A 56,057-nucleotide genomic window follows, 5' to 3' on the forward strand; every position below is an offset into this window, starting at 1 on the left:
AGGCCTACAAACCCCGCGATTGCGGCATTTGCGAGAAGCGCGGCGGTCGCCCCGCTTCGCCCGCCGCGCTTCTCGCAAATGCCGCAATCGCGGGGTTTGTAGGCCTCGCGCGCGCGGCCGCTTGTGGACAAACGGCGCCGCCCACGCCGGGACGTGACGAATTTCGGCCGCTCCCTTATACTCCGCCTCGAGATTCCGACGGCGACGGCGAACGCGCCGGCGTCGAGCTTCGGCGGCGCCTCGTGTAAGGTCCGCTCGAGCGCCGCGCGCGACCCGAGGGATTCGACGTCGGAGCGATCGACATTCGCTCCGAGCGACAAGCGAGAGCCTTTCCGATCCGATCGGATCGGCTCTGAAGAAGACGAAACACGAGAGGCCTTGCAATGCCGTCCTATCTCGATCTCGCCGTCACCATTGTGGTGCTGGTCTCGGGCCTGCTCGCGCTGCTGCGCGGCTTCACGCGCGAAGTGCTGGCCATTTTGTCCTGGGTGGCGGCCGCAGCAGCGGCCTATTATTTGCATCCGCTCGTCGTGCCTTACGTCAAGCCCTATGTCCCGAAGGACAATATCGCCCTGCTCGCGGCGGCGGCGATCGTCTTCTTCGCGACTCTGGTGGTGGTGTCGCTGTTCACCGTGAAGCTCTCGGACGTCATCCTCGACTCCAAGATCGGCGCGCTGGACCGCACTTTGGGCTTCCTCTTCGGCGCGGCGCGCGGTCTGCTTCTCGCAGTCGTGGCCTTTGTGTTCTACGCTTGGCTGGTGCCGGACACGAGCCAGCCGGAGTGGATCAAGAACGCCCGCACCAAGCCGGTGCTGCAAGCCTCCGGCGACAAGCTGCGCGAATATCTGCCCGACGACATCGAGGGCCTCGTCGCGAAGATCAAGACCAAAAAGGCGGGCGTCGGCGCGGATGAGCCGCCGGCCGAATCCGACAGCGACGCCGGCAAAGGCGACGCCGAGCCTGCGCCCGAAAAGCGCGGCGATCTTACAAATCGCCCGTCCGTCGCCACATATGGCGCGAACGAACAACAGAAACTCGACGCCCTCGTCTCGGGTCACAAGGCGCGCTGAGCGCTCGGGACTCTTCGGCGCAAATGGTGGAGTGGCGAAACATGAATGGTTCCGACCTGGACGGCGGCGGGCGTCCTTCCATGTCGAACATCGAGGCCGAATCGAACATAGAGAGAGAGCCGAACATCGAGGCCACGTCCGGCGACGACGATCTCGACGGCGATCGGCTGCGCGAATATTGCGGCGTCTTCGGCATATTCGACCATCCCGAAGCGACAGTGCTGACCGCGCTCGGGCTGCACGCCCTGCAGCACCGCGGCCAGGAGGCGGCGGGCATCGTCGCCTTCGACGGCAAGCGCTTCAACTCGGAGCGCCGCCTCGGCCTCGTCGGCGATCATTTCTCGCATGAGAGCACGATCAAGCGCCTGCCCGGCAATTCGGCGATCGGCCATGTCCGCTACGCCACCACCGGCGAGACGATCCTGCGCAATGTGCAGCCGCTGTTCGCCGAGCTCAACACGGGCGGCTTCGCCATCGGCCACAATGGCAATCTCACCAATGCGCTCACGCTTCGCCGCGATCTGATCGAGGAAGGCGCGATCTTCCAATCGACCTCCGACACGGAAGTCATTCTCCATCTCGTGGCGCGCAGCCGCAAGACGCGGCTGGTGGAGCGCTTCATCGAGGCGCTACGCTCCATAGAGGGCGCCTATGCGCTCGTCGTGCTCTCCAACAAGAAGCTCATCGGCGCGCGCGATCCGCTCGGCATCCGCCCGCTCGTCATCGGCGAGCTGGACGGCAAATATATTCTCGCCTCGGAGACTTGCGCGCTCGACATCATCGGCGCGCGCTTCGTCCGCGACGTCGAGAATGGCGAGGTCGTCGTCATTTCGGAAGAGGGGCTCGAAAGCGTCAAGCCCTTTCCGCCGCAGCAGATGCGTCCCTGCATCTTCGAATATATTTATTTCGCGCGCCCCGACTCCATCGTGCATGGCCGGCCGGTCTATGAGGTGCGCAAGGCGATGGGCGCAGAACTCGCTCGCGAGCGCAGGATCGAGGCGGATGTCGTCGTGCCGGTGCCCGATTCCGGCGTGCCGGCGGCCATCGGCTATGCGCGCGAGTCGGGCATTCCCTTCGAGCTCGGCATCATCCGCAATCATTATGTCGGCCGCACCTTCATCCAGCCGACGCAATCCGTGCGCGAGATCGGCGTGCGCCTCAAGCACAGCGCCAATCGCTCCGTCGTCGCCGGCAAGCGCGTGATCCTCATCGACGATTCGATCGTGCGCGGCACCACTTCGGTGAAGATCGTGCAGATGATGCGCGACGCCGGCGCGCGCGAGGTGCATTTCCTGATCTCGTCGCCGCCGATCACCAATCCCGATTATTACGGGATCGACACGCCGCAGAAGGAGAAGCTGCTCGCCGCGACGCATACGCTCGAGGAGATGCGGCGATATATCGGCTCGGACAGCCTCGCTTTTCTCTCGATCGACGGCATCTACCGCGCCATGGGCGAGGACAAGCGCGACCCCGTGCGGCCGCAATTCACCGACCATTGCTTCACGGGCGACTATCCGACGACGCTGACCGATGTGACCGAGGAGCGCGTGCGCACGCAGCTGTCGCTGCTGGCGGAAGCGAGCTGAGCGGAATGAATTGACGCCTGTGTGGGCCGCGCTATGATATCATTGATATCGTCTGGACGTTCCGCATGGCTCAGCTGCTCGTACGCAATCTCGCCGACGACGTGAAGCAAAAGCTTCGGCGCCGAGCGTCGGAGCATGGGCGCAGCATGGAGGAAGAGGCGCGCCGCATCATAGAGGCGGCAGTCGGCGGCCAAGGGGCCGAAGACTATGGATGGGCCTCTCGCCTCTCTGCTCAATTCTCCGAATTCGGCTTCTCCGATGACGAGGCGAGCGTTTTTGAGCTCCGCGAAGCGGCGCGGCCGGCCGAATTCGATTGATCCTGCTCGACACGAATGTCGTCTCGGAACTCGTGAAAGCGAGACCGCATCCATTGGTCCTGGCGTGGCTCGATCGCCATCCTTTCTCTTCGGTCTGGATATCAACTATTTCCGTGATGGAGCTGCGCTTTGGCTTGGAGCTTCTCGACCCGAGCCGCAGGAAGGCGGAACTCGCCGCTGCGCTCGCCCGGCTGACGGAATCGACATTCGGCGACCGCATAGCGCCTTTCGACTTGAAGGCCGCCGAGGCGGCCGGCCGGCTCGCGGCCGCACGCCGCCGCAATGGAACGACCGTCGACCACCGCGACACACAGATCGCCGGCATTGCTCTCGCCCATCGCGCGCGGCTCGTCACACGCAATATCCGCGATTTCGCCGACCTCGACGTCGAAGTCACGAATCCTTGGAATGAATGAGACGCTGGCGTTTCGCGCGCGCAAGTCGCCTCTCCCGACATGTCGGGAGAGGCGCAGCCGATCATTCACCAGCTGTATTTCAGCCCGCCCTTGCCGCCGTAGCTGCGAGTGACGTCAGAGAACTCGCCCTGGAAATCGACGAAGAGCGCCAGCCGATCCTCGAGATAGAGCTGCGCGCCGGCCTTGATCTGCGCGAGATTATAGGCTTCCCGCGGACCGAAGACGGAGAAGCTCGCTCCCGGCAACGCGACCAGCGTATTGGTCATGCGCCGCTGCGGGAAGAACTCATGCACCCAGGCGACGCTGCCCGTGGGCGTGACGCGCCAGCCATTGTCGAGGCGGAAGCTGTCGGAGAAGCGCAGGCCGAGGAAGGTCGGCAGCGAGGTCGTCGACTGGCCCCGATTCGTCAGCGCCAGCGGGCTCGCCGGATTGAGGCCCTTCTCGGTGAAGGCGTCGGATTCGTAGAAGGCGACCTCCGCCGCGGCGAAGGGCGTCAGCTTCACGCGGCCGATGTCGAAGCCATGGCCGATCTCGCCGCGCGTGCGATATTCGCGCGAGGAGAAATCCGCCGTGAGCTTGTCATAGGGCAGAAAGCCGAAGCCGCCGGCCGTGCGCGTCGTCGAATTCTGAAAGACGCTGAAAGTCTCGCTCAATTCGACATAAGAGCGGCCGAAGAGACGGCTCGTATAGACGCCGCCGTGGAAAGCGGTGATCTCGCCGCTGCTCTGCTGCGACGCGACCGAGAAATTCGACGAGCTGCCGCCGGCCGCGACGCCGACGAGCCAATCGGGATCGATCTGATAATCGAGACCGATGATTCCGCCATAGTAATTGGCCTTGGCGGAAGGCGAGCCGAGGCCGGCGTCGGACGAGGTGTCCACTGCGCCGCCGAAGAAGGAGCCCCAGGCGCGCCAAGTGCGGGTGAAGACCGGCGGGCTCTTCACGACGATCGGACCTTTGCGCGATTGGAGCTTCGCATAGTTGAGCGCGCCGGCGACGCTCTCGCGCGAGGTGATTCCGGTGACGTCGCTGGTCTCGCCCGAGCGCCAGAAGGCGGCCTGATCGGCGATCGCCGAGCTCGCCAGCGCGCTGACATGGATCGCCGTCGATTGCGCGCCCGCGAGGCCGGCGCCGCTCAGCGTGTCGAACACCGATTGCGCGCCCTGCGCGCTCTGCAGATAGAGCGTGTTGAAGAGGCTCGCGCCGGCCGCGCCATAGGGGCCCTTGCTCGCCGCCGTCAGCGCATTGGCCACAGCGAACTGATTGGCGCTCGCCGCCACTGCGCCGAAGGCGAGATCATTGCGGTTCAAGCTCAGATAGACATTATTCGCGTCATAGCCGAGCCGCGGCGTCAGAAAGGCGAGATTGGTTCCGACGCTGGAGAAGGCGCCGCTCAGCCCGCCCTGCGCGTTCAGGATCGTGTAGGACGTGCTCGGCAGATAGAGGCCGGAGCCGGCGAGAACATTCACCGAGCCGTTGAGCGAAGCCGTCCCCGTGACATTGGTCCGATCCGCGAGCAAGGGCGTCGCGCGCACCGAATAGATCGCGCCCGACTGGAAGGCGAGCGCGCCCTTCACTGTCAGCGTTCCGATGGCGTCGACGGCGCCCGGCGCGAGCGTTCCGCCCGAGTTCACCGTCACATTGCTGACCGTTCCGGCGCCGGCGAGCGCGCCGCCCGCATTCACCGTGCTCGCCGAGACGATCGAGCCGGCGATCTCCAGCGTGCCGCCATTGACGATGGTCGGGCCGGTGTAAGTGTCGGTTCCGGTGAGCGTTAGATGGCCGGTTCCGTTGAGCGTGAGGCCGCCCACACCGGAAATGTCGTTGTTCCACGAATCCTTGGCGTTGAAGCCGCCCCGCGAGGCGTCCATCGTGATGGAGACTTGCGAGCCGAAGGAGCCATAGCCATCCGCCGCGGCGAAGAGATTGAGCCGCGCATAGCCCGAGCCGTCGTCGAGCGGCTGGCCGGAGGGGAGCTCCGTCGTGGCCAGCACGTCGCGCAGCTGCGCCGTGGTGAGATAGGGAAAGCGGCTGGCGATCAGCACTTCCGCGCCGACGGGAACCACGGGCGCGAGATTGGTGGCGCCGACCGGCGAGAGGCCGTAGGTCAGCCAATAGGTGTAATTGGCCTTGTCGGTCGAGATGCTGCTGAAGCGATCGGTCGCCGAGGTCGCGGCGCAGGCGGCGACGCCGCCGGAGCATGTGTTCAGCAGCGCGCGAAGATCGCTCTGCGCAGCGGCAAAGAGCGCCGGGAAATCGCTGGTCGTGGTGATGGTTCCGCCGAGTAGGCCCGGCACGGTCCGATTGGCGTAATCGGGATTGCCGTTCAATATCTGCACCAGATCGTAATAAGTCTGGATGCGCGCGCCGATGACATCGAGCGGATAATGCGCGCCGAGCACGATGCGGCTGTTGCCGAATTCGGCGCCGCGCGTGATGAGCTGCTGATAGCGCTCGGGCACCATGATCGCGAGCAGCAGGCTCGAGGTGAAGCCATAGGTGGAATGGCCGCTCGGGAAGGAGGCGTTGCTCTTCAGCGTCGGAATGATCGCCGTGGCGGAATTGGTCGAGACGCCGAAATAGTCATTGGCGACGAAGGTCTGAATCTGCGTCGGCGCGACCTGCGCCGGACGGCTGTCGCCTACCGTATTGGCGTTGGCGGGCAGCGGATTATAGGCCTTGTCATAGACATTGAACTGGCCGCCCGCCGGCAGCGAGACGCCGACCGCCTGATGCGCCGGATTTCCGTCCGTGCTGCCATTGGCGAAATAATTCTTGGTGAAGGCGGAGTCGCCGGCCGTGATCAGCGTGTTGATCTGGGTGAAGAGGCTGGAGAAATTCGCCGAGAGGGTGGTCGCCGTGTAATTCGCCGCGACGGAATTCTTCGTCGCGAAGGTCGCGAAGAGATTGGAGCCGAGCCCGTCCGCCACCGACATGCCATTCTGCATGGAGCCGACGAGCGAGGCGATCGTATTGTCGGAAATTGCCTGCGCGCGCACCGCCGCAGAGGAGTTATTGTTGATGTCGATCGCCGTGGCGAGATTTTGATCGAGCACAGTGACGCCCGCCGGCGTATTGCCGAGAAGGCTGAAGCCGGAGAGCAGATTGGCGTTGGCGATATTGGTCGCCGATTGCGCCATGGCGGCCTGAGGCGCAATGCCGAAAGCGCCGGCGAAAGCCGCCGAGGCCAAGAGACGTCTTTTCATTTTTGTGGCTCTCCTCATGAGCTTAGCTCGAACTTTGCTGTTCCTTTGCCCCTATTGCTCCTTCGTGTATGCCTGATGACATCGCGGCCGGGACGGCGCGGCCCCGCTCTTGCTTTGCACGCGCTCGAAAGGGCTCTCATGACGCCGGAAGCAGACGACAAGCGCCTCTACGCCCCCGCCGCCGCGCGCAATCGCGGGCCGATCCTCGACGTGCTGCGCGAGGAGTTGCCGGCGGAAGGGCTCGTGCTGGAGATCGCCAGCGGCACGGGCGAGCATTCCGCGCATTTCGCGACCAATCTGCCGGGGCTCGTCTTTCAGCCCACAGACCGCGACGAAAGAGCGCGGGAGAGCGTCGCCGCCTGGGTCGCGGCGATGGGGCTTCCCAATCTCCGCACGCCGCTCGCGCTGGATGCGACGCAGCAGCCTTGGCCGGTCACGCAGGCGGATGCGATCGTCTGCATCAACATGATCCATATCTCGCCTTGGGAGTCGACGGAGAGCCTCTTCGCCACGGCGGCGGCGATGCTGCCGGAGGGCGCGCCAGTCTGCCTCTACGGCCCCTATAAGCGCGGCGGCGCCCATACCGCGCCCAGCAATGAGGAGTTCGACGCCAGCCTGCGCGCGAACAATCCCGCCTGGGGCGTGCGCGACCTAGAGACGGTGATCGCCTGCGCGCAGAAAAACGGGTTTACCGAGCCGCGCATCGTGGAGATGCCGGCCAATAATCTGACCCTCGTGTTTCGCCTGCTTCGTGCTAGATAGGCGCTCATGACAGCGCCCGCCCGCGAGCCGATGACGATAGCGGACTTCCTCGCCTGGTCGGAACGGCATGAGGAAGGCCATTATGAGCTCGTCGATGGCGAGATCGTCCCCATGCCGCGCGAGCCGTCCGAGCATGTGGCGGCCAAGGGCAAGATCTGGCGCGCCGTCGCCGAGGCTCTGGCCCGCGTCGGCGCGCCTTGCGAGGCCTATGTCGGCGGCCTGGGCGTCGCAGTGGATGCGCAAAATGTCTATGAGCCCGACATTCTGGTGAATTGCGGCGCTCCGATCGCGACGGAAGACATGCTGGCCCCCGCCCCTATCGTCGTCGTCACGGTTCTCGGCCCCTCCTCCGATACGAACGACGAGAGCGTGAAGCGTGAGGGCTATTTCCGTGTGGCGAGCCTCGCCCATTATCTCATCGTCGATCTCGCCCGCCGCGCCGTGACGCATTGCCGCCGTGACGACGGGGCGGCCTTGCGAGAAGAGACCGTGACCGAAGGGTCGATCCGGCTCGATCCGCCGGGCCTCGACCTCGCGCTGAAGGATATTTTCGCATGACTCTGGAAGGCCGCGTCGCCCTCGTCACCGGCGCCTCGCGCGGCATAGGCCGCGCGCTCGCCGTCGCTCTCGCGCGCGAGGGCGCGCATGTCGTCGCGCTGGCGCGCGGGCAAGGCGCGCTCGAATTCCTCTATGACGAGATCGTCGGCTTCGGCGGTCAGGCGACCATCGTCCCGCTCGACGTCACCGAGTTCGACAATCTCGACCGGCTCGGCGCCTGTATTCACGAGCGCTGGAAGAAGCTCGACATGCTCGTCGGCAACGCCGGCCTGCTCGGCCCGGTGACGCCGCTGCCGCATGTCGATCCGCCGCAATGGAGCCGTCTCTTCGACGTGAATGTCACCGCCAATTGGCGCCTCATTCGCGCGATGGACGTTCTCTTGCGCGCATCCGACGCCGGACGCGCGGTGTTCGTCACCTCCGGCGCGGCGCATCGCATCAAGCCCTATTGGGGGCCTTACGCCGTCACCAAAGCGGCGCTGAACGCGCTCGGCCGCACTTACGCCGCCGAGACGCAGAACACCTCACAAGTGAAGGTGATGCTGGCCAATCCCGGCCCGCTGCGCACGCAGATGCGCGCCGCCGCAATGCCGGGCGAAGATCCGATGACGCTGCGCACGCCGGAAGATCTGGCGCCCAAGCTCGTCGCTCTGTGCCGCCCGGATTGGAGCGAGACCGGCAAGCTCTACGACTTTCCGACCGACAGCATCATCGATTTCGCGTGAGCGCCCGAAAGGCGCCCACGCCGCTCCGCCTCACCCTCAGCGGTGATGATGATGATGATGATGATGGTGGTGTCGGTGGCAGAAACGGCCGTGATGGCGGCCGTGGCGACCGACCGGCTCCGGCACGTAGCGCAGGCTGAGATGGCCGACGCCGGCCGAGAGAATGAGACCCGTATTCGCCTCGACCGAAATCGGCTGCAGCGTCACAGTGTCATTGGAGCCGCCGACGAGCACCGAGCCGCCGCCGCCGACGCCGAGCGCGAAAGAGCCATGCGCGCCGACATAATCGCCGGCGAGAGCGCCCGGACCCGTGGCGCCGCTCGCCGCCACAACGCCCCAAGCGAGCTCGCCCGGGCCGCCGACGCCGATCACCGCGCCGACATTGGTGACGCTGCCGACATAATGGACCGGCGGCGCGCCGCTCTCATCCTCGAAAAGACAATCGACCGTGCGCTCCTCGACGACGATGGCGACCGTGTCGCCGGAGAGCTTGCACTCCAGCACGCCGGCGCGGCCATGCGCCGAGGCGGAGACCGGCGCGAGCGTCGCCAGCAGAGCCGCGACGCCGACCGGCGCGGCCGCCAAACGAAACAGAGACTCGAGATAAGCCGTCATAGTCACCTCCCCTTTGTCGCCGCGCCCCCCGCCCTCTGCGGCAAAACATGCGCGGCGCTTTCGAAAGCCCGTCTTGTGCTTCACCGTCACATAAGGACAGAGAAGGCCCTCTGAAAGTGCGTCCCCGCACAGGGCCGCGCTCGCCCTTGCAGCGCGGGCTTTTTCATCCGATCTTAGCGGCCGGGGCGGGAGCGATCGGAGAGGAAAAACAAGCGTGTCGCAGGGACTTCCCGTCGTGATCGAGCGGCCGATGACGGAGGCCGACCGCGCCGCTCTGCAAGCGGCGGTCGAAATTCTGGAGCGCGAGAGCTTCGCCGAACGGCTCACCGCGCTGGCCGGACGGCAGATCGGCTTCGCCGGCCGCATCATTCCCACAGCCTTGCAGGAAGTGGCCGCGAGCGCGACCCGCCGCGGCATCAAATCGGCCCTGCGCGTCGCGATCTCGAGCCTCGATCCCGCCGCCCCGGCGCGCGACGCCTCGCGGCTGCATCTGCGCCTCGCCGCGGCGAGCGGCGCGATCGGCGGCGCCATCGGCCTCGCCAGCCTGCCGATCGAGCTGCCGGTCTCCACCGTGATCATGCTGCGCTCGATCGCCGACATCGCCCGCAGCGAGGGCGAGAACCTCGCCGATCCAGAATCGACGATCGCCTGCCTGCAGGTCTTCGCGCTCGGCGGCCATGCGGAGGAAGGCAACATCCTAGAGGGCGGCTATCTCGCCATTCGCGGCCTGCTCGCCAAAACGGTGAGCGACGCCGCGCATTATGTCGCCGCGACCGCGGTCGCCGACGAGACGGCGCCGGTGCTGGCGCGGCTCATCGCGCAAATTTCGACGCGCTTCGGCGTCGTCGTCTCGCAAAAGGCGGCGGCGCAGGCGGCGCCCATACTCGGGGCCTTGGGCGGCGCGGCGGTCAATATCGCCTTCACACGGCATTTCCAATCGCTGGCGCGCGGCCATTTCACCGTGCGGCGATTGGAGCGCGCCTATGGCCGCGAGATCGTCTTTGGCGAATATGCACGCATGGCCGGACGCGCGGCCGCCTGACTCGATCGACGCGCGCGCGAGCCTATTTCGCCACTTCCGCCGGATGCAGCGCGCGCCAGAGATTTTCCACCTGGCTCAGCGTGCCTATATTGGCCTCGTTCTCCTCGAGCAGAATGGCGTCGGCCTCTTCCGCGCTGGCGCGCAGCTTGGCGAGATCGGCCGGCCGGCGCTCGCCATTGCCGGTCTCGCCGGGCGCCGTGTGATAGCGGACGAGATCGAAATCATCATTGGCGAGCCGCATGGAGAACCAATAATCGATCTGCGGCGGGCAAGGCGCCGCGGCGAGCGAGACGATGATCTCGCGCACGAAGCTGCCGCCGAGCGCGAGCAGCTTGGGCGCGCGCGCGCATTGCGCCTTCGTATCGGGCGCGCGCAGAATGGTCGCGACGGGATAATGCGGATCGGGCCAGAGAAGATTGAGCAGATCGAGCAGATCGCGATCCGTTCCCACGGCGACATTGTCGCGACGCCAGTCGAAATCGAAAGGGCCGAGGCCCGCTTCATCGCCGATGAGGCGCGTCGCCTCGCGCGTCGCCAGCGAGGCGCCGAGCAGATTCCAATGCGTGCCGCCGCGCGGAAAGAAGTCTATGTCGAAATCCTTTTTGCGCGCCTCCAGCAGCGCCGGCGAATCGACGAAGCGCAGCCCGCGCGCCTCTAGCGCCGCGCGATAGGGCGTGAGCTTGTCGATGGTTCCGCGCGCCTGCGCCGGGCATTTCATTCCGGCGGGCAAATACTGCGGATATTGCGAGGCCTTGGATGGCGAAATCACATAGGCGAAACCTTTTCCGCGCGCATGGGCGGCGGCCTCGTTCTCGGCGACGCGCTGCGCCCAGCGCGAGAGCGCCGTCTCCTCGGGCGGCGCGCCGCGGCGGCAGAATTCATCGATATAGAAACGCTCGAACAATTGCGCGTCGCGCCCGATGACGAGGCCGCTCGCGCCGGAGGCGCCGAACAGCGAATAGAGCAGCTGATTGCGCGCGCGCACCGCGAAGGGAAACACCGGCAGCGATTGCGCGAGATTGTCCGAGAAGCTCTTCTGCGTCTCGCCGGAAAGGATTTTCGCGAGCGAAACCTCCGTCGGCGCCGGCTTGGCGACGCCAGCGAGCGGATTTGCGCTGCGCAGCCGCAATTTCGGATAGTCGCGCTCGACCGCGTAATTCCAAAGGTTCGCGAGAAAGAAGAACAGGACAGCGCCGGCGGCGGCGTAGATGGGCGAGCGATGCAGAAGCGTGCGGCGCATCGTCAGAACCGGAAATAGATGAAGGGCTTGAACGGATCGGCGAGGCCCTTGCCGACCGCGCAGACAAAGAGCAGCGCGAGAAAAGCGTTGAGCGCGAAGGCGTGACGCTGCGCCAGCAGGCTCGCGGAGAGCCTGTCGCCGAAGGAGAGATAGAGCCGCTGTGAGAGGCAGATCGCCGCCGCTAGGGCGAGCACGACGAAGTGATAGGCGGGAATAGCGACCGGCTCGGCGCCGCCCGCGAGAGGCCGCGCCATTGCGAGATAGAAGGCGCCCGCCTGCTCGAGGGAAGAAGCGCGAAACACGGTCCAGCCGATCGTCACCACGACGAAAGTCAGAAGATTGGCGAGGAAGACCGGGCGGCGCTTCAGCCAATCGAGCAGGAACAGCCGATCGAGCACCAGGAAGAGGCCATTATAGGCGCCCCAGGCGACATAGGTCCAAGCCGCGCCGTGCCACAGGCCCGAGGCGAGGAAGCAGAGCCAGAGATTGACCTGCGTGCGCGTTTCGCCGCGCCGATTGCCGCCGAGCGGAATGTAGAGATAGTCGCGAATCCAGGAGGTGAGCGACATGTGCCAGCGGCGCCAGAATTCGCTGACGCTCGCCGCCACATAGGGCATGTCGAAATTCTCCTGCAGCCGAAAGCCGAACATGCGCGCGAGGCCGATCGCCATGTCGGAATAGCCGGAGAAATCGAAATAGATCTGAAAGGTGAAGAACAGCACGCCCGCCCATGCGTCGAAAAAGCCGATGCGCGACGCGTCTTGCGAAAAGACGAGATCGGCGCCGCCGGCCAGCGTGTCGGCGATGAGCAGCTTCTTGCCGACGCCGAGCATGAAGCGCGCGAAACCTTCAGTGAAATCCTCGCTGGTCGCATGGCGGAACCGCGCCAATTGCTCGGCGATATCGTGATATTTGACGATCGGCCCGGCGAGGAGCTTCGGAAAGAAGAACACATAGAAAGCATAGAGCGAGAGACTCTGCGCCGGCTTGGTCACGCCGCGATGCACGTCGACGAGAAAGGTGATCTTCTCGAAGACGATGAAGGAGACGCCGATCGGCAGCGCGACCGACGAGAAGGCGAGCCCCGGCATGGTGAGCGCGCGCAGAACGACGTCGAGATTGGCGACGAGAAAGCCCGCATATTTGAAATAGACGAGCAGGCCGAGATTGGCCGAGACGCCGAGCGCGAGCCAGAGCTTGCGCGATTTATGCTCGGGCGGAAGCGCTGCTATGCGGCGCGCGATGAAGACATCGGCGAAAGCGGAGCCGAGCACGACGAAGACGAAGAGCGGCTCACTCCAGGCGTAGAAGAAGAGGCTCGCCGCGAGCAGAATGGCGAGGCGCGCGCCGCGATCGCCGCCGACGAGCAGATAGAGGCCATAGACCGCGGGCGCGAAGAGAAACAGGTACAGCGGTTCGTAAAAGAGCATCCTCTCGTCCGCGGCCCTTTCCCTCGTGGAGGACTGCGTCTTAGCAGAGTGGCGGCGCGCGAACAATCGGCGGCGCAGGCTCGGCTCGCGAGCGAAAGCGCGGCGGGAGCGTCGGCTGGCGCATCGCCCGCGGGGCGCTATCTGGCTCTGCGACGCTCGCCCGCCGGAGGCCGGATGGATATCGACTATCTCGTCTCGGCCTTTGTGACGCTGCTCGTCGTCGTCGAGCCGCTCGGCCTCGCGCCCGTCTTCGTCGCCGCGACCTCCGGCCTCGAAGCGCGGACCAAACGCGCAATCGCCTTTCGCGCCAGCGTCTATGCGCTCGCGATTCTGGCGGGCTCGGCGCTGATCGGCCAGCGGCTGCTCGGGGCCATGGGCATTTCCATTCCGGCCTTCCGCATCGCCGGTGGATTTCTTTTGTTTTCGATCGCCTCCGAAATGGTGTTCGGCGTGCGCATACAGCGCGATTCCAAAGCGGCGGAAAAGGCGCTCGCCGAGCATGTGCACAATATCGCCGCCTATCCGCTGGCGATTCCGCTGATGGCCGGTCCCGGCGCCATCACCGCGACCGTGCTGCTGGCCAGCGACGCGCATGGCGATGTGACGCTTCTCGCGAGCCTGATCGCGGTGATCGCCGCCATAATGGCGATTTGCCTGATCTTCTGCCTGATCGCGGGAGAGGTGGCGCAATTCTTCGGCACGGCGGCCAATGTCGTGCTGACGCGATTGCTGGGCGTGCTGCTCGCCGCCCTCGCCGTGCAATTCGTCGCCGATGGCGCGCGGGCGTTTCTGCAAGGGTGAGCGGCGACGCGATCTCGCGGGATCGCGTCGCCGTCTCGCGTCAGTGGTGGACGTTCGCCCAGATCTTGCGCTTGGTGAAATACACCAGGAAGGACAGGACGATCAGGAAGCCGACCACCTTCAGGCCGATCGACTTGCGCTCCTCGAGATGCGGCTCCGCGGCCCACATCAGGAAAGCGCTGACATCCTTCGCATATTGGGCCGCCGTCTGCGGCGTTCCATCGTCATAGGTCACGGCGCCGTCCGAGAGTGGCGGCGGCATGCCGGTGCGGCGGCCGGGCATATAGAGGTTATAATATTGGCCGGGCGCCAGCTCGACGCCCTGCGGCGCATCCACATAGCCGGTGAGCAGAGCGACGATATAATCGACGCCATGCTCCTGATAGGAGAAGCCGGGCAAAGCGTCGGCGAGGAACAGCGGGAAGCCGCGCGAATAGCCGCGCGCCTTGGCGAGAACCGACATGTCCGGCGGATAGGCGCCGTTGAGCGCCGCCCGCGCCGCCTGCTCATTGGGGAAGGGCGGCGGGACGCGGTCGCTGAGCCGGCCGGGGCGCTCGAAATAATCGCCGGCGTCGTTGGGGCCGTCCTTGATCTTATAGCTCTCGGCCAGCGCCTTGGCCTCCGCCTCGGAGATCTCCGGCCCGCCCTTCTCGGCGAAATTGCGGAAGGCGAGGCGCGAGATCGAGTGGCAGCTCGAGCAGACCTCCTTATAGACCTTGTAGCCGCGGCGAAGCTGCGCATTGTCGTAATGGCCGAAGGCGCCGGCGAAGCTCCATTCCTGCCGCGGCGGCTTGGGCTGCGAATGCGCGCCGCCCTCCTCGGCCAGAGCGGCGCCCGCCGCGCCGGCGAGGGCCGCCGCCATGACGATGGACTTCCAAGAGTCGACAACCGACTTCATGATCGATGCTCCTCGACGCGCGTCACGCATGGGGCTTCTCCTCCGGGGTGGCGGCCTCGCCGAGGGAGGCGGCGATGGAGCGCGGCTCCGGCAGCGTCTGCTCATATTTGCCGAGCAGCGGCAGCACGACGAGGAAGTGCAGGAAGTAATAGGCCATCAATATGCGGGCGGCGATGAGATAGACGCCCTCCGCCGGCTGCGCGCCGAGATAGCCGAGGCCGACCGCGACGAAGACGAAGACCCAGTAGAACTTCTTGAAGGCCGGACGATAGACGCCCGAGCGCACCTTCGACGTGTCGAGCCAGGGCAGCGCCGCCACGATGAGGATCGAGGCGAACAGCGCGATGACGCCGATCAGCTTGTTGGGGATGGCGCGCAGGATCGCGTAGAAGGGCAGGAAATACCATTCCGGCACGATATGCGGCGGCGTCACCAGCGGATTGGCCTCGATGTAATTGTCGGGATGGCCCGTGTAGTTCGGCACGAAGAAGGTGAGCCATGCGAAGAGCCCGACGAAGACCACGAGGCCGACGGCGTCCTTCAGCGTCGCATAGGGCGTGAAGGGCACCGTCTCCTTCTCGATGTCCTTGACCTCGACGCCGGTCGGATTGTTCTGCCCCGTCACATGCAGCGCCCAGACATGAAGGCCGACGATGGCCACGATGACGAAGGGCAGCAGATAATGCAGCGCGAAGAAGCGGTTGAGCGTGGCGTTGTCGACCGAATAGCCGCCGAGCAGCCAAGTGGTGATGGAATTGCCCACATAGGGAATGGCGGTGAAGAGATTGGTGATCACCGTCGCGGCCCAGAAGGACATCTGGCCCCAGGGCAGCACATAGCCCAAAAAGCCCGTCGCCATCATCAGCATGAAGATCACGACGCCGAGGATCCACAGCACCTCGCGCGGCTCCTTATAGGAGCCGTAATACATGCCGCGAAAGATGTGGATATAGACGGCGAGGAAGAACATGGAGGCGCCATTGGCGTGCGCATAGCGCAGCGCCCAGCCCCAATTCACATCGCGCATGATGTGCTCGATCGAATCGAAGGCGAGCGTCGTCTCCGGCGTGTAATGCATCGCGAGAACGATGCCGGTCACGATCTGCGCGACCAGCATGAAGGAGAGGATCGCGCCGAAGGTCCAAAGATAGTTGAGATTCTTCGGAACGGGATAGGCGACGAAGGATTCGTGGATGAAGCCGAGGATCGGCAGGCGCCGCTCGAGCCAGCGCGCAAAGCCGCTCTTCGGCGTGTAAGTCGAATGTCCGGTCATGAATGTCGTCTCGGAGGTTGGGACGGCGACGGGGCCGCGATCAGCCGATCTTGATCTTGGTGTCGCTCAGGAAAGCGTAATCGGGCACTTCGAGATTGCTCGGAGCCGGACCGCTGCGAATGCGGCCGGAGGTGTCGTAGGTGGAGCCGTGGCAGGGGCAGAACCAGCCGTGGAACTCGCCCTCATGGCCGGTGGGAATGCAGCCCAGATGCGTGCAGACGCCGACGACGACCAGCCATTCCGGCTTTTTCACGCGCGCCGAATCGGCCTGCGGGTCGGGCAGCTCGGCGAGCGGGACGTTCTGCGCGGCCTCGATCTCCTGTTTGGTGCGGTGCCGCACGAAAACGGGCTTGCCGCGCCATTTGACGGTGACGATCTGCCCCTCGGGAATGGCCGAAATGTCGAGCTCCGTCGAAGCCAGCGCCAGCGTCGAAGCATCCGGATTCATCTGCGCGATCAGCGGCCATACGGCGGCGCCCGCTGCGACCGTCGCCGCGGCCCCCGTGGCGAGGAACAAAATATCCCGGCGGTTCGGCTCCGCCTTTGTCGCATTGCTCACTTTCTGGAACCTCTCTCGCGAGTTCGACCTTGGCCCCCTTGCCTCTCGGCTCGGAACACGAATAGAAACAAATCTATTCGCGAGGGCGCGCCTGTTTTGAGCAGTTTGGCGTGAGACCGCAAGCGGCCTTCGCGTCGCTGCGACAAATAGCGCGCTTGCCGCCGCCTCGGGATCAGTGGCGCAGCAGCCCGCTGTTGTCCACAAACGGCTCGCAGGAAAATTTGTCAACCGCCAGACCCGCGCCGGGCCTGCAGCGCCACGGACGCCTCTTGACGGGAGCGGCGCCGGCGGCCCTCATGCGGGCTCCCGAAGTGGAGCGCATCGAAGTGAGCGGCCGTTATCTGGTTTTCGTGGCGACGGTTGTCAGCCTGATCGCGGTTCCAGGACCGGATATGCTCTATGTGCTCGGCCGCTCGCTGGCCTCCGGCGGACGGGCGGGCTGCTTTTCCGCGGCCGGCATAGCGTCTGGCTATGCGCTGCTCACCCTGCTGGTGGCGGCGGGGTTTCAGCTCGTCTTCGAGGCGTTTCCGGCGCTGTTCCTCGCCCTCAAATATATAGGCGTCGCCTATCTCTCCTGGCTCGCTTTTCGGCTCGTCCGCTCGGAGGGCGGGCTCCACGCGCCGAGCCGCGGCCCCAGGCGCAGCGAATGGGCCTCCTTCTCGGCCGGCGTCGCGACCAGCCTGCTCAATCCCAAGGGACTTCTCTTCTATTTCGCCATATTGCCGCAATTCTTCGCGCCCGCCGACGGGCCGTTCTGGCGCCATGCGCTCGTCTATGGCTGGACGACGAGCTTTCTGTGCCTCACGCTCTATTCCGCGCTCGGCTATGCGGCGAGCTATGGCGCGCGGCGGTGGACGCCGGAACCGTCGGCGAGTCGCGATCTCTCACGGCTCGCCGGCGTTCTGCTGCTCGTGTCGGTGCTGGCGATGCTGGGCGCCGAATGGAGCGGCGTCGCCACCCCGCGCTGACCGTCCGCCGCGCCCCGGCCTCATTTGGTCAGGATCGGCGCCGGCGGCGCAGCGGCGGGCGTCGCGAAATGATAATTGACGCCGCCACGCACGATATGGCCGGCGCTCTTCACATTGAGCGGGACGGCGCCGAAATTGGTGGAATAGGCGACGCCAGAATCCGCGAGCTCCGTATAGAGATATTCGCCCTTCACCGTGATTTTGTCGGACCATGCGTATTCGACGCCGGCGCCCGCGGTCCAGCCGGCGCGCACCGTCGTTCCGGTGGAGAGCTGGCCGAGGGTCAGCGGAAGCTGGGAGGTGAAAGCCGTCGGCACGAAATCACTCCCATAGGCGAGACCCGCCGTTCCGTATATGAGCCAGTTGCGCGTGAAGGCGTAGCCGGCGCGGCCGCGGAATGTGCCGAACACGCCGGTCTCCGTCGCGCTCGGCGTGTTCCAGCCGACCGTCTCCGCATTCTGCGACCCGCGATAGCCGAAATCGGCTTCGAGGCCGAGGACGATCGTCGGCGTCCATTGCCAATTATAGCCGAGCGTTCCGCCGCCGAGGAAGCCCGCGCCGCGAATGGGCGTGTCGCGCAAATAGGTGAAGGTCCCCTCGCCGAGCAGCGCGCCAGCATAGGCGCCGACATAAAACCCCTGCCAGCTGAACGCGGGAGCCGGGGCCGCCAGCGGAGCGGGCGGCGCCTTGGCGGAAGGAAGATCGGCGGCGATGGCGGAGCCCGCCGCTAGCGCGCCGACAAGGGCGCCGATCAGCCGAAGCCTGTCATTCATATATCGCATGTTTGCACTCCTCTAACGCTCGTCGCCGCGCGCCGCTCCACGCGAGCGCAGCGAAAGCGGCCAAAACTTCAATAGAGCTTGACGGTCAGCGTGCCGCCGAAAGTGCGCGGCTGCGCCTGCAGCGTCACGGTCGCCGCCGACGTGACCGATCCCGGACTCCAGGCGGTGACGTAGCGCTGATCGAAGAGATTCTTCGTCCAGAACATCAGCTGCCAGCTCTCGTCGTCGGCGCGCAGTCCCGCTCCCGCATTCACCAGCGCATAGGCTGGCTGCCAATATTGGAAGACGGAATAAGGATTGGTGAGCCGCTGCTTGTCGCGCCAGGACAGATTCGCATAGAGGATTCCGGTGACGGGACGGTTGGCCCAGCCGCCGACATCGGCGAAGAGATTGCCGAGCGGAAGCTCGTAATTGGCGCCGGCGTTGAACGACCACAGCGGGAAATTCTCGAATCGTGAGTTGTCGCGATTGAGCGACGCCGGCGCGGCCGGCTGGCCCGCCACCGTCGGCCAGAGCCAATCGGCCGGCGGCGGCGATTTGTCGAAATTGATGTAGCGCGCTTCCGCATAGGCGCCGTTGAGCGTGAGCCACAGGCGCTCGACCGGGCTCCAGCGCGCGTCGAGTTCTATGCCGCGCAGACGCACATGACCGATGTTGCCGAGATAGTTGCGACGCAAGACCTGGCCGGTGCTGTCGCGATAGTCGGTGTTCACGAGCTGCGCCTGATAATTGAAAATATCGTTCCAATAGACGTTGGCGTTGACGATGAGCTTATTGTCGAGCCAATTGGTCTTGACGCCGAACTCATAGTCCCAGGACACCTCCGGCTTGGTGATGACGGGCTGAAACTGCTTGAAGTTGCCCTTGTCGTCGAGGATCGGCTGCGCATCCGTATTGGTCGCGCCGGATTTCTCGCCGCGCGCCACCGAGCCATAGACGAGGACGTTCTCATTGTAGCGATAGGACGGATTGAAGAGGCCGGAGAGCGAGTTGAAATATTTCGTCACAGCGCCCGTATCGTAGAAGCCGACGCCGCCGCCGCCGCGGATTGCGGCGTCCACCACAGCAGGATTGAGGCCGACGCCCCAAGCCTCGTCCCAGGCGAACACCGAGCCTTCGCGAATCTCATAAGTGTCGCGCAGGCCGAAGGTCAGCGCCCATTGCTCGTCGATGTGATAGGTCCCCTGCCCGAAGGCCGCGACGCTGAAGGTCGTCGCCTTGCCGTCGCGATGACTCTTGAAGCCGTTGAGCAGCGAGTTGCGCTGCGCGATCGCCGTCGCCGAGCTGCCCGAGTTGAACCAGCGTCCGGCGTCGGAGCCGAAATCGAAATGATTGAGGGACCAGACGCGCTCATAGAGCGAATAGAGGCCGGTCTGCCATTCGAAGGTCTGCTCCTTGGGCGAGGTGAGGCGAATCTCCTGCGAGAATTGATCGACGGAGACGTCATAGGCGTTGGAAGTGATCTCGTTGAGCTGCTCGCCGAGCGAGTTGCGCGGATGCAGGCGAAACTCGCGCCAAGCGGAGATAGAGGTGAGCGTGTTCTCGCCGAGGCTCCAGGTGAATGTGTCGGAGACGCCGATCGTGCGCTGATCGAGCGTGCCGACGCGCGTCTGAAAGCGCGTGTAGGGATCGTAGGTGAGGATCGGCTTGCCGAGACGATTGGCCAGCGTCGTCGCATAAGACGCGCCGAGCGTTCCATTGGCGAAGAGCGGCACGGAGTCGCCGATCACGCCGCTGCCGGAATTGTTATATTCATGCGAGGTGGAGCGGTCGAAGATGAGCCGGTTGGTGATCTCGTCGCCGACATAATAGAGCTGGCCGCGCACGCCCCAGCGATCATTGTTGAGATAGCTCGCGCCGGTGACGGCGTCGCGTATCCAGCCGTCGCCCTTGTCGAGATAGAAAGTGACGCGATAGGCGAGCTTGTCGTCGATGATCGGGCCGGTGACGTTGAGCTTCTCGATGAAGCGATTGTAATTGGCGAAAGACGACTCGATCGTCGCCGAGCGCGTGAAAGCCGGCAATTGCGTGCGGATGACGACCGCGCCGACCGTCGTGTTCTTGCCGAGCAGCGTGCCCTGCGGGCCGCGCGCCACCTCGAAAGATTGCAGATCGACGAAGTCCTGCCACTGAAAGCCGACATGGGTGTAGAAAACATCGTCGACGATATAGCCGACCGACGCCTCCGAGCCGTCGGCGCCGCCCGATGACGCGCCCGTGCCGCCGGCGACGCCTCGGATCGCCGTGCCGGAGGTGCGCGGGTTGGAGATGTTCGGACGATAATTGGGGACCTTCTCGGCGAAATCGGACAAACGCTCGAGACGCTCGCGCTCGGCCGCCTTGGGGCCGACGACGCTGACGGGCAGAGGAACGTCCTGCGCCTTCTCCTCGCGATTGCGCGCCGTGACGGTGACGTCGTCGACCTGCGCGCTCGCCGCGGCGGCGCCGGCCCGGCCGACCACCGGATCGGGGATCGGCGCCGGAGCCGTTTGCGCCGCAGCCGAGCCGCCACATGCCATTCCAACGGCCAGAACGCCGGCCGCCGCCAATGACGCAAAACCGACGCTGCGCAACAAATTCGCACGCGACGCGCCGCCTGTTCCCCTCGCTTTCGGCATCACTGAATTCTTCCCCATGTCCCGCCGCGCGCGGCTCTCGTGAGACGCGGCGCGGGTTACGCTCGCTCCACCATGGCGCGCTTACGTATAATATCTATAGATTACGTATATTTATAAGAGCGCGTCAACAGCTGCGCTCGACCTCTTCGCAACGCTGCGACTTTCTGGAGCCGCCTGTGGCGCCGACGCCACAGGACGATACGCGCGAACGAAGAGAGCCCCGCCTCCTCGAGGGAGGCGGGGCTCTTCTAGTCTATCCTATGATATCAATAGAGATTGAGATCGGCTGCGCGCCGGTCAGGCGGTCTGCGCGGCGCGACTTTCGCGCTTTTCGCCGCTCGCCGCCTGCGGAGCCGGAAGCGAGCGCCGCAGACGCCGCCAGGCCAACACCACGGCGCTGGCGCTTAGCGCGACGCCGAAGGAAATCCACACGCCCATCCAGCCCCACCAGAGCCAATGATTGCGGAACCAGCCGAAATCCCAATGATGCACGGCCGAATAGAGCCAACGATAGGCGCGCCGGCTCGTGTCGAATTTCGCGAGCAGGCGGCCGTCCGCCGGATCGATATAGAGCGATGTGCGCTCCGCATCCGCGAAATCGACGCGCAGCACGGGCAAGGGCTTGTCCAGCGCCGTCTGTCGATGATTGGCGAAATAATAGGAATCATAATCGGCGAGCGTCTCGGCGCCGGCGATGGCGGCGCCCTCCTTCAGCCGTTCCGCGGCGGCGAGCAGCGCCGGCTCGCCGAGGCTCGCGACGGCCCCCGGCGCAGAGACGGCGCGGCGCGCGCCGTCACGCGATTGGGCGATCAGCAGCGCCTCCTCGCCCAATCGGCTCCAGGAGAGCTCCACGACATCGGCCGAAAGGCCGAGCGTTGCGGAAGGCCGCCACTCGCGCAGGGTCTGCGGCAACCCGGCGCCGCGATAGCGCCCGAGTTCCTCGCGGCTCGCCGTCGCCTGCGAGAATATCTGCCCCGGATTGGTGGAGAGAAAGCCGCTCGCAGCCCAGCCGAAAGCGAAAGTCCCGCCGATGAGGCCGGCCCAAAAGTGATATTTCAGCCAGCTCTCTCGATAGGGCTGCGTGCGGCCGCGCGCATAGGTCGGACGGCCGAAAAATCCCGGCCTCCACTTGATCCAGCCGAGGACGATTCCGGTGAAAGCGCCGACGGCCGCGAAAAATCCGGCATAGGTCAGAGCGTCGCGCCGATAATCGCCGGCGCCGAGCGCGTCCAGCCAGCGGAAGAGATGCAGCCAATTGCCGGCATAGACGAAAGCGCGCTCGACCCGCGTCGCCACTTGCGCGACCTCGCCGCTGCGCGCGGAGACGATGATCTGCGTTCCCGCCGCATCGCCGACCGCAAAGCGATGGAAAGGCTTCAGCGCCTCCGCATTGCGCAGGCCGACGGCCGCCTCCACCGTGTCGAGATAGAGCAGCGAGGGCGCGCCGAGCCAGTCGCGCGCGATGCGCTCGGCCGCCTCGCGGTCGAATTCGAGCAGCGCGCCAGTGGTCGCGGAAAGAGCGAAACGGCGGCCGGCGTCGTCCTCGACGAGCCAGACCGGCTCCTCGCCGATCCGCAGCAGCCGCGCATCGGCGACGCCGCGCTCGCTCTTGGCGCCGCCGTGGTCGGCGCGCGCGCGCGCCGCGCCGCCCCCCATTCCACCCCCGCCCATTCCGCCGCCGCCCGCTTTCACGGCCTGCGCGCGCGCCGGAGCGCTCGCGGTCAGCGCCTCGCCGAGCGAGAGCCAGCCATCCTGCGGGAGCAGCGCCGGCGCATGAGCGAGCCGCTGCGCGCGATCGATCGTCGGCGAGCCGATGAAAGCAATGGAAAGTCCAGTCGAGAACCAGACGAGCATGAACAGCGCCAATACGACGCCCACCCATCGATGAAGGAAAAGCAAGATCGACATTCGTGACGCTCCGCCTCGCGCTGAATGGCCGCCGGCGTCGATCCGCCCGCGGCGAAATCCCGAAAAATCGTCACGAAACATAAATGACAAATACGACTAGGTAAATAGGAATATATCCAGTTTTCCGCGCTATTGCAGCGCGATGCGCGCCTGCGCCGCCACCCGCCCGGCGACGAATCGCGGGATCGCCACAAGCGGATTCTCCACAATCGCCGAGGCGTCGCCTCCGGCGCTAGCGTTCCCCCTGCGCCTGAGACGATCGCGACGTCGCACGAAATCGCGATCGATCGGTGAAGGCGATCTGCGGAGGAGCGGATGGGCGTCTATATCGCGCATACTCGACGCAAAACGAAACCGCACAAGCCGGAGATATCGGCGATCGACGCTGCGGCGATCGCGGCGCGCGAGCAGGCGCTCGCCGCGTTGCGCGAGCAGCAGCGCATAGAGGCAGAGCGCGCCCGCGCCGAGAAAGCCGCGCGCGCATTGCGGCGCGCGGTCGGCAAGCGCATGAACGCCTGCGATCCCGACACATCGGGACGTCGCCGCACGGCGGCGCGCGCGGCTGGAATCATGCTGATCTCGGCGACCGGCGGCGTGCGCACGCAGAGCGTCACTCTGTTTCGCGGCTCGGGACGCGCCGGCTCCGATCTCTGGCTCGCCGATGTGCAATTCGAGCAGGAGAGAGGCGTCGCGCATTTCATCAATGATCTCGCCACGCCGGCCGACAAGGACGCGCTCCATGCGATGCGCGCGCTGGCGCCGCGCATCGCCGAGCATATTTTCATCGGCGCCCCGCCGCAGGACGGCGTCGACGATCGCAATATGAACACCGCCTTTCGGCTGGCCCAATCTTTCATGCACAAGACTCACTACACGGCCTCGCTCTCCGAGGAGGAGAAGGAGCGGCTGAGCCTCGCGATCTTCGAGGAGATGCAATCGGTCACGGCCATGCGCCTGCGACATTTGCACAAGGAGCTCGAGCGCATCGTCGAGACGCTGATGCACAAGACGAAACTCTCGCGCTCGGAATGCAATGGCGTCCTCGCGCCGATCTATGAAGGATACGAGGAATTCCGCCGCGCCGAGCAGGAAGGCCGGCCGCAGCGCGCGCCGCGATATCTCGAGACGCCCGCCGAGCGATCGCCCTCTGTCCAAATGGAAGAGGAGGACATTCCCGCGACCGGAACGCATGGCCGCTGAGCGGCCTCAGCCGATCGCGAGATAGACGACGAATCCCGAGCCGAGCAGCAGCAGCGCGGAGAGAATGACGAGCTCGACGACGCCCGCGTCGAATCCATGCTGCGCCTCATCGGCGATGAGACGCCGCGTGTGAATGAAACGCACGGTTGCGACTATGATAAGCACAACGCCGCCGAGCGCCAGCAGGCCCCCGCCTCCCCCGCTCGTCAAAGGTCCCGACAATTTTTCGAAACGCCGCAATATCGCGCCGCGCTCCGCCTCGGGAAGCGTGAGGCTGATCGTGCGCACGAACAGATCGAATTTTTCGATCACGAAGCCGAGCGCCATGATCGCTATGCCGGTGCGAACCCATGCGAGAAACGTCCGCTCATTGGCGGCATGGCTGACATAGTCGCGTATCATGGCGTCTCCTCTCGCGGCTCCGGACGGATGCCGGCGGATCATATGCGGGGCGACGAGACGACGCACATTGATCCGCTTCGATGGCGCGATAAATAGCCCCTCGTCGATCCGCAGACATCTTCGGAGCTTCCGCCATGATCTATCCGTTGACGCGCCTGTCGGCCGCCATGCTGATCGCCGCGACCGCGGCCTCCGCCCAGGATTGCCGATCGACGAGCGATTCGGGAGCCACGCGGTGCATCTCCGGCGTGCTCTACAGATGCACATGCACGCGCGGCGTCGGCGCGACGACCTGCACATGGGACAATGCGGCGGCGCTCTGCTCGGCGCTCTCCGAGCGGAACGTCCCTATGGGCGAGGGAGACGCGAAGGAAGAGACGCCGGCGAGCGCCGCCGCGCCGACCCCGTGACGCTCAGATGCCGGCGCCGAAGGTGAAGGATTCGCTCAGCGGCTTCGCCTGAGTGACATTGCTGCCCGCCGGCACGCTATGCGTCAGCCAGACATTGCCACCGATGACGGAGCCGCGGCCGATCGTGATTCGTCCGAGCACAGTGGCGCCGGCGTAGATCACCACATCGTCCTCGATGATCGGATGACGCGCGCCGCCCTTCACCAGCGCGCCGCTCGCATCGACCTCGAAGCGCTTCGCGCCCAGCGTCACCGCCTGATAGAGCCGCACATTCTTGCCGATGATCGCGGTCTCGCCGATGACGACGCCGGTGCCGTGATCGATGAAGAAGCCTTCGCCGATCTCCGCGCCCGGATGAATGTCGATTCCCGTCGCCGAATGGGCGATTTCCGAAACGAGCCGCGCGAGCATGGGCGCGCCGAGCAGATAGAGACGATGCGCGAGCCGGTGACGAATGATCGCCGAAAGGCCAGGATAGGAGAACACCACCTCGTCGAGGCTCTTGGCCGCAGGATCGCCCTCGAAGGCTGCGCGAATGTCGGTGTCGAGCAGCGCGCGTATCTGCGGCAGCGCCTGCGCGAAAGCGTCGACGATCTCATGCGCGCGCGGCCGATGGTCGATGGTTCCGTCATCGGAGCCATTGGCCAGCAATAGCAGCTCGCGGCGCACCTGCTCGCGCAATGCGCGCAGGCTCTTGTCCAGCGTGTAGAGCACGAAGCCGTCGGCGCCGTCGGTGGTCAGCTCCGGCGGACCGAAATGGCGAGGGTAGAGGCTCGCCGCGAGGTCCTCAATAATCTCGATCGTCGCCTCGCGCGAGGGCAGTTCGGGCAGGCGCCCGTCACGATAGCGCCGCTTCTGTGAGGCGCGGCGCAATTCGCCGAGCTCCGCGACAATGCCGCCGAGCCGCGGAAAGCCGCCGAATTCGGCTCTGGTGGGAATGGGCTCCGCCTGCGGCCCATGCTTTGCTTGCTGCGTCACCCGCGCCGCCCCTCAACTCAGTCTATAAATCTACTACACTAATGTGGGATGGAGGACAACTGGCGCGAGGGCGCGCGAGCGCCTAATCTCGCGGCGAAGACCGAGGAAAAAGATGACGATCGAAAATCCGCTGCTCTCGCCGCCGCCCTCCGCCTCGTCCCCCGCTTTCGGCCTGCCGGCCTTCGGCGCGCTGAAGGCCGAGCACTACCGTCCCGCTTTCGAGGCCGGCATGGTGGAAAATCTGGCCGAGATCGCGCGCATCGCCGAAAATCCCTCGCCGCCCGATTTCGAGAACACGATCGCCGCTCTCGAGCGCTCCGGCCGCCTTCTGGCCCGCGTAGGCGGCGTCTTCTGGAATCTCTCCGCGACCGACTCCACGCCTGAGCTTCAGGAGATCGAGCGCGAAATGTCCGGCGCGCTGGCGCGGCACGAGAATGAGATATTGCTGAACGCCGCGCTGTTCGCCCGCGTCGACGCGCTCCATGCGCGTCGCGACGCGCTGGCGCTGACGGCGGAGCAGGCGCGCGTGCTGGAGCTCACGCATAAGCGCTTCCTGCGCGCCGGCGCGAAACTCGACGAGACGGCGAAGCGCCGCATGGCGGAGATTTCCGAGCGCCTCGCTACTCTCACCACTTCTTTCGCGCAGAATGTCCTCGCCGACGAGGCCGATTATCTCCTGCTGCTCGAGGAGAGCGATCTCGACGGACTGTCGGAAGATTTCCGCGCCTCGGCGGCGCAGGTCGCGCAAGAGCGCGGCGCGCCGGGCAAATATGGCGTCACCCTCGCGCGCTCGAGCGTCGAGATTTTCCTGCAGAGCTCGACGCGCCGCGATCTGCGCGAGACCGCTTTTCGCGCCTGGGCCAGCCGCGGCGAGAATGGCGGCGCGACCGACAATCGCGCGCTGATCGCCGAGATTTTGCGCCTGCGCGAGGAGCGCGCCCGGCTCAACGGCTTCGCCAATTTCGCCGCCTATAAGCTCGACGATACTATGGCGAAGACGCCAAAAGCCGTGCGCGAGCTGCTCGACCGCGTCTGGGCGCCGGCGCTCGCCGCGGCGAAGGCCGAGCGCGACGATCTTCAAGCGCTGGCGGAACGCGACGGCGCCAATGTCGCGATCGACGCCGCCGACTGGCGCCATTACGCCGAGCGCGTGCGCAAGGAGCGCTATGATCTCGATCAGGCGGAGATGCGCCCCTATTTCCGGCTCGATCGGATGATCGCCGCCGCCTTTCATGTCGCGGAGCGCTTGTTCGGCCTCTCCTTTGTCGAGGTGGAAGGGCTCGATCTCTATCACCCGAGCGTGCGCGCCTTCGACGTCCGCGATGCGACAGGCGAGCATGTCGCGCTCTTTCTGGGCGATTATTTCGCGCGGCCCTCCAAGCGCGGCGGCGCCTGGATGTCGGAGTTTCGCGGCCAGGAGAATCTCGACGAACGCATTCGTCCGATCGTCGTCAATGTGCTGAATTTCTCACGCGCGCCCGATGGCGCGCCGACGCTGCTCAGCCTCGACGACGCGCGCACTTTGTTTCACGAATTCGGCCATGCGCTGCACGGCATGTTGTCGGACGTCACCTATCCGCTCGTCGCCGGCACGAGCGTCGCGCGCGATTTCGTCGAGCTGCCCTCGCAGCTCTATGAGCATTGGCTGCTGGAGCCGGAAATTCTCCGCGCCTATGCGCGCCACGCCGAGACCGGCGCGCCCATGCCGGAGGAATTGCTCGAGCGCATTCAAAAGTCGCGACACTTCAACCAGGGCTTCGCCAGCGTCGAATTCTGCGCCTCCGCCTATGTCGATCTCGATCTGCACGAAAGCGCCATCGACGAGAGCTTCGATGCGCTTCGCTTCGAGCGCGAGAGCCTCGCGCGCATATCGATGCCGGAAGAGATCGTCATGCGGCACAGAACGCCGCATTTCACCCATGTCTTCGCCGGCGACGGCTATTCGGCGGGCTATTACTCCTATCTCTGGGCGGAAACGCTGGACGCCGACGCCTATGAGGCTTTCCTCGAGGCCGGCGATCCTTTCGCGCCCGACATTGCGGAGCGCCTGCGCCGTCACATCTACGCCGCCGGCGGAACGCGGGACCCGGCCGAGGCCTATGTGGCCTTTCGCGGCCGAATGCCGAATGTCGACGCGCTGCTGCGTCAGCGCGGCTTCGCTCGGTAAGAGCGCGAGCGCAGCGTCGCGCCCCACGAATGTCACATTCGTCGCCGCTATGCTGTGATCGCATGACGAAGCCTCCCTCCCCCTCCAAGCGCAGCGCCATCGCGCCCTTCATCGCGATGGATGTGCTGAGCGAAACGCGCGAGCTCGAGCGGCAGGGCCGCCGCATCGTCCATATGGAGCTGGGCGAGCCCGGCGCTCCGGCGCCGCGCGCCGTGCGCGAGGCCGCAACGCGCTCGCTCGCCGAAGGCGCCATAGGCTATGCCGAAGCGCTCGGCCGCCCGGCGCTGCGCCAGCGCATCGCGCGCCATTATGGCGAGGCCTATGGCGTCGACGTCTCGCCGGAACGCGTCATCGTCGCCACCGGATCGTCGGGGGCGTTCCTATTGGCCTTTCTCGCCGGCTTCGATCCGGGCGCGCGCATCGCCATGACGGCGCCGGGCTATCCGGCCTACGCCAATATTCTCGCCTCGCTCGGCCTCGAGTCCGTGCTGATCGATGTCGGCGCCGACACGCTCTATTCGCCGACCGCCGCTCTGCTCGAGGCGGCGCATCGCGCAAAGCGCCTCGACGGCGCGCTGCTGGCGAGCCCGGCCAATCCCACCGGCGCGATGATTCCGAGCGACGAATTTCAAAAAATCTGCGCCTTCTGCGAAGACGCCGGAATTCTCTTCGTCTCCGACGAAATCTATCACGGCCTCTCCTATGAGCGGCCTTGCGAGACGGCGCTGGCGCATTCGCGCAACGCCATCGTCGTGAACAGCTTTTCGAAATATTATGCGATGACCGGCTGGCGGCTCGGCTGGCTAGTCGCGCCCGAATCTTTGGTGCGGCCGATGGAGCGGCTGCAGCAATCGCTCGCCATTTCGGCGCCGACGCTGGCCCAGATCGCCGCGCTCGAGGCTTTCGAGGCGAAGGCGGAGCTCGAGGCGGTGAAGGCGAGTTATGCGCGCAGCCGCGCGCTGCTGCTGGAACGGCTGCCGCGCTTGGGCTTCGCCGAATTCGCGCCACCGGACGGCGCCTTTTACATCTACGCCGATATCTCGCGTTTTTCCGCGGATTCGGCGGCCTTCTGCAAGCGAATGCTCGAGGAGGCCGGCGTCGCCGTCACGCCGGGAATCGATTTCGATCGCGCGCGCGGCAAGCGAATGCTGCGCTTCTCCTACGCCGGAGCGGAGAGCGAGGTGCGCCTCGGCCTCGACCGCCTCGCCGCTTGGCTCGGAAAGTGAACCGACCTTTTAAAACAAAGGTAGCGTAACGGCGACGCGCGCGCCGCCTTTCACAGCGCGGCCGATCGTCACCTCGCCGCCATGCGCCTCGACGAGCGCGCGCACAATGGCGAGGCCGAGGCCGGCGCCGCCCGCGCCGCGACTGCGCGATGTCTCCAGCCGGCTGAACGGCTCCAGCATCAGCGCGCGCTGCGCCTCTGGAATTCCCGGCCCTTCGTCCTCCACGGCGATCTCGACGCAGGCGCCGCGCGACGTGAGAGAAACATGCGCGGCATGGCCATATTTCAGCGCATTGTCGATGAGATTGGCGAAGACGCGACGCAGAGCCAATCGATCGCCGAGAACGATCGCATCGGCGACGCCGCCAAAATCTATATCGACAGCAGCGCTCTGCGCACGATCCTCGACCTCGGCGCGAAGCAGCGCCGCGACATCGATCATCTCGCGCACGAGCTCTCCGGCGCCGGCGCGGCTCGAGAGAAGCGCATCGTCGAGCAGCCGGATCATATCGTCTATGTCTGCAACGGCGCGGCTCCGCTCGCCATCGTCGGCGATCGCTTCGACGCGCAGCCGCAGGCGCGTCGCGAATGTGCGCACATCATGCGAAATGCCGCCGATCAGCGCCATGCGCGCGCGCAGGAGACCGAAGAGCCGCGCCTGCAATCGCTCGAACGCGACGACGAGCGCGCGCACTTCCGGCGCATTGCCGCGCCGGCGCGGCAACGGCGCCGGCGCGCCGGAAAGATCGATCGCGTCGACCACGGCGGCGAGACGCGCGATCGGCTTCGTCTCGCGATGCATGACGAGCAGCGCGCCGAGCGCCACGAGCGTGCCGAAAAGGCCGGCGAGCAGCCCGACCGGAACGCCCGAACGCGCCACCATCATCGCGCCGCGCGTGTCGATGAGCAGCGTCTCGCCGCCCCGCAATGAAATGCGGAACTCGAGCGCATTGGAGAGCGCGCCCGCGAGACGCGGAAATCGGCGGCCGATCGACAAAGTGGGGCGCCATTCCAAAACCAGCGCGCGGCCATCCAGCGCGTCGGCATAGTCGCGGCGAATGTCGTCCGCGACGAGCGGACCGGACGGCGCCGCGACCACGCCGGCCGGCAAAAGCCGCGGCGCGAATAGGGGCGACGCCACCGCCTCCAGCGCCAGCGCGCGCATTTGCGACGGCGTGCGCTCGATCAGCTCGACGACGGCGGCGACATGTTCGGGCGTCGGCCGCGCCCGCGCGCTCTCATCGGCGGTGAAGCGATAGAGAGCAGCGATGGCGGCGACCCAAACAGCGGTCAGGCTCACGATGACGATGAGCGTGAGGCGCGCGGCTATGGTCCAGCGCGACATCATGAGAGGCGCCGGACCTCGGCTTTGAACAAATAGCCGCCATTGCGCACAGTGGCGATGAGATCGCCGCTCGCCCCCGCCGCATCGAGCTTCTTGCGCAGGCGCGAGACCAGCATGTCGATCGCGCGGTCGAAAGGATCGGCGTTGCGGCCATACGTCCAATCGAGCAATTGATCGCGCGTCAGCACGCGGCGCGGATGCTGGACGAAACAGGCGAGCAAATCGAATTCCGCGCTGGTCAGCGCGATCGGCGCGCCGGCCGATTCGAAGTTGCGCGCGTCGAGATCGAGCACGAAGCGATCGAAAGAATAGCGCCGGCTCGCCGGTCGGCTCGGCTCCGCCTGGGCGCGGCGCAGCAGCGCGCGCACGCGAGCGAGCAATTCGCGCGGCCCGAAAGGCTTCGTCAGATAATCATCGGCGCCCATTTCGAGGCCGACGACGCGATCGATCTCGTCGCTTTTCGCCGTCAGCATCAGGATCGGCAGAGAATCGCTCGCGCGCAAGCGCCGGCAGATCGAGAGGCCATCCTCGCCCGGCAGCATCAGATCGAGGATCAGCAAATCCGGCCGTGCGCGAGAGAGCGATTCGTCCATCGCTCGCGCATTCTGAGCGAGAATGAGCTCGAAGCCCTCGCGGCGCAAAAAATCGCCGACCAGCCGGCCGATCTCGGGATCGTCCTCCACCATCAGAATTCGGGCCGCGGGCGCGCTCATGAGGCGAATGTCGATCCATCGCGCCTTTCAGGCAAGAGCGCGGGAGGCGCTGTTACACGATGTTACGAAAGCCCGACAAAAGGAGACGAAAAGTCGCGCGATGGTGATCGGCGCAGGACGAAGCGCGCGCATCCTCATCCTCACGTCGAAGCATCGACGGCAAGAGGAAGAGGAGATTTCACATGTTTCGATCCATCGCCGCTCCGGCTCTGGCCGTGCTGACGATATTCGCCGCCGTCTCCGAGGCCGACGCCTGGACGCGCAGCGGCTCTTTCACCGGCCCGCGTGGGACGAGCAATTGGAACGCTTCGAGAAGCTGCGGCGGCGGCTCTTGCTCCTGGGGGCGCGGCGCCTCCGGTCCGCACGGCGCCTGGAGCCGCTCCGGCGCCGCGAGCTGCGCCGGCGGCGTCTGCAATGTCAGCGGCCAAGGCTCGGGACGAGGCGGCCGATCCTATAGCTATTCCCGCTCCGTCTCGCGTTGAGCCGCCAGGACATCGCATCATGCCGCAACTCACGAACTCTCCGATAGACCTCCATGCGAGGCTGATCATTCTCGCCGCCGCCATCGGCTTCATGGCGCTCGAATATGCGTTCGCGCGTTTTACCGCGCACGAGCGTCACGATCTGCGCGAGAGCGCCGCCTCGCTGGGCGTAGCGCTCGGGCGCTCGCTGCTGCGCGGGGCCGAGGCGCTGATCATGGCCGGGCCTTACGCCTTCGCCTATGAGCATCGCCTCCTCGATTTCGATCCGACGAGCGCGCTCGCTCTCGTGGCGCTCTTCATCGGCGTCGAATTCTTCTATTATTGGGACCATCGCGCCTCGCATCGCGTGCGCTGGCTGTGGGCGACGCATAGCGTTCATCATTCACCGACGCGCATGAATTATACGGCGGCGGTGCGGCTCGGATGGACGGCGGGGCTCTCGGGCAATTTCCTGTTCTTCCTGCCGCTCGCCTTCATCGGCTTCCACCCCATCGCCATAGCGCTGATGCTGACGGGCAATCTGCTCTACCAGTTCTTCATCCATACAGAACTCTGCCCGCGCTTGGGCGCGCTGGAATATGTGCTCAACACGCCGGCGCATCATCGCGTGCATCACGCCTCCAACGAATCCTGTCTCGACAGAAATTACGGCGGCGTGCTGATCGTCTTCGATCGCCTATTCGGCACATTCGCCGAGGCGCCGAAGCAGGAAGCGCTGCGCTACGGGCTCGTCGGCGGAACGCCGAGCTTCAATCCGCTGAAGATCGCGCTCGGCGAATGGGCCGCAATGTTCCGCGACGCCGCCTCCGCCGCCGATTGGCCCGCTGCGCTGTGGACATTGTTCGCGCCGCCCGGCGCTTCCGAGGAAACGCCCCGCCCCGGCGAGGCGAAGACCATCCCGGCCTGAGCTTTTCAAAAAGAGGAGAATGACGATGAACAAGACAAAGCTTTACGCCCTCGCCGCAGCGGCGCTCGCCCTGGCCACGGGTCCGGCCGCCGCGCAGACGTCGCCCGCCGGCGCCAAGGCCGATGTGATGAAAAAAGCCTGCAAGGCGGATTATCGGCGCTTCTGCAGCGGCGTCATGCCCGGCGGCGGCCGCATCATCGCCTGCCTGCAGAACCACGCGTCGGAACTCGAGCCGGATTGTGCGAAGGCGCTCGGCAAATAGGCTCCGCTACAGAAAAGAAAGGCGCGACGGCCGCTCGAGGCCGTCGCGCTTTTTTCGTCACTCGCCGCCGAGCGAGGCCTTGGCCCGCTGCCACCAGCCGCCCTTCTTGGGACGATTGGGGTCGGCCTCGGTAATGATCGTCTCGGTCGACTTGCGCGGCGGAGCCGGCGGAGCGACGGCCTCATGCACGATCGGAGACGGCGGAGCCGCAGGCTCCGGCGCAGGGGCCGCGGGAGCGGAAGCCTCCGCAGGCGCCGGGAGAGCCTCGGGCGCAGGCGCGCTCGGGGCGGCGGCTTCGACCGGCGGAGCCGAAGCGGCCGGAGCTTCCGGGGCCGGAGCCTCCGGGGCCGACGCCTCGGCGATCTGGGCCGCCTCCGTCACGGCGGGAGCCGGAGGCGCCTCGGTCGCCTCATAAGGCGGAATATGCGCCTCGGCCGCAGAGACGGCCGTCTCGGCGACGCCCTCGTCGAGCGGGAAGGCGCCCTGCTCGCGAAACTCGGGCGGCAGCGGCGAGGATCGCGTCCAGCGGCCGGCGCGACGACCGCGTCCGCCGCGGCTGCCACGTTCCGCCGGCCGCGGAACCTCATTGGCCGGCGCGGCGGGCACGCCATCGATCTCCGCGACAATGGCGAGGCCTTCATCCGACGGCTGCTCGGCGCCCGGCGCCGGCGCTTCTCCGCCGGACAGTCCGCCGCCGCGTCCGCGACGACGGCGCCGACGGCGGCCGCGGGCCTGACCCTCGCCCTCCTCCCCGGTGAAAGGCGCGCGTTCCGCACGCTCTTCCCGCCGCGGAGCCTCCGGCCGACGCTCGGCAATGATTTCGCCTTCGTCCGCCTCGGCCTCGGTCTCGGCCGGCTCGATCTCCTCCTCGAGATCGGCGAGCGAATCGACACGCAGCGGCTGCTGCGTCGGAAGCTCGCGCACGCCGGTGGCCGGCTCGCCGCGCTCCAGCGCATGATAGGAGGTGCCGGTAAGGCTGTCGTCCGCCGAAACGGTGATGGCGACGCCGAAGCGGCGCTCCAGCGCCTGCAGATGGCCGCGCTTCTGATTGAGAATATAGAGCGCCACCACAGTGCGCGTGCGCAGGATGATGTCATGCGCCGCGCTCTTGATGAGCGCATCCTCGAGCACACGCAGCACATGCAGCGCGATGGAGGCGGTGGAGCGCACCGTGCCGGCGCCGGCGCAATGCGGACAGGGCACGGTCGAGCCCTCGAGCACGCCGGCGCGGATGCGCTGGCGCGACATTTCGAGCAGGCCGAAATGCGAGATGCGACCGACCTGAATGCGGGCGCGGTCGTTCTTCAGCGCGTCCTTCAAGCGGCGCTCGACCGAACGATTGTTGCGGCTCTCTTCCATGTCGATGAAATCGACGACGATGAGGCCGGCGAGATCGCGCAAGCGCAGCTGGCGGGCGACCTCGTCGGCCGCCTCCAGATTGGTGCGCAGCGCCGTGTCCTCGATATTGTGCTCGCGCGTGGAGCGACCCGAGTTCACGTCTATGGCGACCAGCGCCTCGGTCTGATTGATGACGAGATAGCCGCCCGATTTCAGCGTCACCTGATTGGAGAAGAGCGCGTCGAGCTGCGCCTCCGCGCCGGCGGCGGCGAAGATCGGATTGGGATCGCGATAGAGGCGGACGTTCTTGGCGTGGCTCGGAATGAGCATACGCATGAAATCCTTGGCCTCGCGATAGGACTCCTCGCCGGAGACGATGACCTCCTCGACGTCGCGGCCGTAGAGATCGCGAATGGCGCGCTTGATGAGCGAGCCTTCCTCATATACGAGCGTCGGCGCGGAAGAGCGCAAGGTCAATTCGCGCACGCTCTCCCACATGCGCAGCAAATATTCGAAGTCGCGCTTGACCTCGGCCTTGGTGCGCGTCGCGCCGGCGGTGCGCAGAATGACGCCCATGCCCTCCGGCACCTCGAGCTCCTGCACGATTTCCTTGAGGCGCTTGCGATCGGCGCCGTCGGTGATCTTGCGGGAGATGCCGCCGCCGCGCGCGGTGTTGGGCATCAGCACGGAATAGCGGCCGGCGAGCGAGAGATAGGTGGTCAGCGCCGCGCCCTTGTTGCCGCGCTCTTCCTTGACGACCTGCACGAGCAGAACCTGGCGGCGCTTGATGACCTCCTGGATCTTATACTGACGGCGCGAGCGCGAAGGCCGGTGCGGAACCTCTTCCATGGCGTCGCCGCCGATATGCTCGACGTGCTCTTCCTCGTCCTCGTGCTCTTCTTCCTCGTCATGGTCGTCGTCGCGGCGGCGCGCCTCGGCCTCCTCGCGCTCCGCCTCATGCTCCTCGTCGCGCTCTTCCTGGCGGCGGGCCTTGGCCTCGTGATCGGCCTCGGCCGGCTCGACGGGCGCCTCTTCGGCATGGCCGACCTCGACGACGCCGAAGCCTTGCGGATCGACGGAAATCGGCGCCTCGGCCGCCTCCGGCGCGAGCGTCTCCGCGACAGGCGCCGATTCGGGCTCGGCGCTCTCGACGCTCAGGTCCTGCGCCGGCGTCTCGGCTTGCGCTCGCGTCTCGGCCTCGACAGGACCAGCCGCCTCGACGGCCGGGGCCTCGGCCTCGGCGCCCTCCTCGTTTTCGGGCGCGCTTTCGGAAATCACCTCATCGGCGTTGGCGCGCTTCTCTGCGCCGTCCGAATGGCGGCGGCGCGAGCGGCGGCGTCCGCCGCTGTGCTGGCGCGGCTCCTCGTCCTCCTGCTGATGGACGCGGCTCTCCTCCTCGAGCAGAGCGATTCGATCGGCGACGGGAATCTGATAATAATCCGGGTGAATTTCGGCGAAGGCCAGAAAGCCGTGACGATTGCCGCCGTAATCCACAAAGGCGGCCTGGAGCGAGGGCTCCACGCGCGTGACCTTGGCGAGATAGATGTTGCCGCGCAGAGGCCTTTTGTCGGCGGCTTCGAAGTCGAATTCCTGAACGCGATTGCCGCGTAGCACGACTACGCGGGTTTCCTCCGGGTGGGAGGCGTCGATGAGCATTTTGTTGGCCATGAGAAACTCTTTGCGGCGCGACGCGAGGCGACGCCGGCGGTCTCGAGCGAACATCCCCTAGAGGATGATGCGACCGCGGTCCGGCGAAGCGTCGGAGCGTCGACGCGTGTTTTCTGGGAGTTGGTGTCGATCGCGAAACATCGGATACGCGAACCGGCGCGACCGCCGGCGGACTGGGCGAGAGGCCCGACCGGCCGCCGAAGCGAATCCGACCGGGAGCCGAAGTGACGACGGCTCGGCGCGACAGCGCGAATCGATTGCTCCGCCGGCGCGCGATACTCGCGAGCTGAGCGGGGCCTCGATCGGCGGCATGTCATGGACTTCGCCATGAGCTCGTACTTCGCCATGAGCTCGTCACAAAAACCTTATGTCACAGCGCCTTACGGCGGCGCCCGCCCGTCCGGAACCCGCGCGCGAGGCGTGCATTCGAACGTGTTCGTTCCGCGGAAAACGCGCCGTCCGTCCCGAGACGGTTCCCAGCGCCGAGAGCAATGAAATACGCGCGGCGTATTTCGGACCCTTCCACGGAACGTTTCCATACATAATGTCTCGAAGGCGACACCGCAAGTTGGGCGGGCCCATTCCGCGCCTTCGCCCACAGCCTGTCCTAAACTTCGCGTTAACCAGATATCCTCAGAAAGATTTCGGGCTCGCGCCCATGCGCGAGCCGCGCCATATTGTTTTCGGGCGAGCGCGCGAGCGGGGCGATTTTCGAAATGAACGACAGGCGACCGAGGGGAGCTCGGCCTTTGCGGGCTCAGGATCGGTCGGGCCGGCTCGCGCCTCGGCGACGATTTTCCGCGGTGGCTCTGGCCTTTAGCTTGGCTTTCGCCCCATTCGGCGCCGGCGCGGAGCCGGCGCCGCCGGCCGAGCCGGTGTCGGCGATCGCCGCGCGAATCGAGCAGAAGAAGGACCGGGCGCGCCTCGTCTTCGAGACGACGGCAGAGGTGACGCCGACCGTCTTTCCCGTCGCCGATCCGTACCGAATCGTCGTCGATCTGCCGGAAATGGCCTTCCGGCTCGACCCCGAAATCGGCCGCCCGGCCAAGGACAAGCGCGGCGCGGACGATCTCGTCGCCTCCTTCCGCTTCGGCCATTTCGCGCCGGGACGGTCGCGAATCGTCATCGATCTCGCGCGTCCGGCCAAAATCATCCGCGCCGAGAGCGATTCGAAGCTGAAGTCTCCCCGTTTCGTCGTCGAGCTCGAAGCGACCGACCCCGCGAGCTTTGCCGCAGAGGCGGCCCGAAGAGCGCCGGCCGCCGTCCCGAGAATCGCACAGAGCGCGGCCGTGGAGCCGCCTCCGCCGCCGCCGGGAAGCAAGCCCATGCTGATCATCGACCCCGGTCATGGCGGCGTCGACGTCGGCGCGGCCGGACCGCATGGCGAGCAGGAGAAGACCATCGTCCTCGAATTCGCCCGCGTGCTGAAGGCCAAGCTCGAGGCGAGCGGCAGACTGCGCGTGGCCCTCACCCGCAATGAAGACGCCTTTATGGCGCTCGACGAGCGGGTGCGCGTCGCTCGCCAGGCAGGCGCCGAATTGTTCTTGTCGATTCATGCGGATACGCTCGGCGAGGCGAGCGTCGAAGGGGCGACGGTCTATACGGTCTCCGGCCGCGCCTCGGACGCCGAGGCGGCGAAGATCGCGGAAAAAGAGAATTTCGCCGATCGCGCCGCCGGGCTGGAGCCGAAATCGGAGGACGCCGGCGAGGTCGGCGACATTCTCTACGACCTCACCCGCCGCGAGACCCGCGCCTATAGCCGCGTCTTCGCCCGCACGCTGATCGCCTATTGGCAAACCTTCGGCCATCTCAACAAGAATCCGAGCCGTTCCGCCGGCTTCGTCGTGCTGAAGGCCTTCGATATTCCCTCGGTTCTGCTCGAGCTCGGCTATCTTTCGAGCGCGCGCGATCTCTCGCGGCTCGTCTCGCCGGAATGGCGCGAACGCGCGGCCGCGGCCACAGCGCAGGCGATCGAGCGCTATTTCGAGGAACGCCAGGATCCGGCTCGCGAGCAGGCGCAGGCCAGCGCGCCGGCGCAAGCCGTGGCCGCGACCGCGCGCCCACAATAAAACATAAAAACTGGCATAAGGATGGGCGCGGATGCGGGGCCGATTCGGGTTTCCGTCGCGATAAAATATCTCTAAACGAGACGCCGACGGCGCGACGCGCGCCAGATTTCACGGCAATGCGTCTCCTTCGAGGATCATCCTTCATGCGTCTGCTCGTCCGGTTCTTCGGCTTCCTCTTCGCGACCGGCGCCATCGTCTTCCTGATCGCCGTGACGGCCGCCGCCGGCGTCGTCTATGTGTTCTCGAAAGACCTGCCGGACACGGCGCAATTACGCAATTACGAGCCGCCGGTCACGACGCGCATCCACGCCAATGACGGCTCCATTCTCGCCGAATATTCGCGCGAGCGCCGGCTGTTCCTGCCGAGCTCGGCGATTCCGCCGCTCGTCAAGCAGGCCTTCATCTCGGCCGAGGACAAGAATTTCTACACGCACAACGGCGTCGATTTCGAAGGCATCGCCCGCGCCGCCTCGATCCTCGCCCAAGGCGGCCGGCACATGCAGGGCGCCTCCACCATCACCCAGCAGGTGGCCAAGAACTTCCTCGTCGGCAATGAGCGCAGCTTCGAGCGCAAGATCCGCGAGGCGCTGATCTCCTTCCGTATAGAGGCGGCCTATCCCAAGGACCGCATCCTCGAGCTCTATCTCAACGAGATCTATCTCGGCCTCGGCAATTACGGCGTCGCCGCCGCGGCGCTGAATTATTTCAACAAATCGGTCTATGAGCTGACGATACCGGAAGCCGCCTATCTCGCCGCTCTGCCCAAGGCGCCGAACAACTATCACCCCTTCCTGCATCGCGACCGCGCGCTCGAGCGCCGCAATTATGTCATCGATCGCATGGTCGCCGACGGCTTCGTCTCGCAGAAGGACGGCGACAAGGCCAAGACCGAGCCGCTCGGCGTCAATCCGCGCGTCACCTCGCCCAACACCTATGTCGCCGGCTTCTTCGCCGAGGAGGTGCGCCGCGAGCTGCTCGACAAATATGGGGACAAGAAGCTTTATGAGGGCGGCCTCTCGGTGCGCTCGACGCTCGACCCCAAGATGCAGGCCATCACGCGCAAGGCGTTGGCCGACGGCCTCGTGCGCTTCGACGAGGCGCATGGTTTCCGCGGGCCGATGCGCCATATCGACATCTCCTATGATTGGGGCCTGCCGCTCGCCGATATTCCGGCTCTGGGTGATGTGAAGCCCTGGCGTCTCGCCGTGGTGCTGGAGACGAATGACAGCTTCGCCCGCATCGGCCTGCAGCCCGGGCGCGAGAAATCCGGCGAGGTGGCGCGCGAGCGCGAGACCGGCCAGCTCGGCCAGGAAGGGATGCGCTGGGCCGGCCGCAGCATTCGCGCCGCCCTGTCGCCGGGCGACGTCATTTATGTCGAGCCGCTCTCGGGCCGGCCGGGACAGTTTCGGCTGCGCCAGATTCCGGAAATCTCCGGCGCCATGGTGGCGATGGACCCCTATACGGGCCGCGTCTTCGCCATGGTCGGCGGCTTTTCTTATGATCAATCGGAGTTCAACCGCGCGACGCAGGCGCTGCGCCAGCCGGGCTCCTCCTTCAAGCCCTTCGTCTACGCCACCGCGCTCGACAATGGCTACACGCCCTCCTCCTCCATTCTGGACGAGCCGATCACCATCGTGCAGGCCAATGGCGAGAGCTGGACGCCGGAGAATTTCGAAGGCGCGCATGGCACCGGCGCACATCCGCTGCGCTATGGCATAGAGCACTCCAAGAATATGATGACGGTGCGCCTCGCCAAGGACGTCGGAATGCCGCTGATCGCCGAATACGCCAAACGCTTCGGCATTTATGACGAAATGCCGCTCTATCTGCCCATGGCGCTCGGCGCCGGCGAGACGACGGTGATGCGCATGGTGACCGCCTATTCCATGCTCTGCAATGGCGGCAAACGGGTGAAGGCGACGCTGATCGACCGCATTCAGGACCGCTGGGGCAAGACGATCTACCGCCATGACGAGCGCCAGTGCCTGGGCTGCGACGCCCCCAAATGGGAGAGCCAGAACGAGCCCAAGCTGATCGACAAGCGCGAGCAAGTGCTCGATCCACTCACCGCCTATCAGATCACCTCGATCATGGAGGGCGTCATCGAGCGCGGCACCGGGCAGTCGATCAAGGCCGTGGGCAAGCATCTCGCCGGCAAGACGGGCACCACCAACGAGGCCAAGGATCTGTGGTTCGTCGGCTTCTCGCCCGATCTCGCCGTCGGCGTCTATATCGGATACGACCGCCCGCGCCCCGTCGGCGAGGGCAAGAGCGCGCAGGCGGCGACCTATGCCGCGCCGATCTTTCGCGACTTCATGACGGTGGCGCTGAAGGACAAGCCCGACGTGCCCTTCCGCGTGCCGCCGGGAATCAAGCTGATCTCGGTCGATCCGCATTCGGGCCTGCGCTCCAAGGGCGCCGGCTCGATCCTCGAGGCCTTCAAGCCCGGCACTGCGCCTCCGGATTCCTACTCCCCGGCCGGCAGCGACGGCGGGCTCCAGTCTGGAGCCGCGCAGGATGTGGACAAGCAGGTGGGCAGCGGAACGGGCGGGTTGTACTGAAGCGGGGCGGGAAGCGATGTTCGGCCGATGATGACAGCGATCGATCCGATCATGAGCCGCTTCCGCGCCGCGCTCGGCGAGGCTTACGGCCCGCGGCTCGAACGAGTCGTGCTATTCGGCTCGAGGGCGCGCGGCGATGCGCGTCCCGATTCCGATTATGACGTGGCGATTTTTCTGACGGATATGGAGAGCTTCGGCCGCGAGGCGGATCGGATCGCCGAGATCGAGACAGACATTCTCTACGACACCGGGGCCGTCATCAACGCCCTGCCCTTCATCGCAGCAGCCTATCGCGAGCCGACCGCGCTGATGGGAGAGCTACGACGCGAAGGCGTCGATCTGTGAAAGCGGAAGCCGCCGACTTTCTCGAGAAGGCGCGCGAGGATCTGAGCGACGCCCGAAAGATCGCCGCGATCGGACTCTCCAAAGTCGCCGCTCGTTGCGCTTATTACGCCGCTTTTCACGCAGCCGAAGCCTTCATCATCGAAGCGACCGGAAAGAGCGTGAAGACCCACTCCGGCGCGAGAGCCGAGTTCGCTCGTCTGGCGAAAGACAGCGGAGCGATCGACAAGTCGCTGCCGAAATTCCTCGCGAAAGCCTATATTTACAAGGAAATCAGCGACTATGGCGCCGGTCCCGGCGCCGATGTCACGCCCTCTGACGCAGAAGAGGCGATCGTGGCGGCGACGCACTTCATCGATAGCATAGCGGCTTTGCTGGCTAGAGAGTGACGCCTCTACTCCCCCGCGCTCCGCAGCGCCGCCGCAGCGGCGAAGGGGCAGAGCGCCAGCGCGCCGAGGCTGATCGCGCATAAAATAGCGAAAGGCGCGGCGAAGGACACTGTGCCGCCCGTCGCCGCCTCCGCCGCCGAGACGCCGAAAATCAGCACCGGAATCGTCAGCGGCAGCACCAGCAGCGCCATCAACAGGCCGCCGCGGCGCAGCGTCACCGTCGCCGCCGCGCCGATGGCGCCGATCAGCGTCAGCGCCGGCGTGCCGGCCAGCAGCGTCAAGGTCACGGCGGCGAGCGCCGTCTCCTCCTGCTGGAGCATCAGGCCGAGGAAGGGCGCGGCGAGCGTCAGCGGCAGGCCGGTCGTCACCCAATGGGCGGCGCATTTCGCCAGAACCGCCAGCTCGAGCGGCGCGCGGCCGAGGTGAAAGAGATCGAGCGAGCCATCCTCGAGATCGGCCTGGAACAGCCGATCGAGGCAGAGAAGGCTCGCCAGCAGTGCCGCGATCCACAAGATCGCCGGACCGATGCGGGCGAGGAGATTGGGGTCCGGGCCGATGGCGAAGGGGACGATCGAGACCATCACCAGAAAAAACACGACCCCCATGGTCGCCGAGCCGCCGATGCGGCGAGCGACGCGCAAATCGCGCAGGAAGAGAGCGAGAAGCGGAGAATTCACGAATTCGCCCCCAGCGCCAGCTCGCGCGCATCCTCGAGGCCGAGCGGCTCGTGAGTCGCGGCGATGATCATTCCGCCGAGCGCGCGATGCTCCATCATCAGCCGGGCGAGTCGCACCCGCGAGGCGGCGTCGAGCGCGCTGGTCGGCTCGTCGAGCAGCCAGAGCGGCCGGAAGACCACCAGCAGCCGGGCGAGCGCGATGCGGCGCTTCTGCCCAGCGGAGAGCATGGCGACCGGCGTCTCCGAAAGATGCGCGAGCCCTACGCGCTCCAGCGCCTCCGCCGGGGCGAGGCTGCGCCGATCCGGCTCCTCCCCCAGAAATTGCGCCCAGAATTCCAGATTTTCACGGGCGCTGAGCGGCGCCTTCAGCCCATCGGCATGGGCGAGATAATGGAGCAGCGTCGCCGGCTCTTCCGCCTCCGTGGCGCCCTCGATCGCGATATGGCCGGAAAGACGCGGCAAAAGGCCCGCGAGCGCCCGCAAAAGCGTCGATTTGCCGGCGCCGTTGCGGCCGGTGACGATCAGCGCCTCGCCGCTCGCGAGCGAGAAGCCGAGGCCCGCCAGCACGCGCCGGCCGCCGCGGGCGACCGCGAGATCGTCCACCCGCAGGCGCCGCCATCCCGAAGGTCGGAGCCCGGAGTCCGGCAGCGGCGAGAGAGGCGGTTCTGAACTCATAGCTCGCAATAGAACAAGTTCTGTCCGAAAGAAATCGCCTCGCGCGGGCGAGGCGATCAAATCGTTCGTCGAACGACCCGTCCGATTCCGATGGCGCTCTCACGCTCCGAAATACATTGCGTCTTACTCCGGCCCCGAGCCGATCACTGCCCATCCACCATCGCGGTCGCGCTCGCATGAGAAGACAGGTCCGTCGCCTTGACTGTGGCCTGGGAGACATTCACAAGATGCACATCAATACGCGCCGTGACCGCCCCGACAGTCGTCGCGACCGACTGGAGTTCTCCGAAGCTCGTTGTCGTCGGAGCGCCGCCGGCTGTGATGCTGTATTCGATATTGACATTGCCATTCGGCGTAAAGTTCGTTCCATCTACTCTAAAGAACCTTCCGCCCGCATCCGTCAACGAGGAAATTGAGATTTGAGGCGTGACGCCGATGGGCTGAGTTCTGACGCCCGTAGCTGGGCTCCACCACAGAGAGCCGCGCTGGAAATCCTGCCGCCGGATGGGCGCCCCTTGATGTTCCTGGTATTCGGCCGTGATCGGATAGCCGAGCGCGCTCCGTTCCCAACCCATATCGGCCCATTTCTGACGGATCGCGCCATATATCTCGACGGCGCCGGTTTGCGGCGTCCAATATATCGACGCCTCTGGCTTGCCGGGCGAATGAATAGCGCGAAAATGGTTGTATCTGCCGACCGTGTCTGGCGTCGTCGATTCGTCAATTATCGGATAGCCTAGCGCGCGCTCCCATCCAAGCTGCGCCCATTTGCCCCTGATAGCGCCGTAGACCGCGTGCGCCCCGGTCTCGGGCGTCCAGTAGATCGACGCCTCCGGTTTACCCGCCAAGTGAACCGCGCGAAAGTGATTGTATCTCCCGATGCTGTCGGGCGCCGTCGATTCGTCGGTAATCGGATAGCCCAGGGCGCGCTCCCATCCAAGCTGCGCCCATTTGCCCCTGATAGCGCCGTAAACCGCGTGCGCCCCGGTCTCGGGCGTCCAGTAGATCGACGCCTCCGGCTTACCCGCCAAGTGAACCGCGCGAAAATGATTGTATCTCCCGATGCTGTCGGGCGCCGTCGATTCGTCGGTAATCGGATAGCCGTAATTTTCGAATCCGGTTTGTGCCCACTTCTGTCCGATTGCGCCCCAGACGGCGTTCGCGCCGGTCTCTGGATGCCAATATATAAATCCAAATGCGAAGCGATTGAAGCGACCGCCATAGCGCGCATCCGCCTCGTCGGAACGCGCGTCGCCGAGCGTTCCACGTTCGCCGCCCAGCGCCCGCCACTTGTCTCCGATCGCGCCATAGACAGCGAAAGCGCAAGCTGCCGTGGCGCAGAGGTTTCCAACGACAACAAGTCCGATCAAATATTTGTGATTACTCACTCAAACCTCCCGCCTCACAGGTTTCAAGAAACATTCGAAACTCTCCGCTCTCGGCAAAGATCAAGAAATACGTCGTAATACGCTTATTGTTCTACGAGAAAGCAGAGACTGTTTGATCTTACGAAATATTCGACGCTTCGTGCATCATCCGTTTGGGGGAGACGGCATTGGGCGGCAGAGGCTGCTGCAGCTGCAGCTGCAGCTGCGCATGAGCCGACGCAACTATGGAGGCGTCGACCGCTCAGAATCGGCCAAAGTCGCCAATGGCGAGCTCCCGATGTGTAAGGAGGGATGCTTTCGCTGGCGCTCCCGGCCGGAAGAATGCTAAGCCTTCCTGCCGACGGCGGGTGCCACGACAATCGTTCCGCGCCCGCTCTTCCATTGGAGCGACCGCGCCCTTCGAGCGCGGCGAAAAGATCGGGACAACGCGCTAAGTGGCGAAGCATAACAGCCTTTCGGATTACGCATCGAGACGATTTCGTTTCGCCGGCAATGCGCTCCTCCAATATCACGATCCCTTCTTCGCGCAGATCGATCGGCTTCGCGCCGATTTCGAGGCGAAGGGAACGCATTTCGTCAGCTTCGCCAATTACGACTATCTCGGCCTCGCCAATCACCCCAAGATTCTGGAGGAGGCCGATCGCGAGCTGCATCGGCTCGGCGTCGGCGCGCTGGCCTCGCGCCTCGTCGGCGGCGAGCGCTCGACGCACAAGCCCTTCGAGGCGGAGATCGCCGAATTTCTCGGCATGGAGGCGGCGCTGACGCTGGTCTCCGGCTATCTCGCCAATGTGACGACCATCTCCTGGCTGCTCGGCAAGCGCGACGCTCTGTTCATCGACGAGCTCGCCCACAACAGCATCGTCGCCGGCTGCGAAGCCTCGCCGGCCGAGGTCATCAAGTTCCGCCACAACGACTTCGAGCATCTGGACCATCTCCTCGCCAAGAAGCGCCAGGACTTCCGCCATGTGCTCATCGTCGTCGAGGGCATATACAGCATGGACGGCGACACCGCCGATCTGCCGCGACTCGTGGAGCTGAAAGACCGCCACGACGCCTGGCTGATGGTCGATGAGGCGCATTCGCTCGGCGTGCTGGGCGAGACGGGCCGCGGCCTCGCCGAGCTGCAGGGCGTCGATCCCGGCCGGCTCGATCTCGTCGTCGGCACAATGTCGAAGACGCTCGCCTCCTGCGGCGGCTTCGTCTGCGCGAAAAAGCCGGTCATCGACTGGTTCCGCTACACGCTGCCGGGCTTCGTCTACAGCGTCGGCCTCTCGCCGGTGATTCTCGCCTCGGCGCGCACCGCTCTGCGGCTGATGCAGGAGGAGAGCTGGCGCGTCGGCAAGCTCGCGCGCAACGCGGAGCTCTTCCGCGACTACGCCCATGCCAATGGGCTGAGCACCGGGCCGGCGATCGGCCGCGGCGTGGTGCCGATTCTGTTCCAGGACAGCGTCGAGACCATGTGGGCCTCGCAGCATCTGCTCGGCCTCGGCTTCTATGTGCCGCCGATCGTGCAGATCGGCGTGCCCAAAGACCAACCGCGTCTGCGTTTCTTCCTCTCCGCCAATCATTCCGAGGATGAGATTCGCGCCGTGCTCGACGCGCTGCGCGATCTGCCGCCGGTGGCCGCAGAGGCGCATGAATTGGTGAAAAAGGCGATGGCGGGCGCGAGCCTGTGAGGGTAACGAGGGAGTGAGCGGGGCGTAAAGAAACGCAGGCCGCCGCTCGCGACCGCCTGCTCCCCACTCGCTCCGCTCTCCCGCGTCGATATGCCAGCTTTCGCTCGCTTCTCTAGCTCGATAGGTGTTCGCTATGGCCGGCATCGAGATTGTTCCTGTCGATAATCTTTTGCGATTCCTGACCTTCTGCAAGCTGCCGCGTCTCATCTATAAGGGCCAGAAAGGCTTCGCGCCTTCGCTCGACGCCGAGCGCTGGAATCTCTACAGCCACAAGCTCAATCCGCATTTCAAGCATGTCGAGGCGCAGGAGTTTCTGGCGCGCAGGGACGGCAAATGGGTCGGCCGCATCGGCGCGCAGGTCTATAAGCCCGAGATTCAGCCCGTCTCCACCTCGCGCTGGCAATTCGGCTCGCTCGACGCCATCGACGACATAGAGGTGGTGCGCGCGTTGACGCAGGCCGCAGAGGAATGGCTGCGCGCGCGCGGCGCGGAGACCATCGTCGGCCCCTTCGCACCGGACATCAATGGCGAAAGCGGCATGCTGATCGACGGCTTCGAAGCGACGCCGATGTTTCTGATGCCCTGGCATCCGCCCTATCTGTCGCGGCTCATCGAGGCGCTGGGCTATGACAAGGCGAAGGATCTGATCTCCTACCGTCATCTCTCCGCGGAGCAGGATCTCAGCAAGGAACGCCGCATCGCGGATCGCCCCGAATGGCGCAACCGCTTGAAGATTCGCCAGCTCGATCGCGATCATCTGAAGCAGGGCGAAACCGCGCTGATGTCCGATCTCTTCAACGACGCCTGGCGCGGCAATTGGGGCTTCGTGCCGCTCGGCAAGGACGAACTCGACGGCTTCGCGGACCTCATGAAATATGTGATGCCGCCGGAATTCGGCATTGTGCTCGAATTCGACGGCGCGCCGGTCTCCTTCGCGGTGGCGCTGCCCAATCTGCACGAGATCACCGCCGATTTCGACGGCAAGCTGCTGCCCTTCAATCTGTTCAAGCTGATCTCGCGCATCCGCAAGCACAAATTCTCGACCGCGCGCCTGCTGCTGCTCGGCACGCGCAAGACGCTGCAGAACAGCGCCACGGGCGGCGCGATCCTGCTGTCGCTGATCGAGGACATGCGGCGACGCAGCTGCGTCGACGCCAGCATCGTCGCGCTCGAGGCCGGCTGGGTGCTGGAGGACAATATGGGCATGCGCAAGCCGATCGAAATGTTCGGCGGCAAAATCGACAAGATTCACCGCGTCTATGAGAAGCGCGTGGCGGGCGCGCCGCCCGCTGCAACCGAGGCTGTGAGAGAAGAGGCGACTCCATGAATGTCATCTCGATTTCTTCGACGTCCTCCGCCGATCGCTCGCATGTCGAGCGTCGCCGCCTCATTCTCGAGGCGCATCCGGAAGTGAGGACGCTGTTCGGCAAGGACGATCTCACTTTCAAGATCACCGCCGGCATATTCGCCGGCCAGCTGCTGATCGCCGCCATTCTCGGCTGGCTCGGCCTCTCCTATTGGCCCCTGACCTTGCTGCTCGCCATTTGCGTCGGCGCCTTCGCCAATCACGCAGCTTTCGTCGCCATTCATGACGCAATCCATAATTGCGTGTTCGACAACACGCTCTACAACAAGCTCACCGCTCTGCTCGCCGATCTGCCCAACGCCTTTCCGACGGCGATGGGCTTTCGCTGCTATCACATCAAGCATCACTCGCATCTGTCAGCCTATGATTACGACGCCGACGTTCCGAGCCATTGGGAAGTGGAGTGGGTGGGCGACAGCACATGGCGCAAGGCGCTGTGGCTGTTCTTCTTCCCGGCGATCCAGCTGGCGCGCCTCTCCCGGCTCAAGGGCACTGTGCCGATCATGGGCCTGTGGACCTATATCAACGCGGCCGTCATCCTGCTCTTCGACATCTTCGTGCTCTGGGCCTTCGGCCCTAATGCGCTGCTCTATCTGATCCTCTCCTTCTGGTTCTCGGTCGGCGGGCTGCATCCCTTGAGCGCGCGCTGGGTGCAGGAGCATTTCGCCTTCGGCCCCAATCAGGGCACGTTCGACTATTACGGCCCGCTCAACAAAGTCGCGCTCAACATCGGCTATCACAACGAGCATCACGACTTTCACGAGATTCCCTGGCGCCGCCTGCCGGAGCTCACCGAAATGGCGCCCGAGTTCTACAAGCCGCTCGGCGCGCATTATTCGTGGTTCGCCCTGCTCGTCACCTTTGTCTTCGACCCGCGCTATTCGCTGCGGACGCGCTCCGCCAATGTGGAGGCCGCCAGCGCCGCGCAGCTCGTTCCCGTCCCGGCGGAGTAGAGTTTCCCATGACTGCGACCGAACACGAGGCGCTCGACGCCTCGCCGCGCCTCTTCGAGAGCGACCTTCTCGACAAATATTCGCGCGTCCATCATCTGACCCCGCCGCTCGTCTATGGGCCGATCATTCTCTGGCTGATCGCCTATGCGAGCAATTATGCGAGCGCGGGCTATATCCTCCTCGCCTTCGTCGCCGGCTATGCGGCCTGGACGCTCACCGAATATTTCGGCCATCGCTTCCTGTTCCATACGGTGTTTCCGCTGCCCTTCGGGCTCGGGCCGCGCTTCCAGTTCCTCATCCATGGCGTGCATCACATCTATCCGAGCGATCCGCTGCGGCTCGTCATGCCGCCGCTGCTGTCGACGCCGATCATGCTGATCGCGCTCTCGCTCATCCGCCTCGTCTTCGGCGGCGATTTCGCCTGGCCCATGCTGGCGGGCTTCATCGCCGGCTATGTGCTCTATGACTGCGTGCATTATTGGACGCATCACGGCCAGCCCAAATCCAAGCTCGGCCATCTGGTGCGCCGGCTGCACATGCTGCATCATTTCCGTGATCCGGAGCGCGGCTTCGGCGTCCATGCGATCTGGTGGGATTACGTCTTCGGCACCAATTACGAGCAGGGCCAGACGCCCGGAAACCGCGCGGTGTGACGGGCTTATCGTCGCAGGACCTACTATGCGCCGCTTTCGGTCATAAATGAGCCGAGGCGCCGGCGCATAGGACGCATAGGCAGGCGTCCGCCGCGCCTCGAGCGAGCCGAACCATGTCGAGCCTCAAAGGTCCGCCTGTGGCGAGTTCCGATCTGCAGCGCGCCGAGCATGGCCGTATCCGCGCGATCTTCGTCGCGCTCGCGCCGCAGCTCGTACGGTGGTATCGCTCCTCGCTGTCCTGGCGCCTCGCCATCGGCCTGCTCGCCGCGGCCGCGGGCGTCGTCTGGCGGCTGCTCATCGCCGGCGAGAGCGGCGGCCACACCTATGTCACCTTCTATCTCCCGGTCCTCGTCGCCTCCTTCACCGGCGGCGCTGTGTCCGGCGCTCTGACACTGCTCCTCAGCGCCGCCGTCGCCCAGCTCTGGATCGCGCGGATCGAGGGCCTCGAGGACGCGCTCGCTTTCGCCACCTTCCTCACGACCAATGGCCTCATCGTCGTCGTCGGCGAAGCCTTCCAGCGCACGCTGACCCATATCGACAACCTCGAGACGCGCCATGCGATGGAGCGGCTCGCGGCGCAGAATGCGCGGCTCGTCGAGCAGTTCGGCAATGTCGCGCTGGCGGCGCCGGGAGTCGTCTTCTCCTTCCGGCTCGACACGGGCGGCTTCAGCTCCTGCCCCTATCTCGCCGAGAATGTGCGCACCGTTTTCGGCGTCGCGCCGGATGAGATTTCCGCCAACGCCGCGCCCATGCTCCGCCGCATCGACGGCGCCGACGCCGAACGGATGCGCGCCAGTTTCGCGCGTTCGGCGGCGCAGATGACGCTGCTGCGCGAAGAATTCCGCTACAGCCATCCCACCAAGGGGACGATCTGGCTGGAGACGCAGGCGCAGCCGGTGCGTCAGGCGGACGGCTCCACCGTCTGGCACGGCTATGCGCAGGATGTGACGGAGCGCAAGCGCGAGGAGGCGGCACGGCTCGAGGCCGAGCGCGCATTGGAACAGCGCATCGTCGAGCTCGAGCGCGCCAATGAGCGGCTCGCCCGCTTCGCCTATGTCGCCTCGCATGATCTGCAGGAGCCGCTGCGCAAGATCGTGGCCTTCTCGCAAATGCTCGACGCGGCCGTCTCCGCCTCCGATCAGAAGGACATTTCCTATGCGAGCGAGGTGATGCGCGGCTCGGCGCTGCGGGCGCGCGAATTGGTGGAGGATCTGCTCGTCTATTCACGCATCGTCGACGCCCCGCTGAAGGTGCAGCGGCGCGAGCTGCGCGTCGAGATCCAATCGGCTCTGACCGACCTCTCCGAGCTGATCGAGGAATCGAAGGCAGATGTGACCCTCGATGCGCCGCGGGTCCAGTTCGAGGCGGACCCTCCGCAATTCGCGCGGCTCATGCATAATCTGGTCAGCAATGCGATCAAATTCCGAAGGCAGGGGGAGACGCCGCGCATCGCCATCGCCGGCCATGTCGAGGACGGGCTGCTCCGCCTCTCCGTCTCGGACGACGGCGTCGGCTTCGAGGCGAAATATGCGAAAGCCATCTTCGAGCCGTTCAAGCGCCTGCACAGCAAATCGGATTATCCCGGCACCGGCATCGGTCTCGCCATTTGCAAGACGATCGCCGATCGCCACGGCTGGATGCTGACCGCGCGGTCGCAGCCGCTACAGGGCGCGACATTCGAGGTGACGATGCGCTTGCCGAGCTGACGGCCGCGCCCTGGATTTGCGAGATGCGACCGAGACCAGATCATGCATGAGCTTTTCGCGCTCGCCGCGCGCTGCCGCGCCCTAACCGGCCGGATGCGCTATCTCGGAGCGTCGGGGCTCACTTTAGCCGCGCTCGCGCTGCTGGCGCTGCTGCGCGACCGGCTGCCGCCCGGCGAGCTGCTCTTGTTTCTGCCCGCCGTTCTGCTGTCCGCCCTGTTTTTCGGCGGCGAGGCCGGCGGCTGGTCGGCAGCCTTCAGCGCCGCGCTCGCCGCCTTGTTCCTGTTCCAGGGAGAAGGCTTCGCCGTCTCCGACCCGGCGGAAGCGCTCGCGCTCGTGCTGTTCATCTGCGTCGCGCTCTTCGTCGTCTATGTGCTGCAAGAATTCTCGAACGCGATCGACCGGCGCGACGACGAGACGGCCGCCGCCCAGGCGCTGGCGACCAAGACCGAGCGATTGAGGCGGCTGTATCTACAAGAGATGGCGCATCGCACGAAGAATGATCTGCAATTCGCCGGCTCCATGCTGCAGATCGAGGCGCGCGCGCTCGACGATGAAAGCGCGCGCGCTGCTCTGCTCGCGGTGGCGAGCCGCATTGCCGTGATGAGCCGCGTCTATGCGCTTCTCCAGCACGGCGACATGTCCGATGTTTCGATGAAGCCGCTCATCGGCGATCTCTGCGCCAATCTTCGGCTGGCGCTCGTCGGCGTGCGGCCGATCGCGCTGCGGACGGAGGTGGCCGATTGCACGCTCGGCGTGGACGAAGCCCGCGCGCTCGCGCTCATCGTCAATGAGCTCGTCGGCAATGCGCTGAAATACGCCTTTCCCGAGGATCGTCCCGGAACGGTGCGCGTGCGCTTGAGCCGCGACGGCGACGATCTGACTTTGACGGTGGAGGATGACGGCGTCGGGCCCGTCTCGACCGAAGCGAAGGGCGCCGGCGTCGGGCAGAAGCTGGCGCGCTCGCTCGGCCAGCAGCTCGGCGGCGCTCTCGTCATCGAGCCGGGCGAAAAAGGCCTGCGCTGCGAGCTGCGCTTCCCGGCCCCGCCCAGGTGAGGCGAACGCTCACCCGGCCCGCAGCTCGATTTCCTCTATATCCTCGTCCGAGAGGCCGAAGTGATGGCCGATCTCATGGACCAGGACATGGGTGATGACTTCTTGCAGCGTGTCCTCGCCATCCGCCCAATAATCGAGGAGCGGACGGCGATAGAGCCAGATCATATTCGGCGGCTCGCCGGTATGTCCCGTCGCATCGCGCTGGGCGAGGCCATGGCCGCGAAACAATCCCAAGAGATCGAACTCCGTCTCGCATTCCATCTCCTCGAGGATTTCCTCGTCCGGAAAATCCTCGACATGGATCACGAGCCCTTCGCAGAGCCGCGTGAAGCGCGACGGCAGCGATGCGAAAGCCGCATCGGCCAGAACCTCGAAATCCTCGAGCGAAGGGGCGCGCAGGCCGGCGAGAACGCTGTCGTCGAGAGGCGAGGCCATTCCGAGACTACCTCCAGCTGCGAACATCCACGAAATGGCCGGCGATGGCCGCCGCCGCCGCCATGGCCGGCGACACGAGATGGGTGCGGCCCTTGAAGCCCTGACGGCCCTCGAAATTGCGGTTCGAGGTCGAGGCGCAGCGCTCGCCCGGCGCGAGACGATCCGGATTCATCGCGAGGCACATCGAGCAGCCCGGCTCGCGCCATTCGAAGCCGGCGGCGGTGAACACTTTGTCCAGCCCCTCCGCCTCGGCCTGCGCCTTCACGAGGCCCGAGCCCGGCACGACGATGGCGTTGACCTTGGCGTTGATCTGCTTGCCGGCGACCACGGTCGCGGCGGCGCGAAGATCCTCGATGCGGCCATTGGTGCAGGAGCCGATAAAGACGCGATCGATGGCGATGTCGCTCGCCTTCTCGCCGCCCTTCAGGCCCATATATTCGAGCGCGCGGGCGATAGCCTGACGCTTGGCCGGACTGGCGACGCTGTCCGGCGTCGGCACGAGGCCGGTGATCGGCATCACATCCTCAGGCGAGGTGCCCCAGGTGAGGGTCGGCGGCAGGGCGGCGGCGTCGAGCACGATCACGCGGTCGTAATGCGCGCCTTCGTCGGAGCGCAGCGTCTCCCAATAGCGGACGGCGGCGTCGAATATTTCGCCCTGCGGGGCCTTGGGCCGGCCGCGGAGATATTCGTAAGTCTTCTCGTCCGGCGCGACGAGGCCGGCGCGGGCGCCGCCTTCGATCGACATGTTGCAGACGGTCATGCGGCCCTCGATCGAGAGATCGCGGATCGCCTCGCCCGCATATTCGATCACATGGCCGGTGCCGCCGGCGGTGCCGATCTCGCCGATGATGGCGAGAATAATGTCCTTGGCGGTCGCGCCCTCGGCCAGCTTGCCGTCGACGCGCACCAGCATATTGGCGGCCTTTTTCTGGATCAGCGTCTGCGTCGCCAGAACATGCTCGACCTCCGAGGTGCCGATGCCGTGGGCGAGCGCGCCGAAGGCGCCATGGGTGGAGGTGTGGCTGTCGCCGCAGACGATCGTCGTGCCGGGCAGAGTGAAGCCCTGCTCCGGGCCGACGATATGCACGACGCCCTGACGCGAATCATGCTCATTGTAATATTCGACGCCGAATTCCGCGGCGTTGATGGCGAGCTGCTCGACCTGCGCCTTGCTCTCGGGATCGGTGATCGGCAGAGAGCGGTCGGTCGTCGGCACATTATGGTCGACGACGGCCAGCGTCTTGCCCGGCGCGCGGACCTTGCGGCCGGAGGTGCGCAGCCCCTCGAAGGCCTGCGGGCTCGTCACCTCATGAATCAAATGGCGATCGATGTAGATGAGGGACGCGCCGTCCTCCTGCTCGTGAACCACATGATCGTCCCAGATCTTGTCGTAGAGCGTGCGCGGGCGTCCTGCCATTTGTCTCGTTCCTGCTCCGAGCCGTAAAAAGAACCGTAATTCGGCCTCGACCGAACCGGGTAGGCTGTTCTACTCGCAACATGGGCGGCTTGGAAGCATGTAATCTCGCCGACGCCCCAGCGGGAGGTCCCTTCGACGTGACGCGAATATCGACGGCGCCGCCACAAGCGCTGACGGCGGCGCTGGAGCGCCTGTTGGACGAGCGCTCGCGCCGGGCTCTGGCGGAGCGGGCGGCGCGCATTTCCGCCCTCTATCGCTCCGGGGGAACGACGGCGCAGGCGATCCTCTGTGAGGACGACGCTCTCGCCTACGCCCTCTATCGGCTTCCGGCCACCTATGCGGCGACCGTCCATGTGCTCGGCCGGCTCACGGAGCGGGCGCCGGATTTCTCGCCGCGCCGAATGCTGGACCTCGGCGCCGGCCTCGGGACCGCGAGCCTCGCCGCGCGTGCGATCTGGCCGCAGATCGACGAGAATGCGCTGCTCGACCGTAGCGAGCCCTTTCTCGCGCTCGCCCGCCGGCTCGCCGGCCCGGCCTTGGAAAAGGCGCGAATCATCGCCGGCGATCTGTCCGCGCCGCCCGCGCTCGGCGCGCCTTTCGATCTCGTCGTCGCCAGCTATGCGCTGACCGAGATCGCGGAAAGCAGCCTCGACCACGCCATCGACGCCGCCTGGGCGAATTGCGCCGGCGCTCTGATCCTCGTCGAGCCCGGCACGCCGCGCGATTATGCACGGCTGATGCGGATGCGGGCGCGGCTCATCGCCTCGGGCGCGCGCGTCTCCCTGCCCTGCCCGCATTCGGCGCCCTGCCCGCTGGAGCCGCCGGACTGGTGTCATTTCTCGGTGCGGCTCGCCCGCTCGCGTGACCATAAGCTGCTCAAAGGCGCCGACGCGCCCTTCGAGGACGAGAAATTCGCCTATCTGGCGGCGACGAGAGAGGAGGCGGCGATCGCTCCGGCCCCGGCTCGGATGCTGGCGCGGCCAGAGGTCCTAAAGCATGGATTAAGGATAAAGCTTTGCACTGTGGCGGGAATCGAAGAAGTTACGGTGCCAAAGCGCGATAAACAGACCTTCGCGCCTATAAAAAAGAAAGACTGGGGCGACGAAGTCGTCCAAGGGGAAACACCGGCGAGGGAATGACATGCAGCGCCCGAGGGTCGCGCCCTATCTCACCGTCTCGCCGGCCGCAGGCGCGATCGCTTTCTACACCGCCGCTTTCGGCGCGCAGCAACGGGCGCTGATGCCTTCCATGGATGGAATGCGCATCGCCCATTGCGAGCTCGCCATCAATGGCGGCTCGGTGATGCTCGCCGACGTCTTTCCAGAATTGGGCCACGCCAGAATGCCGCTACCCGGCGAGCAGGTCACCGCCTCAGTGAGCCTGGAATATGACAAAGCGCATGAGGTGGACGAGATCGTCACCCGCGCGACCCAGCTCGGCGCCAAGGTCGAGACGCAGCCGACCAACACTTTTTGGGGCACGCGCTACGCCGCGCTGCGCGATCCCTTCGGCCACAGATGGATTTTGAACGCGCCGCTCGATTCCTCGGGCGGCTGAGCTTCAGCAAGCGCGGCGTCACGGCTCGACGAAGAAAGACCGCCGCATCGAGGTCCAGGTTTCGAGCGCCAGCTCGATCTCCGACGGCGATTCGCAGCAAAATTGCGCCAGCGGCGAAGCGTCGCCGACAAGAATGGACGGAACCACCGCCGCCCGCGCCGGCGTCACGGCGCCGGACACGCTGGCGGCGATGACGAAAGCCTGATCGAAAGGCCGCGCGGCCTCGATCGCCCGAGCCAGCGGCTCCGCGCCCTCGCCGGCGTCATGGAGATTGGCGAAGCGGCCGGCGAGGCCGAGCCCTTCCGCCACAGCGGCGAGGGCCTGCGTCCCTGCCGCAAATGCGATATGGGTCCAGCCCTTGGCGGCCAGCGCCTCCAGCGTCTCCGCCGCGCCATCTACGAGCCGCCAATCCGGCTCGCGGCGCGCGACGACGCCCTCGAAATCCCAGAACAGGATTTTGCTCATCGATTCTCTCGCATAGAAACGATGAAGCGATCCTGCGGCCTACCGCCATACAGGATCGCTCCGCCACGCTTCGCAATGTCGGAAAAGGCTCCGGGAGCCTTACTCGGCCGCGGGGGCCGGCTTGTCCTTGGCCTTGGCCTTATTGTCGATGCGCTCGGCGATACGGGCGGATTTGCCGCGACGGTCGCGCAGATAATAGAGCTTGGCGCGGCGGACCTTGCCGCGGCGGACCAGCTTGATCGAGTCGACCAGCGGCGAATGGAGGGGGAACACGCGCTCCACGCCCTCGCCATAGGAAATCTTGCGGACGGTGAAGGCCTCGTTGAGGCCGCCGCCCTGGCGGGAGATCACCACGCCCTCATAGGCCTGGATGCGGGAGCGGTCGCCTTCCTTCACCTTCACATTGACGATGACGGTGTCGCCGGGGCGGAATTCCGGGATCGACTTGCCTTCGAGAAGGCGGGCCGATTGCTCGGCGTCGAGTTGCTCGATGATGGAGGGCATGAAAAAAAACTCCTGCCGTTTCGCCTGTCGCCGCCGCGGCGGCTCAAAGCGAGCGTTTCGGGACGCTGTTTTGATTTGGACGCGTCGCCATACACGAGGCGGCGCCGATTGTCGAGAGAGGGCGCTAAACCAAGGAACGCGCGCTCACCCTCCCCTTCAGGGGGAGGTAAGGAACGCCTCTTCCGGCAGCTCTTCTCCGACGCACGGTTGGCCCCGTCTTCGCATGGCGCGGCCGGAGCGGCGCCGCGGGCGCCTTTTAAAAGCGCGAGACCGAACAATGGCGCAAGACTTTCGCAGG

General features: G+C 65.6%; 52 protein-coding genes (1 of these 52 running past the window's edge). 30 read left to right on the top strand and 22 right to left on the bottom strand.

Features of this window, described 5'->3' with window-relative positions:
* Nucleotides 1-383 precede the first annotated feature (383 nt).
* The 4 genes from C5689_RS11620 (at nucleotide 384) to C5689_RS11635 (ending at nucleotide 3,392) form a co-directional block, all read left to right on the top strand.
* On the top strand, nucleotides 384-1,070 hold the full coding sequence (locus C5689_RS11620) for a CvpA family protein (RefSeq protein WP_108917440.1): 687 nt from the start codon (nucleotides 384-386) through the stop codon (nucleotides 1,068-1,070).
* A gap of 80 nt (nucleotides 1,071-1,150) precedes the next feature.
* Nucleotides 1,151-2,659, top strand: a complete 1,509-nt coding sequence (gene purF, locus C5689_RS11625; protein WP_108917492.1) for an amidophosphoribosyltransferase — start codon at nucleotides 1,151-1,153, stop codon at nucleotides 2,657-2,659.
* A 65-nt stretch (nucleotides 2,660-2,724) separates the two neighbouring features.
* Nucleotides 2,725-2,976 (top strand): FitA-like ribbon-helix-helix domain-containing protein, encoded by a 252-nt coding sequence (locus tag C5689_RS11630; RefSeq protein ID WP_108917441.1) that lies wholly within the window; start codon nucleotides 2,725-2,727, stop codon nucleotides 2,974-2,976.
* A complete protein-coding gene (locus tag C5689_RS11635; RefSeq protein WP_108917442.1) occupies nucleotides 2,973-3,392 on the top strand; it encodes a type II toxin-antitoxin system VapC family toxin in 420 nt (139 codons plus the stop codon). The genes C5689_RS11630 and C5689_RS11635 overlap by 4 nt, the downstream gene beginning before the upstream one ends.
* 65 nt (nucleotides 3,393-3,457) lie before the next feature.
* Here the strand turns inward: C5689_RS11635 and C5689_RS11640 are convergent, their stop codons facing one another.
* Nucleotides 3,458-6,598, bottom strand: coding sequence for an autotransporter family protein (locus tag C5689_RS11640; protein WP_158271802.1), 3,141 nt, complete (start codon nucleotides 6,596-6,598; stop codon nucleotides 3,458-3,460).
* Nucleotides 6,599-6,736: 138 nt separating this feature from the next.
* Between C5689_RS11640 and C5689_RS11645 the strand changes: the two genes are divergently transcribed.
* The 3 genes from C5689_RS11645 to C5689_RS11655 are packed head-to-tail and all read left to right on the top strand — an operon-like array spanning nucleotide 6,737 to nucleotide 8,643.
* Nucleotides 6,737-7,360, top strand: coding sequence for a DUF938 domain-containing protein (locus tag C5689_RS11645; RefSeq protein ID WP_108917444.1), 624 nt, complete (start codon nucleotides 6,737-6,739; stop codon nucleotides 7,358-7,360).
* A gap of 6 nt (nucleotides 7,361-7,366) precedes the next feature.
* Complete coding sequence (locus tag C5689_RS11650) at nucleotides 7,367-7,918, top strand: Uma2 family endonuclease (protein ID WP_108917445.1); 552 nt, start codon at nucleotides 7,367-7,369, stop codon at nucleotides 7,916-7,918.
* The gene (locus tag C5689_RS11655) at nucleotides 7,915-8,643 is read left to right on the top strand and encodes an SDR family NAD(P)-dependent oxidoreductase (protein WP_108917446.1); all 729 of its coding nucleotides are present in this window, start codon (nucleotides 7,915-7,917) and stop codon (nucleotides 8,641-8,643) included. The genes C5689_RS11650 and C5689_RS11655 overlap by 4 nt, the downstream gene beginning before the upstream one ends.
* A 36-nt stretch (nucleotides 8,644-8,679) precedes the next feature.
* Here the strand turns inward: C5689_RS11655 and C5689_RS11660 are convergent, their stop codons facing one another.
* Nucleotides 8,680-9,258, bottom strand: coding sequence for a DUF992 domain-containing protein (locus C5689_RS11660; protein WP_108917447.1), 579 nt, complete (start codon nucleotides 9,256-9,258; stop codon nucleotides 8,680-8,682).
* Nucleotides 9,259-9,508: 250 nt separating this feature from the next.
* On the opposite strand from C5689_RS11660, the gene C5689_RS11665 reads away from it, so the two are divergent.
* The gene (locus C5689_RS11665; RefSeq protein WP_167398716.1) at nucleotides 9,509-10,300 is read left to right on the top strand and encodes an EcsC family protein; all 792 of its coding nucleotides are present in this window, start codon (nucleotides 9,509-9,511) and stop codon (nucleotides 10,298-10,300) included.
* A gap of 22 nt (nucleotides 10,301-10,322) precedes the next feature.
* Here C5689_RS11665 and C5689_RS11670 read toward each other — a convergent pair whose 3' ends face one another.
* Together C5689_RS11670 and C5689_RS11675 are read right to left on the bottom strand one after the other, a co-directional pair.
* Nucleotides 10,323-11,540, bottom strand: coding sequence for an alginate O-acetyltransferase AlgX-related protein (locus tag C5689_RS11670; protein WP_108917449.1), 1,218 nt, complete (start codon nucleotides 11,538-11,540; stop codon nucleotides 10,323-10,325).
* 2 nt (nucleotides 11,541-11,542) lie between these two features.
* The gene (locus C5689_RS11675) at nucleotides 11,543-12,970 is read right to left on the bottom strand and encodes an MBOAT family O-acyltransferase (RefSeq protein ID WP_108917450.1); all 1,428 of its coding nucleotides are present in this window, start codon (nucleotides 12,968-12,970) and stop codon (nucleotides 11,543-11,545) included.
* Nucleotides 12,971-13,144: 174 nt separating this feature from the next.
* On the opposite strand from C5689_RS11675, the gene C5689_RS11680 reads away from it, so the two are divergent.
* Nucleotides 13,145-13,771: a MarC family protein gene (locus C5689_RS11680; protein ID WP_108917493.1), complete on the top strand. Its 627-nt coding sequence runs from the start codon at nucleotides 13,145-13,147 to the stop codon at nucleotides 13,769-13,771.
* A 40-nt stretch (nucleotides 13,772-13,811) separates the two neighbouring features.
* On the opposite strand, the gene C5689_RS11685 is transcribed toward C5689_RS11680, so the two are convergent.
* From C5689_RS11685 to petA, 3 genes are read right to left on the bottom strand one after another with little or no spacing between them, the layout of a single operon-like run.
* A complete protein-coding gene (locus C5689_RS11685) occupies nucleotides 13,812-14,669 on the bottom strand; it encodes a cytochrome c1 (RefSeq protein WP_108917451.1) in 858 nt (285 codons plus the stop codon).
* 22 nt (nucleotides 14,670-14,691) lie between these two features.
* Nucleotides 14,692-15,942 (bottom strand): cytochrome b, encoded by a 1,251-nt coding sequence (locus C5689_RS11690; RefSeq protein ID WP_108917452.1) that lies wholly within the window; start codon nucleotides 15,940-15,942, stop codon nucleotides 14,692-14,694.
* A 40-nt stretch (nucleotides 15,943-15,982) separates the two neighbouring features.
* Complete coding sequence (gene petA, locus C5689_RS11695) at nucleotides 15,983-16,501, bottom strand: ubiquinol-cytochrome c reductase iron-sulfur subunit (RefSeq protein ID WP_108917453.1); 519 nt, start codon at nucleotides 16,499-16,501, stop codon at nucleotides 15,983-15,985.
* Between the two features lie 296 nt (nucleotides 16,502-16,797).
* Here petA and C5689_RS11700 point away from each other — a divergent pair, with 296 nt between their 5' ends.
* Entirely contained in the window at nucleotides 16,798-17,469 is a 672-nt protein-coding gene (locus tag C5689_RS11700; protein ID WP_108917454.1) for a LysE family translocator, read from the top strand.
* A 20-nt stretch (nucleotides 17,470-17,489) separates the two neighbouring features.
* Here the strand turns inward: C5689_RS11700 and C5689_RS11705 are convergent, their stop codons facing one another.
* The 3 genes from C5689_RS11705 to C5689_RS11715 form a co-directional block, all read right to left on the bottom strand.
* Nucleotides 17,490-18,251 carry an outer membrane protein gene (locus tag C5689_RS11705; RefSeq protein WP_244594673.1) on the bottom strand — a complete coding sequence of 254 codons (762 nt, stop codon included), beginning with the start codon at nucleotides 18,249-18,251 and terminating at the stop codon, nucleotides 17,490-17,492.
* A 68-nt stretch (nucleotides 18,252-18,319) separates the two neighbouring features.
* Nucleotides 18,320-20,869: a TonB-dependent receptor gene (locus tag C5689_RS11710; protein WP_244594674.1), complete on the bottom strand. Its 2,550-nt coding sequence runs from the start codon at nucleotides 20,867-20,869 to the stop codon at nucleotides 18,320-18,322.
* A 297-nt stretch (nucleotides 20,870-21,166) separates the two neighbouring features.
* Entirely contained in the window at nucleotides 21,167-22,777 is a 1,611-nt protein-coding gene (locus C5689_RS11715; RefSeq protein ID WP_108917494.1) for a PepSY domain-containing protein, read from the bottom strand.
* A 315-nt stretch (nucleotides 22,778-23,092) separates the two neighbouring features.
* On the opposite strand from C5689_RS11715, the gene C5689_RS11720 reads away from it, so the two are divergent.
* Complete coding sequence (locus C5689_RS11720) at nucleotides 23,093-23,977, top strand: hypothetical protein (protein ID WP_108917457.1); 885 nt, start codon at nucleotides 23,093-23,095, stop codon at nucleotides 23,975-23,977.
* A gap of 6 nt (nucleotides 23,978-23,983) precedes the next feature.
* Here C5689_RS11720 and C5689_RS11725 read toward each other — a convergent pair whose 3' ends face one another.
* Nucleotides 23,984-24,379, bottom strand: coding sequence for a YidH family protein (locus C5689_RS11725; protein ID WP_108917495.1), 396 nt, complete (start codon nucleotides 24,377-24,379; stop codon nucleotides 23,984-23,986).
* Between the two features lie 134 nt (nucleotides 24,380-24,513).
* On the opposite strand from C5689_RS11725, the gene C5689_RS11730 reads away from it, so the two are divergent.
* Entirely contained in the window at nucleotides 24,514-24,789 is a 276-nt protein-coding gene (locus tag C5689_RS11730) for a hypothetical protein (RefSeq protein ID WP_108917458.1), read from the top strand.
* A gap of 3 nt (nucleotides 24,790-24,792) precedes the next feature.
* On the opposite strand, the gene epsC is transcribed toward C5689_RS11730, so the two are convergent.
* On the bottom strand, nucleotides 24,793-25,728 hold the full coding sequence (gene epsC, locus C5689_RS11735; protein ID WP_108917496.1) for a serine O-acetyltransferase EpsC: 936 nt from the start codon (nucleotides 25,726-25,728) through the stop codon (nucleotides 24,793-24,795).
* Between the two features lie 151 nt (nucleotides 25,729-25,879).
* On the opposite strand from epsC, the gene C5689_RS11740 reads away from it, so the two are divergent.
* Both C5689_RS11740 and C5689_RS11745 read left to right on the top strand, forming a co-directional pair.
* Entirely contained in the window at nucleotides 25,880-27,934 is a 2,055-nt protein-coding gene (locus C5689_RS11740) for a M3 family metallopeptidase (protein WP_108917459.1), read from the top strand.
* Nucleotides 27,935-27,996: 62 nt separating this feature from the next.
* A complete protein-coding gene (locus C5689_RS11745; protein ID WP_108917460.1) occupies nucleotides 27,997-29,160 on the top strand; it encodes an aminotransferase class I/II-fold pyridoxal phosphate-dependent enzyme in 1,164 nt (387 codons plus the stop codon).
* 9 nt (nucleotides 29,161-29,169) lie between these two features.
* On the opposite strand, the gene C5689_RS11750 is transcribed toward C5689_RS11745, so the two are convergent.
* Both C5689_RS11750 and C5689_RS11755 read right to left on the bottom strand, forming a co-directional pair.
* Nucleotides 29,170-30,507 carry a sensor histidine kinase gene (locus tag C5689_RS11750; protein ID WP_244594675.1) on the bottom strand — a complete coding sequence of 446 codons (1,338 nt, stop codon included), beginning with the start codon at nucleotides 30,505-30,507 and terminating at the stop codon, nucleotides 29,170-29,172.
* Nucleotides 30,504-31,217: a response regulator gene (locus tag C5689_RS11755; protein ID WP_108917462.1), complete on the bottom strand. Its 714-nt coding sequence runs from the start codon at nucleotides 31,215-31,217 to the stop codon at nucleotides 30,504-30,506. The genes C5689_RS11750 and C5689_RS11755 overlap by 4 nt, the downstream gene beginning before the upstream one ends.
* A 182-nt stretch (nucleotides 31,218-31,399) precedes the next feature.
* Between C5689_RS11755 and C5689_RS11760 the strand changes: the two genes are divergently transcribed.
* The 3 genes from C5689_RS11760 to C5689_RS11770 are packed head-to-tail and all read left to right on the top strand — an operon-like array spanning nucleotide 31,400 to nucleotide 32,868.
* Nucleotides 31,400-31,699 (top strand): hypothetical protein, encoded by a 300-nt coding sequence (locus tag C5689_RS11760; protein ID WP_108917463.1) that lies wholly within the window; start codon nucleotides 31,400-31,402, stop codon nucleotides 31,697-31,699.
* Nucleotides 31,700-31,718: 19 nt separating this feature from the next.
* A complete protein-coding gene (locus C5689_RS11765) occupies nucleotides 31,719-32,606 on the top strand; it encodes a sterol desaturase family protein (RefSeq protein ID WP_108917464.1) in 888 nt (295 codons plus the stop codon).
* 25 nt (nucleotides 32,607-32,631) lie between these two features.
* A complete protein-coding gene (locus C5689_RS11770) occupies nucleotides 32,632-32,868 on the top strand; it encodes a cysteine rich repeat-containing protein (RefSeq protein ID WP_108917497.1) in 237 nt (78 codons plus the stop codon).
* A gap of 57 nt (nucleotides 32,869-32,925) precedes the next feature.
* Here the strand turns inward: C5689_RS11770 and C5689_RS11775 are convergent, their stop codons facing one another.
* The gene (locus tag C5689_RS11775; protein ID WP_108917498.1) at nucleotides 32,926-35,874 is read right to left on the bottom strand and encodes an Rne/Rng family ribonuclease; all 2,949 of its coding nucleotides are present in this window, start codon (nucleotides 35,872-35,874) and stop codon (nucleotides 32,926-32,928) included.
* An 803-nt stretch (nucleotides 35,875-36,677) separates the two neighbouring features.
* On the opposite strand from C5689_RS11775, the gene C5689_RS11780 reads away from it, so the two are divergent.
* The 4 genes from C5689_RS11780 (at nucleotide 36,678) to C5689_RS11795 (ending at nucleotide 41,235) form a co-directional block, all read left to right on the top strand.
* Nucleotides 36,678-37,943: an N-acetylmuramoyl-L-alanine amidase gene (locus C5689_RS11780; protein ID WP_244594676.1), complete on the top strand. Its 1,266-nt coding sequence runs from the start codon at nucleotides 36,678-36,680 to the stop codon at nucleotides 37,941-37,943.
* Nucleotides 37,944-38,086: 143 nt separating this feature from the next.
* A complete protein-coding gene (locus tag C5689_RS11785; protein WP_108917465.1) occupies nucleotides 38,087-40,504 on the top strand; it encodes a penicillin-binding protein 1A in 2,418 nt (805 codons plus the stop codon).
* 27 nt (nucleotides 40,505-40,531) lie between these two features.
* Nucleotides 40,532-40,849 carry a nucleotidyltransferase domain-containing protein gene (locus C5689_RS11790; protein WP_108917466.1) on the top strand — a complete coding sequence of 106 codons (318 nt, stop codon included), beginning with the start codon at nucleotides 40,532-40,534 and terminating at the stop codon, nucleotides 40,847-40,849.
* Nucleotides 40,846-41,235, top strand: coding sequence for a HEPN domain-containing protein (locus C5689_RS11795; protein ID WP_108917467.1), 390 nt, complete (start codon nucleotides 40,846-40,848; stop codon nucleotides 41,233-41,235). The genes C5689_RS11790 and C5689_RS11795 overlap by 4 nt, the downstream gene beginning before the upstream one ends.
* 5 nt (nucleotides 41,236-41,240) lie before the next feature.
* On the opposite strand, the gene ccmB is transcribed toward C5689_RS11795, so the two are convergent.
* From ccmB to C5689_RS11810, 3 genes are all read right to left on the bottom strand, one after another.
* Nucleotides 41,241-41,912 (bottom strand): heme exporter protein CcmB, encoded by a 672-nt coding sequence (ccmB, locus tag C5689_RS11800; protein ID WP_108917468.1) that lies wholly within the window; start codon nucleotides 41,910-41,912, stop codon nucleotides 41,241-41,243.
* A complete protein-coding gene (ccmA, locus tag C5689_RS11805; protein ID WP_425293402.1) occupies nucleotides 41,909-42,586 on the bottom strand; it encodes a heme ABC exporter ATP-binding protein CcmA in 678 nt (225 codons plus the stop codon). Before ccmA ends, ccmB begins: the two co-directional genes overlap by 4 nt.
* A 143-nt stretch (nucleotides 42,587-42,729) precedes the next feature.
* Nucleotides 42,730-43,974 (bottom strand): hypothetical protein, encoded by a 1,245-nt coding sequence (locus C5689_RS11810; protein WP_206605365.1) that lies wholly within the window; start codon nucleotides 43,972-43,974, stop codon nucleotides 42,730-42,732.
* A gap of 434 nt (nucleotides 43,975-44,408) precedes the next feature.
* Here C5689_RS11810 and C5689_RS11815 point away from each other — a divergent pair, with 434 nt between their 5' ends.
* From C5689_RS11815 to C5689_RS11840, 6 genes are all read left to right on the top strand, one after another.
* Nucleotides 44,409-45,650, top strand: coding sequence for an aminotransferase class I/II-fold pyridoxal phosphate-dependent enzyme (locus C5689_RS11815; protein ID WP_108917469.1), 1,242 nt, complete (start codon nucleotides 44,409-44,411; stop codon nucleotides 45,648-45,650).
* A gap of 133 nt (nucleotides 45,651-45,783) precedes the next feature.
* Complete coding sequence (locus C5689_RS11820; protein ID WP_108917470.1) at nucleotides 45,784-46,977, top strand: hypothetical protein; 1,194 nt, start codon at nucleotides 45,784-45,786, stop codon at nucleotides 46,975-46,977.
* On the top strand, nucleotides 46,974-47,969 hold the full coding sequence (locus tag C5689_RS11825; RefSeq protein WP_108917471.1) for a fatty acid desaturase: 996 nt from the start codon (nucleotides 46,974-46,976) through the stop codon (nucleotides 47,967-47,969). Before C5689_RS11820 ends, C5689_RS11825 begins: the two co-directional genes overlap by 4 nt.
* 8 nt (nucleotides 47,970-47,977) lie before the next feature.
* A complete protein-coding gene (locus C5689_RS11830) occupies nucleotides 47,978-48,622 on the top strand; it encodes a sterol desaturase family protein (RefSeq protein WP_108917472.1) in 645 nt (214 codons plus the stop codon).
* Nucleotides 48,623-48,735: 113 nt separating this feature from the next.
* Nucleotides 48,736-50,328 carry a sensor histidine kinase gene (locus C5689_RS11835; protein WP_108917473.1) on the top strand — a complete coding sequence of 531 codons (1,593 nt, stop codon included), beginning with the start codon at nucleotides 48,736-48,738 and terminating at the stop codon, nucleotides 50,326-50,328.
* Nucleotides 50,329-50,370: 42 nt separating this feature from the next.
* Nucleotides 50,371-51,381, top strand: a complete 1,011-nt coding sequence (locus C5689_RS11840) for a sensor histidine kinase (RefSeq protein WP_108917474.1) — start codon at nucleotides 50,371-50,373, stop codon at nucleotides 51,379-51,381.
* Between the two features lie 9 nt (nucleotides 51,382-51,390).
* Here the strand turns inward: C5689_RS11840 and C5689_RS11845 are convergent, their stop codons facing one another.
* Complete coding sequence (locus C5689_RS11845; RefSeq protein ID WP_108917475.1) at nucleotides 51,391-51,816, bottom strand: metallopeptidase family protein; 426 nt, start codon at nucleotides 51,814-51,816, stop codon at nucleotides 51,391-51,393.
* Nucleotides 51,817-51,823: 7 nt separating this feature from the next.
* Nucleotides 51,824-53,233: a 3-isopropylmalate dehydratase large subunit gene (gene leuC / locus C5689_RS11850; RefSeq protein WP_108917476.1), complete on the bottom strand. Its 1,410-nt coding sequence runs from the start codon at nucleotides 53,231-53,233 to the stop codon at nucleotides 51,824-51,826.
* 137 nt (nucleotides 53,234-53,370) lie between these two features.
* Between leuC and C5689_RS11855 the strand changes: the two genes are divergently transcribed.
* Together C5689_RS11855 and C5689_RS11860 are read left to right on the top strand one after the other, a co-directional pair.
* Nucleotides 53,371-54,372, top strand: coding sequence for a small ribosomal subunit Rsm22 family protein (locus tag C5689_RS11855; protein WP_244594677.1), 1,002 nt, complete (start codon nucleotides 53,371-53,373; stop codon nucleotides 54,370-54,372).
* Nucleotide 54,373: 1 nt separating this feature from the next.
* Nucleotides 54,374-54,790 carry a VOC family protein gene (locus C5689_RS11860; protein WP_108917478.1) on the top strand — a complete coding sequence of 139 codons (417 nt, stop codon included), beginning with the start codon at nucleotides 54,374-54,376 and terminating at the stop codon, nucleotides 54,788-54,790.
* 18 nt (nucleotides 54,791-54,808) lie between these two features.
* Here the strand turns inward: C5689_RS11860 and C5689_RS11865 are convergent, their stop codons facing one another.
* Entirely contained in the window at nucleotides 54,809-55,255 is a 447-nt protein-coding gene (locus C5689_RS11865) for a hypothetical protein (RefSeq protein WP_108917479.1), read from the bottom strand.
* 99 nt (nucleotides 55,256-55,354) lie between these two features.
* Nucleotides 55,355-55,759 (bottom strand): 50S ribosomal protein L19, encoded by a 405-nt coding sequence (gene rplS, locus C5689_RS11870; protein WP_018266314.1) that lies wholly within the window; start codon nucleotides 55,757-55,759, stop codon nucleotides 55,355-55,357.
* A 277-nt stretch (nucleotides 55,760-56,036) separates the two neighbouring features.
* On the opposite strand from rplS, the gene glpE reads away from it, so the two are divergent.
* A protein-coding gene (gene glpE / locus C5689_RS11875) for a thiosulfate sulfurtransferase GlpE (protein ID WP_108917480.1) crosses the window boundary here: on the top strand, nucleotides 56,037-56,057 show its beginning. 291 nt of this gene lie beyond the right edge of the window; only the first 21 of its 312 coding nucleotides appear in the window; the start codon lies at nucleotides 56,037-56,039; its stop codon lies off the right edge, out of view.

The sequence above is a fragment of the Methylosinus sporium genome (genome assembly GCF_003113265.1).
Taxonomy (GTDB): Bacteria; Pseudomonadota; Alphaproteobacteria; order Rhizobiales; family Beijerinckiaceae; genus Methylosinus; species Methylosinus sporium.

Bases quoted from the DNA above. Each gene is read 5' to 3' on its own strand.
- C5689_RS11620 (WP_108917440.1), top strand. From the start codon at position 384: ATGCCGTCCTATCTCGATCTCGCCGTCACCATTGTGGTGCTGGTCTCG.
- purF (WP_108917492.1), top strand. From the start codon at position 1,151: ATGTCGAACATCGAGGCCGAATCGAACATAGAGAGAGAGCCGAACATC.
- C5689_RS11630 (WP_108917441.1), top strand. From the start codon at position 2,725: ATGGCTCAGCTGCTCGTACGCAATCTCGCCGACGACGTGAAGCAAAAG.
- C5689_RS11640 (WP_158271802.1), bottom strand. From the start codon at position 6,598: ATGAAAAGACGTCTCTTGGCCTCGGCGGCTTTCGCCGGCGCTTTCGGC.
- C5689_RS11645 (WP_108917444.1), top strand. From the start codon at position 6,737: ATGACGCCGGAAGCAGACGACAAGCGCCTCTACGCCCCCGCCGCCGCG.
- C5689_RS11650 (WP_108917445.1), top strand. From the start codon at position 7,367: ATGACAGCGCCCGCCCGCGAGCCGATGACGATAGCGGACTTCCTCGCC.
- C5689_RS11655 (WP_108917446.1), top strand. From the start codon at position 7,915: ATGACTCTGGAAGGCCGCGTCGCCCTCGTCACCGGCGCCTCGCGCGGC.
- C5689_RS11660 (WP_108917447.1), bottom strand. From the start codon at position 9,258: ATGACGGCTTATCTCGAGTCTCTGTTTCGTTTGGCGGCCGCGCCGGTC.
- C5689_RS11665 (WP_167398716.1), top strand. From the start codon at position 9,509: ATGACGGAGGCCGACCGCGCCGCTCTGCAAGCGGCGGTCGAAATTCTG.
- C5689_RS11670 (WP_108917449.1), bottom strand. From the start codon at position 11,540: ATGCGCCGCACGCTTCTGCATCGCTCGCCCATCTACGCCGCCGCCGGC.
- C5689_RS11675 (WP_108917450.1), bottom strand. From the start codon at position 12,970: ATGCTCTTTTACGAACCGCTGTACCTGTTTCTCTTCGCGCCCGCGGTC.
- C5689_RS11680 (WP_108917493.1), top strand. From the start codon at position 13,145: ATGGATATCGACTATCTCGTCTCGGCCTTTGTGACGCTGCTCGTCGTC.
- C5689_RS11685 (WP_108917451.1), bottom strand. From the start codon at position 14,669: ATGAAGTCGGTTGTCGACTCTTGGAAGTCCATCGTCATGGCGGCGGCC.
- C5689_RS11690 (WP_108917452.1), bottom strand. From the start codon at position 15,942: ATGACCGGACATTCGACTTACACGCCGAAGAGCGGCTTTGCGCGCTGG.
- C5689_RS11700 (WP_108917454.1), top strand. From the start codon at position 16,798: ATGCGGGCTCCCGAAGTGGAGCGCATCGAAGTGAGCGGCCGTTATCTG.
- C5689_RS11705 (WP_244594673.1), bottom strand. From the start codon at position 18,251: ATGCGATATATGAATGACAGGCTTCGGCTGATCGGCGCCCTTGTCGGC.
- C5689_RS11710 (WP_244594674.1), bottom strand. From the start codon at position 20,869: ATGCCGAAAGCGAGGGGAACAGGCGGCGCGTCGCGTGCGAATTTGTTG.
- C5689_RS11715 (WP_108917494.1), bottom strand. From the start codon at position 22,777: ATGTCGATCTTGCTTTTCCTTCATCGATGGGTGGGCGTCGTATTGGCG.
- C5689_RS11720 (WP_108917457.1), top strand. From the start codon at position 23,093: ATGGGCGTCTATATCGCGCATACTCGACGCAAAACGAAACCGCACAAG.
- C5689_RS11725 (WP_108917495.1), bottom strand. From the start codon at position 24,379: ATGATACGCGACTATGTCAGCCATGCCGCCAATGAGCGGACGTTTCTC.
- C5689_RS11730 (WP_108917458.1), top strand. From the start codon at position 24,514: ATGATCTATCCGTTGACGCGCCTGTCGGCCGCCATGCTGATCGCCGCG.
- C5689_RS11740 (WP_108917459.1), top strand. From the start codon at position 25,880: ATGACGATCGAAAATCCGCTGCTCTCGCCGCCGCCCTCCGCCTCGTCC.
- C5689_RS11745 (WP_108917460.1), top strand. From the start codon at position 27,997: ATGACGAAGCCTCCCTCCCCCTCCAAGCGCAGCGCCATCGCGCCCTTC.
- C5689_RS11750 (WP_244594675.1), bottom strand. From the start codon at position 30,507: ATGATGTCGCGCTGGACCATAGCCGCGCGCCTCACGCTCATCGTCATC.
- C5689_RS11755 (WP_108917462.1), bottom strand. From the start codon at position 31,217: ATGAGCGCGCCCGCGGCCCGAATTCTGATGGTGGAGGACGATCCCGAG.
- C5689_RS11760 (WP_108917463.1), top strand. From the start codon at position 31,400: ATGTTTCGATCCATCGCCGCTCCGGCTCTGGCCGTGCTGACGATATTC.
- C5689_RS11765 (WP_108917464.1), top strand. From the start codon at position 31,719: ATGCCGCAACTCACGAACTCTCCGATAGACCTCCATGCGAGGCTGATC.
- C5689_RS11770 (WP_108917497.1), top strand. From the start codon at position 32,632: ATGAACAAGACAAAGCTTTACGCCCTCGCCGCAGCGGCGCTCGCCCTG.
- C5689_RS11775 (WP_108917498.1), bottom strand. From the start codon at position 35,874: ATGGCCAACAAAATGCTCATCGACGCCTCCCACCCGGAGGAAACCCGC.
- C5689_RS11785 (WP_108917465.1), top strand. From the start codon at position 38,087: ATGCGTCTGCTCGTCCGGTTCTTCGGCTTCCTCTTCGCGACCGGCGCC.
- C5689_RS11790 (WP_108917466.1), top strand. From the start codon at position 40,532: ATGATGACAGCGATCGATCCGATCATGAGCCGCTTCCGCGCCGCGCTC.
- ccmA (WP_425293402.1), bottom strand. From the start codon at position 42,586: ATGAGTTCAGAACCGCCTCTCTCGCCGCTGCCGGACTCCGGGCTCCGA.
- C5689_RS11820 (WP_108917470.1), top strand. From the start codon at position 45,784: ATGGCCGGCATCGAGATTGTTCCTGTCGATAATCTTTTGCGATTCCTG.
- C5689_RS11825 (WP_108917471.1), top strand. From the start codon at position 46,974: ATGAATGTCATCTCGATTTCTTCGACGTCCTCCGCCGATCGCTCGCAT.
- C5689_RS11830 (WP_108917472.1), top strand. From the start codon at position 47,978: ATGACTGCGACCGAACACGAGGCGCTCGACGCCTCGCCGCGCCTCTTC.
- C5689_RS11835 (WP_108917473.1), top strand. From the start codon at position 48,736: ATGTCGAGCCTCAAAGGTCCGCCTGTGGCGAGTTCCGATCTGCAGCGC.
- C5689_RS11840 (WP_108917474.1), top strand. From the start codon at position 50,371: ATGCATGAGCTTTTCGCGCTCGCCGCGCGCTGCCGCGCCCTAACCGGC.
- C5689_RS11845 (WP_108917475.1), bottom strand. From the start codon at position 51,816: ATGGCCTCGCCTCTCGACGACAGCGTTCTCGCCGGCCTGCGCGCCCCT.
- leuC (WP_108917476.1), bottom strand. From the start codon at position 53,233: ATGGCAGGACGCCCGCGCACGCTCTACGACAAGATCTGGGACGATCAT.
- C5689_RS11860 (WP_108917478.1), top strand. From the start codon at position 54,374: ATGCAGCGCCCGAGGGTCGCGCCCTATCTCACCGTCTCGCCGGCCGCA.
- C5689_RS11865 (WP_108917479.1), bottom strand. From the start codon at position 55,255: ATGAGCAAAATCCTGTTCTGGGATTTCGAGGGCGTCGTCGCGCGCCGC.
- rplS (WP_018266314.1), bottom strand. From the start codon at position 55,759: ATGCCCTCCATCATCGAGCAACTCGACGCCGAGCAATCGGCCCGCCTT.